44 protein-coding genes (1 of these 44 cut by a window edge) are annotated in these 57,671 nt (G+C 36.0%); 39 read left to right on the plus strand and 5 right to left on the minus strand.

The features are described from left to right. Positions 1-537: 537 nt before the first annotated feature. The 13 genes from DLJ74_RS16240 to DLJ74_RS16300 all read left to right on the plus strand — a co-directional run bounded on the left by DLJ74_RS16240 (position 538) and on the right by DLJ74_RS16300 (position 18,955). Positions 538-1,731: a glycosyltransferase family 4 protein gene (locus DLJ74_RS16240; protein WP_109985234.1), complete on the plus strand. Its 1,194-nt coding sequence runs from the start codon at positions 538-540 to the stop codon at positions 1,729-1,731. Between the two features lie 14 nt (positions 1,732-1,745). Beyond that, positions 1,746-3,026 (plus strand): glycosyltransferase, encoded by a 1,281-nt coding sequence (locus DLJ74_RS16245; RefSeq protein ID WP_109985235.1) that lies wholly within the window; start codon positions 1,746-1,748, stop codon positions 3,024-3,026. A 30-nt stretch (positions 3,027-3,056) separates the two neighbouring features. After that, positions 3,057-4,313 (plus strand): nucleotide sugar dehydrogenase, encoded by a 1,257-nt coding sequence (locus DLJ74_RS16250; RefSeq protein WP_109985236.1) that lies wholly within the window; start codon positions 3,057-3,059, stop codon positions 4,311-4,313. Between the two features lie 24 nt (positions 4,314-4,337). Continuing rightward, positions 4,338-5,153 (plus strand): ABC transporter permease, encoded by an 816-nt coding sequence (locus DLJ74_RS16255; RefSeq protein ID WP_054860201.1) that lies wholly within the window; start codon positions 4,338-4,340, stop codon positions 5,151-5,153. A 16-nt stretch (positions 5,154-5,169) separates the two neighbouring features. Then, positions 5,170-6,078, plus strand: a complete 909-nt coding sequence (gene tagH, locus DLJ74_RS16260) for a teichoic acids export ABC transporter ATP-binding subunit TagH (RefSeq protein ID WP_109985237.1) — start codon at positions 5,170-5,172, stop codon at positions 6,076-6,078. Positions 6,079-6,081: 3 nt separating this feature from the next. Next, positions 6,082-7,449 carry a hypothetical protein gene (locus tag DLJ74_RS16265; protein WP_109985238.1) on the plus strand — a complete coding sequence of 456 codons (1,368 nt, stop codon included), beginning with the start codon at positions 6,082-6,084 and terminating at the stop codon, positions 7,447-7,449. An 18-nt stretch (positions 7,450-7,467) separates the two neighbouring features. After that, entirely contained in the window at positions 7,468-10,512 is a 3,045-nt protein-coding gene (locus tag DLJ74_RS16270) for a glucosaminidase domain-containing protein (RefSeq protein WP_109985239.1), read from the plus strand. Between the two features lie 141 nt (positions 10,513-10,653). Then, complete coding sequence (locus DLJ74_RS16275) at positions 10,654-11,838, plus strand: glycosyltransferase family 4 protein (protein ID WP_109985240.1); 1,185 nt, start codon at positions 10,654-10,656, stop codon at positions 11,836-11,838. Beyond that, the gene (locus DLJ74_RS16280) at positions 11,835-12,134 is read left to right on the plus strand and encodes a hypothetical protein (RefSeq protein WP_054787641.1); all 300 of its coding nucleotides are present in this window, start codon (positions 11,835-11,837) and stop codon (positions 12,132-12,134) included. The genes DLJ74_RS16275 and DLJ74_RS16280 overlap by 4 nt, the downstream gene beginning before the upstream one ends. A gap of 16 nt (positions 12,135-12,150) precedes the next feature. Further along, on the plus strand, positions 12,151-13,881 hold the full coding sequence (locus DLJ74_RS16285) for a glycosyltransferase (protein ID WP_109985241.1): 1,731 nt from the start codon (positions 12,151-12,153) through the stop codon (positions 13,879-13,881). 226 nt (positions 13,882-14,107) lie between these two features. Continuing rightward, positions 14,108-15,232: a class I SAM-dependent methyltransferase gene (locus DLJ74_RS16290; RefSeq protein WP_181397621.1), complete on the plus strand. Its 1,125-nt coding sequence runs from the start codon at positions 14,108-14,110 to the stop codon at positions 15,230-15,232. A 24-nt stretch (positions 15,233-15,256) separates the two neighbouring features. Then, on the plus strand, positions 15,257-17,488 hold the full coding sequence (locus tag DLJ74_RS16295) for a glycosyltransferase (protein WP_109985243.1): 2,232 nt from the start codon (positions 15,257-15,259) through the stop codon (positions 17,486-17,488). Positions 17,489-17,881: 393 nt separating this feature from the next. Beyond that, positions 17,882-18,955 (plus strand): glycosyltransferase family 4 protein, encoded by a 1,074-nt coding sequence (locus tag DLJ74_RS16300; RefSeq protein WP_109985244.1) that lies wholly within the window; start codon positions 17,882-17,884, stop codon positions 18,953-18,955. Between the two features lie 16 nt (positions 18,956-18,971). On the opposite strand, the gene DLJ74_RS16305 is transcribed toward DLJ74_RS16300, so the two are convergent. Further along, positions 18,972-20,039 carry an LCP family protein gene (locus tag DLJ74_RS16305; RefSeq protein WP_109985245.1) on the minus strand — a complete coding sequence of 356 codons (1,068 nt, stop codon included), beginning with the start codon at positions 20,037-20,039 and terminating at the stop codon, positions 18,972-18,974. A 210-nt stretch (positions 20,040-20,249) separates the two neighbouring features. Here DLJ74_RS16305 and DLJ74_RS20525 point away from each other — a divergent pair, with 210 nt between their 5' ends. Then, positions 20,250-20,393: a hypothetical protein gene (locus DLJ74_RS20525; RefSeq protein WP_181397623.1), complete on the plus strand. Its 144-nt coding sequence runs from the start codon at positions 20,250-20,252 to the stop codon at positions 20,391-20,393. A 381-nt stretch (positions 20,394-20,774) separates the two neighbouring features. Here DLJ74_RS20525 and DLJ74_RS16310 read toward each other — a convergent pair whose 3' ends face one another. Further along, positions 20,775-21,779 (minus strand): nuclease-related domain-containing protein, encoded by a 1,005-nt coding sequence (locus tag DLJ74_RS16310; RefSeq protein ID WP_109985246.1) that lies wholly within the window; start codon positions 21,777-21,779, stop codon positions 20,775-20,777. Positions 21,780-21,835: 56 nt separating this feature from the next. Here DLJ74_RS16310 and DLJ74_RS16315 point away from each other — a divergent pair, with 56 nt between their 5' ends. Genes DLJ74_RS16315 through DLJ74_RS16325 form a run of 3 tightly spaced genes read left to right on the plus strand, consistent with a single transcriptional unit; the run spans position 21,836 to position 22,515 of the window. Next, complete coding sequence (locus DLJ74_RS16315; protein ID WP_054787655.1) at positions 21,836-22,060, plus strand: DUF1659 domain-containing protein; 225 nt, start codon at positions 21,836-21,838, stop codon at positions 22,058-22,060. A 36-nt stretch (positions 22,061-22,096) separates the two neighbouring features. Continuing rightward, on the plus strand, positions 22,097-22,309 hold the full coding sequence (locus tag DLJ74_RS16320; RefSeq protein ID WP_054787656.1) for a DUF2922 domain-containing protein: 213 nt from the start codon (positions 22,097-22,099) through the stop codon (positions 22,307-22,309). 41 nt (positions 22,310-22,350) lie between these two features. Continuing rightward, the gene (locus tag DLJ74_RS16325; RefSeq protein WP_054787657.1) at positions 22,351-22,515 is read left to right on the plus strand and encodes a YvrJ family protein; all 165 of its coding nucleotides are present in this window, start codon (positions 22,351-22,353) and stop codon (positions 22,513-22,515) included. Positions 22,516-22,569: 54 nt separating this feature from the next. On the opposite strand, the gene DLJ74_RS16330 is transcribed toward DLJ74_RS16325, so the two are convergent. Both DLJ74_RS16330 and DLJ74_RS16335 read right to left on the minus strand, forming a co-directional pair. Next, positions 22,570-22,725: a DUF1540 domain-containing protein gene (locus tag DLJ74_RS16330; RefSeq protein ID WP_109985247.1), complete on the minus strand. Its 156-nt coding sequence runs from the start codon at positions 22,723-22,725 to the stop codon at positions 22,570-22,572. 91 nt (positions 22,726-22,816) lie between these two features. Continuing rightward, positions 22,817-24,100, minus strand: a complete 1,284-nt coding sequence (locus DLJ74_RS16335; protein ID WP_109985248.1) for a helix-turn-helix domain-containing protein — start codon at positions 24,098-24,100, stop codon at positions 22,817-22,819. 437 nt (positions 24,101-24,537) lie between these two features. Here DLJ74_RS16335 and DLJ74_RS16340 point away from each other — a divergent pair, with 437 nt between their 5' ends. From DLJ74_RS16340 to dhaL, 11 genes are all read left to right on the plus strand, one after another. After that, on the plus strand, positions 24,538-25,113 hold the full coding sequence (locus DLJ74_RS16340) for a nitroreductase family protein (RefSeq protein WP_109985249.1): 576 nt from the start codon (positions 24,538-24,540) through the stop codon (positions 25,111-25,113). Positions 25,114-25,798: 685 nt separating this feature from the next. Next, positions 25,799-34,456, plus strand: coding sequence for an isopeptide-forming domain-containing fimbrial protein (locus tag DLJ74_RS16345; protein WP_181397625.1), 8,658 nt, complete (start codon positions 25,799-25,801; stop codon positions 34,454-34,456). Between the two features lie 492 nt (positions 34,457-34,948). Further along, positions 34,949-35,722: a DeoR/GlpR family DNA-binding transcription regulator gene (locus DLJ74_RS16350; RefSeq protein WP_054860217.1), complete on the plus strand. Its 774-nt coding sequence runs from the start codon at positions 34,949-34,951 to the stop codon at positions 35,720-35,722. Positions 35,723-35,909: 187 nt separating this feature from the next. Continuing rightward, on the plus strand, positions 35,910-37,325 hold the full coding sequence (locus DLJ74_RS16355) for an ABC transporter substrate-binding protein (protein WP_109985251.1): 1,416 nt from the start codon (positions 35,910-35,912) through the stop codon (positions 37,323-37,325). Between the two features lie 55 nt (positions 37,326-37,380). Further along, positions 37,381-38,316 (plus strand): carbohydrate ABC transporter permease, encoded by a 936-nt coding sequence (locus DLJ74_RS16360; RefSeq protein WP_054860218.1) that lies wholly within the window; start codon positions 37,381-37,383, stop codon positions 38,314-38,316. A 7-nt stretch (positions 38,317-38,323) separates the two neighbouring features. Beyond that, a complete protein-coding gene (locus DLJ74_RS16365) occupies positions 38,324-39,139 on the plus strand; it encodes a carbohydrate ABC transporter permease (protein ID WP_109985394.1) in 816 nt (271 codons plus the stop codon). 18 nt (positions 39,140-39,157) lie between these two features. Beyond that, positions 39,158-40,291 (plus strand): ABC transporter ATP-binding protein, encoded by a 1,134-nt coding sequence (locus tag DLJ74_RS16370; protein ID WP_109985252.1) that lies wholly within the window; start codon positions 39,158-39,160, stop codon positions 40,289-40,291. Next, positions 40,279-41,400, plus strand: a complete 1,122-nt coding sequence (locus DLJ74_RS16375; protein ID WP_109985253.1) for an ABC transporter ATP-binding protein — start codon at positions 40,279-40,281, stop codon at positions 41,398-41,400. The genes DLJ74_RS16370 and DLJ74_RS16375 overlap by 13 nt, the downstream gene beginning before the upstream one ends. 21 nt (positions 41,401-41,421) lie before the next feature. Continuing rightward, positions 41,422-42,510: a zinc-binding dehydrogenase gene (locus DLJ74_RS16380; RefSeq protein ID WP_245902368.1), complete on the plus strand. Its 1,089-nt coding sequence runs from the start codon at positions 41,422-41,424 to the stop codon at positions 42,508-42,510. 69 nt (positions 42,511-42,579) lie between these two features. Next, positions 42,580-43,584 carry a dihydroxyacetone kinase subunit DhaK gene (locus tag DLJ74_RS16385; protein WP_109985254.1) on the plus strand — a complete coding sequence of 335 codons (1,005 nt, stop codon included), beginning with the start codon at positions 42,580-42,582 and terminating at the stop codon, positions 43,582-43,584. 19 nt (positions 43,585-43,603) lie between these two features. After that, positions 43,604-44,245: a dihydroxyacetone kinase subunit DhaL gene (dhaL, locus tag DLJ74_RS16390; protein ID WP_181397627.1), complete on the plus strand. Its 642-nt coding sequence runs from the start codon at positions 43,604-43,606 to the stop codon at positions 44,243-44,245. Between the two features lie 72 nt (positions 44,246-44,317). On the opposite strand, the gene DLJ74_RS16395 is transcribed toward dhaL, so the two are convergent. Continuing rightward, entirely contained in the window at positions 44,318-45,082 is a 765-nt protein-coding gene (locus tag DLJ74_RS16395) for a DeoR/GlpR family DNA-binding transcription regulator (RefSeq protein WP_109985396.1), read from the minus strand. Between the two features lie 313 nt (positions 45,083-45,395). Between DLJ74_RS16395 and rpiB the strand changes: the two genes are divergently transcribed. The 11 genes from rpiB to DLJ74_RS16450 all read left to right on the plus strand — a co-directional run. Next, a complete protein-coding gene (gene rpiB, locus DLJ74_RS16400; RefSeq protein WP_109985256.1) occupies positions 45,396-45,854 on the plus strand; it encodes a ribose 5-phosphate isomerase B in 459 nt (152 codons plus the stop codon). Positions 45,855-45,890: 36 nt separating this feature from the next. Further along, on the plus strand, positions 45,891-46,847 hold the full coding sequence (gene glpX, locus DLJ74_RS16405; protein WP_109985257.1) for a class II fructose-bisphosphatase: 957 nt from the start codon (positions 45,891-45,893) through the stop codon (positions 46,845-46,847). Between the two features lie 46 nt (positions 46,848-46,893). Beyond that, a complete protein-coding gene (gene fsa, locus DLJ74_RS16410; RefSeq protein ID WP_109985258.1) occupies positions 46,894-47,538 on the plus strand; it encodes a fructose-6-phosphate aldolase in 645 nt (214 codons plus the stop codon). 13 nt (positions 47,539-47,551) lie between these two features. After that, positions 47,552-49,561, plus strand: a complete 2,010-nt coding sequence (gene tkt / locus DLJ74_RS16415; protein ID WP_425454593.1) for a transketolase — start codon at positions 47,552-47,554, stop codon at positions 49,559-49,561. A gap of 42 nt (positions 49,562-49,603) precedes the next feature. Next, a complete protein-coding gene (locus DLJ74_RS16420; RefSeq protein ID WP_109985259.1) occupies positions 49,604-50,548 on the plus strand; it encodes a sugar phosphate isomerase/epimerase family protein in 945 nt (314 codons plus the stop codon). Between the two features lie 280 nt (positions 50,549-50,828). Beyond that, positions 50,829-51,593 carry a YveK family protein gene (locus DLJ74_RS16425; RefSeq protein ID WP_109985260.1) on the plus strand — a complete coding sequence of 255 codons (765 nt, stop codon included), beginning with the start codon at positions 50,829-50,831 and terminating at the stop codon, positions 51,591-51,593. Then, positions 51,568-52,263 (plus strand): CpsD/CapB family tyrosine-protein kinase, encoded by a 696-nt coding sequence (locus tag DLJ74_RS16430; RefSeq protein WP_054787672.1) that lies wholly within the window; start codon positions 51,568-51,570, stop codon positions 52,261-52,263. The genes DLJ74_RS16425 and DLJ74_RS16430 overlap by 26 nt, the downstream gene beginning before the upstream one ends. A 735-nt stretch (positions 52,264-52,998) precedes the next feature. Continuing rightward, positions 52,999-53,766 (plus strand): tyrosine-protein phosphatase, encoded by a 768-nt coding sequence (locus tag DLJ74_RS16435; RefSeq protein WP_109985261.1) that lies wholly within the window; start codon positions 52,999-53,001, stop codon positions 53,764-53,766. Positions 53,767-53,839: 73 nt separating this feature from the next. Beyond that, a complete protein-coding gene (gene galU / locus DLJ74_RS16440; protein ID WP_109985262.1) occupies positions 53,840-54,718 on the plus strand; it encodes a UTP--glucose-1-phosphate uridylyltransferase GalU in 879 nt (292 codons plus the stop codon). Between the two features lie 19 nt (positions 54,719-54,737). After that, positions 54,738-56,570 (plus strand): polysaccharide biosynthesis protein, encoded by a 1,833-nt coding sequence (locus DLJ74_RS16445; protein ID WP_109985263.1) that lies wholly within the window; start codon positions 54,738-54,740, stop codon positions 56,568-56,570. A gap of 29 nt (positions 56,571-56,599) precedes the next feature. Further along, positions 56,600-57,671: the 5' portion of a DegT/DnrJ/EryC1/StrS family aminotransferase gene (locus DLJ74_RS16450; RefSeq protein WP_109985264.1), read on the plus strand. The gene runs 38 nt beyond the window's last position; 1,072 of the gene's 1,110 nt are visible here — the first part of the coding sequence; the start codon lies at positions 56,600-56,602; its stop codon lies off the right edge, out of view.

The following is a 57,671-nucleotide window of genomic DNA, read 5'->3' on the forward strand; positions in this document are numbered from 1 at the left end:
TGCTGGTTGAACTGCAGTTTACAGAGGCGATAAAGGTTATTTTTACTTGAGATCTCGTTTGAAATGAAGTTTATAAGAGTGATAACAGTCATTTCGGTGTGAACTGCTGATTGAGCTGCAGTTTATAAAGGTGATAAAGATTATTTTTGCTTGAGATCTCGTTTGAAATGAAGTTTATAAGAGCGATAACAGTCATTTCGAAGAGAACTACTAGTTGAACTGCAGTTTATAAAGGCACAAAGGTCACTTTAGCGCGAAAGCCTCCTGTTAAAATACTTAAGATCGAAAAAAACCTTTTCAGTGTGAAGTGCCATTTAAATGAAAAGCATACCAAAAGCAACCCAACCCCTAACCATCATTTCAATCCAGTTACAATTCTCTACTAAACAGCTAAAATGCTATCATTTTCAAACATTCTATGATCAAATTATTTCAAATTATGTAACATTATATTTGTCAATTGCCAATACCGTAAATTTATCGTAAAATGTAATATTGTGATAGATAAAATTGTGTCCTAATGTAGGAGATTGACAGATGCCAAAAAAAGTATTAATTTTAACACAAAACTTCTATCCTGCTATTGGTAGTGCTGGTAATAGAATGAAGAATATTTTTCAATTACTATCAAAGGCAGATGTGCAAGTAGAGGTGTTAACAATAGAACCATCCTACCCCAATAAAAACATGTACAAGGATCGAACATTTTGGGACGATGAGGATGTAAATAAGCAAACAGATAAAATCACACGATTACCGATAAAGAGCAGGAAATTTACGAACAAACTAATTAGTAGGCTCTTTTTTTATTTAGAGATTATGTATCGTTTTATTTTCGAGCTATGGAGAAGAAGAAAGGATGGATATGACTATCTATATGTATCCACACCTCCAATTTTTATCGTGTTCTCTGCATGGCTGTTAAGAAGACCGATGAAAGCAAAAATAATCTTAGAGGTAAGAGATTTATGGCCTGATAGCTTAACAGGTGTTAAATCATTTGACCAAAAATGGATCATTCGATTTTTTCAGTTTGTTGAGAAAAAAATGTATCACATGGCAGATTTAATCGTTATTAATAGTAAGGGGTTTGCCTCCCATATACAAGAAAAGCTAAAAAAGCAAAAGAAAATTGTCTTTCTACCAAATGGACCTCGTCAAAAAGAATTAATTGAAAAAAGCCCTTTAGATGAAGAATTCCGTGTCGTCTATGCTGGAAATCTTGGACTCGCACAGGATATTGATCGTCTAAAGCAAGTAGCACAACAGCTACACGAGCATGGCATTCACTTTGATGTATTAGGATATGGAATGAAAACAAAAGAATTCAAGCAATTTTTGACGGATAAACAATTAACCAATGTCCAAGTACACAAGCCAACCACGAGAAGAAAGAGCTTAGAGCTCATACGAAAAAGCCATGTCAGCATTGCCTTTTTAAATGATGTCGAGGTTTTTTCGACCGTATTACCAGGTAAGGTCTTAGACTATATGACCTGTCAAACACCGATAGTTGCAGGCGTTAAAGGAATCGCAGCAGATCTGATTAGGGAAAATCAGACAGGCTATGCCTTTTCGTCAAATGATACAACACTTATGCTAGAAAAAGTGTTAGAGTTAAAGGAAGATCAAGAGCTTTTAGCTAGAATGCAGGCAAACTGTTTAACAACAGTTACAAAACATTTCCTGTGGGAGCATAATATAGAACGATTGGTAGATATTATAGAATAAAGAGGGTTAAATAGATGAAAAGAGTAGGTATGTTTGTTTGGAATCACTTTACAAACGATGCTCGAGTTATGAGAGAATGCACATCCTTATCACAAAATGGCTATGATGTAGAGCTTATTTGTATAGATGATCCGAGTGATCCGAATGTAAAGAAATATGAAGAAATTAATGAGCATTTTCGTGTCTATCGTATGAAACGATATCCAAGTACATTATTAGCACTACAAAAGCTTTATCGATTTACAGTTGGCAAAAAGTGGCCTATCCTGCCAATGGCTATCATTTGGGCTTTTCTAGTCTATTTGCTGCCATGGGTGATTATCCCTTTAACCATTCTCGCAGGTGTATTATTAAAGACAAAGGCAAGAATCGTTTGGGTTCGAGGAGCACTCATCTTACGAATGATGTGGAAAGGTCATAGAGGAAACTATGATATTTATCATTCCAATGATTTAAATACAATGCCTCAAGGCTATGTTAGTGCGAAATGGCGTTTGAAGAAAAAACCACTAATCTATGATTCCCACGAGGTTCAGACAAGCCGTACAGGCTATGACAGCCCGTGGTATAAGAAATTTGAACAATTTTTCATTAATCGCATGGATTCGATGATGGTGGAGAATGACACAAGGGCGAAGTACAATGAAGATTTATATGGCTTCTATCCTTATGTATTGCACAACTATCCAACTGAACAAAATAGTGAAGAAACAGAAAAAGTAGATCTGCATAAAATATTAGGTCTGCCAGAAGATGAGAAGATTCTACTTTACCAGGGTGGTATCCAAACAGGACGAGGTCTAGAAAAATTAGTGGAAGCATACCCACAATTTGATGAAGGAACGCTCGTTTTTATTGGAGATGGTAGAATCAAGGAAAAGCTACAAGCAATGGTGAAAGAACGGAATTTAGAGGATGGTATTAAATTCTTGCCAAAAGTACCATTGAAAGAACTTCCAAAATATACGAAAAATGGCTACTTAGGATTCCAGGTGCTGAATAACGTATGCTTTAATCACTACTCTGCTTCCTCTAATAAGCTTTTTGAATATATGATGGCTCGCGTGCCTGTTGTGGCATGTGATTTTCCTGAAATCAAAAAAGTAGTAGAGGATAATAAGATTGGTGTGACCGTTGACTCTCATAATCCAGATGATATTGCAAGAGGAGTTAACTATATCTTAAATAATCCTGAAAAACGGGAATTGTTTAGCCAGAATTGTATTCCTGCGAGAAAGCAGTATAATTGGGAGAAGGAACAAGCTAATTTATTAGAGGTTTATCGACAGTTTTAATTATCGGAAAAAAGAAAGGAAGTACTATAAATGAATTTATGTACAGTAGGGTTAGGATATATCGGCTTACCAACATCTATCATGTTTGCAAAGCATGGCGTGAATGTTGTCGGAGTTGACGTTAGTGAGAATGTTATTGAATCATTAAATAATGGAAAAATTCATATAGAAGAGCCAGGTTTACAAGAAGCATTAGAAGAAGTAATCGATAAAGGTACATTTAAAGCACAGCTTAAACCAGAAAAAGCAGATACTTTTATCATTGCTGTACCAACACCAAACAATGATGACGAGCATAAATCATGTGATCTAACGTATGTATTATCTGCAATAGAAAGCATTCTTCCTGTACTAGAAAAAGGAAATACGGTAATCGTAGAATCAACGATTGCACCGAGAACAATGGATGATAGTGTAAAGCCACGTCTAGAAGAAGCTGGTTACACCATTGGCGAGGATATTTTCTTAGTACACTGTCCAGAACGCGTTCTTCCAGGTCAAATTATGCATGAATTAATTTACAACAATCGTATTGTCGGTGGAATCACTGACGCATGTACAGAAAAAGGTGCAGAAGTTTATGAAACTTTTGTTCAAGGAGAAATTATTAAGACACAAGCCAAAACAGCAGAAATGTCGAAATTAATGGAAAATACTTTCCGTGATGTGAACATTGCTTTAGCAAATGAATTAGCAAAGGTTTCAACAGAATTAGGGATTAACGCGCTAGAAGTAATTGAAATGGCTAATAAACACCCACGTGTTAACTTGCACACACCTGGACCAGGTGTTGGGGGACACTGTCTTGCAGTCGATCCATATTTCATTATCGCAAAAGCACCAGAATCAGCTAAATTAATTAACTTGTCACGTCAAATCAACAATTCTATGCCAGAATACGTGATGGACGTAGCAGAAAAATTATTGGCGAAAAATAATGGAAAGAAAATTACCGTTTTCGGTTTAACTTATAAAGGTAACGTAGATGACATTCGTGAAAGTCCGGCGATGGATATCTATGAAGCATTACATGCAAAACCTGAATTAGACGTAGTAGCATATGACCCACATGTGCAGCTAAGCTTTGTAGAGAAAGATCTGGCAAAAGCGTTAGATGGATCGGACCTTGTGCTTGTCTTATCAGATCATAACGAGTTTAAATCACTAACAAGTGAGCATTATGCCAAGATGAATACGAAACAGGTATTTGATACGAAAAATGTCGTGAAAGAGTGGACAGATGAGATAAATTATATGAATTATGGGAACTTGTATAAGTTTTTGTAAAATAAGTTGAAGGAAGCATGTTAAATGAAGAATCCAGTAGTTCAAGTGTTAAAAGAACAAATAGATAATTGGGATCTAATTTACCGAATGGCTTTATTTGAAATTAAAGGAATGTACCAAATTCATTATTTAGGTACATTCTGGCAATTTCTAAACCCTGCAATACAGATAGCCATTTATTGGTTTGTGTTTGGTACTATAAGAGCAGGAAGTGACGTTGACGGTACACCATACTTTTTATGGTTGATAATTGGACTAATTCCTTGGTTTTTTATTAGTCCATCCATTGTTCAGAGTTCGAACAGTGTCCATCAAAAAATTGGCCTTGTTTCAAAAATGAATTTTCCGGTCAGTCTACTTCCTACTATTAGAATATTTAGTAATTCATTTCAATACATGATTATGACTGGTATATTAGCTTTAATAGCTATTCTATATGGTGTAGAGCCTTCAATAAAGATGTTTCAGTTTATTTATTATCTCATCTGTTTATACATTTTTTTATTTGCTTTTTCATTACTGAGCTCAACTATTTCAACATTAGTTAGGGATTTTCAAATGTTTCTTCAATCTATGATGCGGATGTTGTTATATTTAACTCCAATATTATGGGATACAAGTTTAGTAACGGACAAATTTGGGCCAGTAGTCGAAAATATTCTGAAACTTAATCCATTTTTTTACATTATAGATGGTTTTAGAAACTCTATATTAGGTGGGGAATGGTTTTTTGAAGATGTCGTTTATGGATTATATTTTTGGTCTCTGACCCTTGCTTTATTATATTTTGGATCGAAAATACATTTGAAATTCAGAAAAGATTTCGTAGATTACTTATAATTAAGGAGATTTTTAAGTGAATAAAAAAGTAGTGTTCGAAAATGTTGTTAAAGTCTTTGAATTATACTCAAAGAGGTCAGACAAAATCGCCAGTCTCATAATGCCTAAGAAGAGAGAAAATAAAAAATTTGTAGCATTAAATCAAGTTTCATTTGAAGTGAATCCTGGTGAAACCATTGGTATTGTTGGACTAAATGGTTCAGGGAAGTCAACTGTATCTAATATTCTTGGTGGGGTAATTCAACCAACAGAAGGTAAAGTGATAATGAATGGAGAACCTTCATTAATTGCGATTTCAGCTGGATTAAATGGAAGTTTGACTGGTTTGGAAAATGTGGAATTGAAATGTATGATGCATGGACTAACTAAAAAGCAAATAGAAGAAAGATTGCCAGACATATTAGATTTTGCTGATATTGGAGATTATATTTACCAACCTGTAAAAAATTATTCAAGTGGGATGAAATCTAGATTAGGATTTGCGATATCAGTACATACTGATCCAGACATCCTAATAATTGATGAGGCACTTTCTGTAGGTGATTCTACATTTACCGAAAAATGTTTGAATAAGATGAATGAATTCAAAGAACAAGGAAAAACAATATTTTTTATTAGTCACTCAGCTGGTCAAATGAGAAAGTTCTGTGACCGAGTAATATGGCTACATTATGGTACTATAAAAATGATGGGAGAATCTGATAAAATTATTGACCAATACGTTCGTTTTACTAAGTGGTTTAATAAATTATCAAAAGAAGAGAAGAAGAAGCATAAAAATGAAATGCTAGCTAAGCAAATTCAAGAAAATAAAGTACCTGTTAAAAATAAGCAAGAAAAATTAAGCTTTTTGGAGTTAATAAAAAATATTCTAATATTGATTCCACCAGTTGTTATGGCTATATTATTAATTCTGGGGGTGTAGTTTATGGGATTATTCGAACAATTGAATATCGAATATGAGGTACAACTTCATTCGAATCACAATGAAGATCAACCTAAACAGCTTTTAAGTTTAGAAGAGATTAATGATGGTTACAAAACAAACTTTATAATAGAACAAAGAAGTTATGTAGAAATTAGATTTACAATAGACGAAAAGGATTTTGATTATATTCATACTAGAGGGGATATAATAGAACTTTATAAAGATGATAGCAAGAAATTGGAAATCCATGTAAATAGTAAAGAAATAGTTAATATAGAATCGACGGTAAATTCGTTTACCGTCATATTATTTGGAGACAAAATTCATACCGAAATTACCTTTAGGAATAGAGATTTTTTGAATAGTAGACTTAAAAGTCCTAGTGAATTAGAAAGCGTATTTCAATCTAACCAAGATATTAGGTATCATTTTGTTCAGGCAAAAGAGGCACAGCATGCAAATCATTTGGTAGTAGTTTTCTCTGCTTTTTCTAAGGAATACGTGTATAACTATAATTATATTGACACCCTTAAAGATATTCCGATAAATAAGTTATTTATATTAGATGATTTTGGTGCTAAAGGATCCTATTATTTAGGTAGGAATAAGGACTTCTCTATCGAGAATTCGGTTATATCTCTTATACTTAATATATGTGCTAAGTATAATATACCAATGAAAAATATTATCTCAATGGGTTCGTCAAAAGGCGGGTACTCAGCTTTATATTTTGGAGCTAAATATTCATTTGGTCATATTATAACTCTGGCACCTTCTTTGTATTTAGGGACATTTCTAAAGAGATTTCATCCAGATATGTTAGATTATATTTTAGGAAATAACCTAGATGCCGATGAAACTTATCTTAATAATACTATTTATAAATTGTTTAATAATAGAAATGGTTTTAAAGGTAATATCAAGATAATGGTTGGGACAAAAGATTCACGTAAGGATTCTCATATTAAGCCTTTTATTAGTTACCTAGATAAGATAGATTATCCATACGATTTCGATTTAGTAGATGGTGTAGATCATTCACAATTGAAGTATTTTGCACCGGAATATTTCAAAGTTCAGTTATCTAAAGTATTAGATATACCGCAGGTCCCAGAAATGTATTTAACAGACATAGATTTTAAAATTGACAATAATAAAGCAAAGATAAAAGTAGACTCTATAGGTGAAAATTTGGAGTATGCTTTCTATTGGTATTGTGATAATATAGTAATAAAGAAAGTGCTCTATAGTAATAACGACTGCTCCGAATTACCTATTGAAAAGGCAGGCGCTTATCGAGTTAGAGTCTTTCTCCGTAATACCTCAAAGGAGATAGTAACAAAAACTAGCCACACTATTAACATTTAAAAGGAGGAGATTAAGCAGGTGTTAAAGAAAATTATTACTTGTTCTTTAATACTTTTTCTAGTCTTGAGTACGATAACTCCATCGTTTGCTACCACCGAATCAACACAGAATGAATCGGAAGAAGAGTATCAGCTTTATAGACTACTAGAAGAAGTATCGATTGATGATCTATTTGTTTTACCTAAAGATACGCTAATATTTGCCCAAGAAGAGGAAGGGCATTTACTCATTGAAACTAATGGTAACACCTTCCGTATTGATGCAAATGAGGTAACTAAACTGAACGATTCAAAAGAACTGGGTATAGACAAGGAATTCATTAATCAACTATTAGATACTGAACCTCTTGAGAAAAATGTTGAAAGCAAATCGACATTGCATTTTAATGAAACAGAATTTACGTTAAAAGAACAAGTAGATTTTGAGGTCTTTAGTTTAGAAGACTCTGAATATGTATTTATTGCTGGTATTCCTTATAAAATTAGTCAACCAAATGAAAAGGTATCGAATAGTGAAGGGGAATTGGTTGAAGAAGAGTCGAAGGTATCAGAGGAAGATCAAAAACAGCAACAAGAAAATAATACGTCAAATGAACTAGAGGATCCGTCATCAGATGATCACACTCAGAATAAAAACCAAGAGACTAACTCTGTTGAAGATGATTCTAATCAAGACTCAATAGAGGATGGACAAATTACTAAGGAAGATAAATCAAGTTCCACTACTTCCGAAAAAAAGGAAGCGGATAGTAGTACCTTCTCTGTTAAAAGTGTTGATATTTGGACACAATCTACTACAAATTACTTTAAAGTAAATGTCTATAGTTTACCTGTATATATTAATAAGAATGGTAATTTGATTAAACAGGCAGAATTAAGAGAAGGTCAAGTGTACAAAAGAACTGGTTCTTTAAGTAATTGGCACATTATAGATTTTGGTGGTCAATCAGGTTATGTTTGGAAGGATTCTACTTCACCATTTAGTGGTAATCTCCCAAAGAATTTTACTAACAGTAATTATTATGGTGATCGAACCATAACAACGACTAATAATGCGGTTATTTATGACAACACTAGCGGTTCTCTAGTACCCTATGGAATGTTAGTTAAGAACATCAATTTTCCAGTTATTAGTGAGGCTGGAAACTGGTATAAAGTAAATTATGCTAATAGAGTGGGCTATATCCATAAGAACGGTGTAAAACCAAATTTTGTATCATCAGATAACTACTTTGAGGTTACGGTTCATAGTTTACCAATTTATGAGAGCAAAAATGGTAGTTTAGTTAAAGTTGGTGAATTGAGAAAAAACGAGGTATATAAAAGAATAGGAACTGCAGGTAATTGGCATGCAATTCAATTTGGGAATAAGCAAGGCTATGTCTGGTCCGATGATACCATTCCTGCAAATGAAAATGAAATGGCATCTATAGCTAACCCAAATAACACTAGTGGGACTTTTACAACTAAAGACCATACCGTAGTATATGATAATACTTCAGGTGAGATGATTCCAATTGGCCAAATAAGTAAAGGTAATTCTTATCCGTATGAGCTAATTGCAGGAAACTGGATAAAAGTTTCTTTCGGTAATAGATATGGGTATGTATACAAAGAATGGGTGAATTTTAATTTTACTTCTAGCCAAAATTATTTTAGAGTAAACGAAGACTATCTTCCTGTATATCATAATGTAGGAGGATCACTTGAAAAAGTAGGTCACCTAGTAGAAAATCAAGTTTATAAAAGAACTGGTTCAAAAGGTGATTGGCATGAAATAAAATTCGGTAATAAAGTAGGATATGTGTGGAGTAAATCTACACAGCCTTCCTCGAGCAATGCAGCTTCAAATTGGAATACGAATTTGTCGGATTCTAATACACAATTAATTGCCAGAAATGGTTTGAAAATTTATGATAATACTAGCGGTATGGTACTTTTTGCAAGGGTAGAAGAAGGTACAACCATTCCAATTATTGATAAGGTTGGTAATTGGTACCGAGTATTAATTGGAAACAGAATTGGATATTTTTATGAGACTGGTGTTTCTGATCATGTTTATAACTATACCAATTATAACATCTCGCTTAATGATATGGTGAATAGACAGTTAACTTATAATCCACAAACAGATGATCACACCTATGCATATGTTCATAAGGATTACATTAGGAGATCTGGAAGTGGATATCCTTTTACAGGAACTGTTAATGCAACAAGCCTACATGTTAGAGATATTCCTAATGGGAATTCATACGGGACTATCCAATCAGGAGCAAAGGTAACGGTAGTTGGAATAAGTTCAATGAACAGTAGTTGGTATAAAATAAAAAATCCATATAATAATTATGGTGGCTGGATGAAAGCTGATAAAGATCAACTGAATTATTATATGAATCCAAAAAACTTTGTTAATAATCCAGTACAAAGGTTACAATTTTTGAGATTGGATTTATTTTCCAACACAAGCACATCTCAATTAGCTAAATTATTAGTCAATAAAGGTATTCTAACTGGTAAACAATCAGTTTTTTATAATGCAGCAAAAGATGCAGGCATCAATGAAGTGTACTTAATTGCTCATTCATTATTAGAAACTGGTAACGGAACTAGTGAGCTTGCTACAGGTATCCCAGTAATGATTGAAAGAAATAGCTCAGGCAAACCAATTGTAGAGGATGGCGTTACTCAAGTAAGGTTAGCTACTACAGCAGAAAAGCCAGATAGTGTAGTTTACAATGTTTATGGCATAGGGGCATACGATGGGTGTGCAAAACGATGTGGAGCAGAATATGCCTTTAATGCTGGTTGGACTAATGTAGATAAAGCAATTTATGGTGGTGCAAAGTTTATAAGTACTGACTTTATTAAAAGTAGTGTCTATAAACAAAACACCCTCTATAAGATGAAATGGAATCCTGGTTTCTTTGTTGGTGAAAGCAATTCACCACATCAATATGCAACTGATATCGGATGGGCTTACAAGCAGGTTAATAGGATAAGTAAAACATTTGACCTATTAGATAATTACAATATGCATTTAGATATCCCGTCTTTTAAGTAATACTACTTACTCATTAATATCGAATCTTTTTAAAGATTCGATATTAATTTTTATGTACAGAAGTTAATAAAATAGTGTAAAACTATTTTTAATATGATATAATTTCGAGTGATTATAGTTTGAACTAACTTGGAGGTAAACATGAGTTCGTTAATAGAAAATGATCAGGACAACAAAGATAAGAACAATAAATATTTAATTATAACTAATGCGTATCCTCATGAGGATCAATTATATAGAAATGGTTTTATTCATAGAAGAGTAAAAGCATACCAAGCAAAAGGTCTCGATGTAGAAGTTTTTGTATTACATGGAGCCTTTCAAACTTTTGAAGAATACACTTTTGATGGTGTACACGTATCCAGAGGTCTAAAAAGTGACTTATATGCAACACTTTCAGAGACAAAATATAGTAAGATTCTTATACACTTCGTTTCTCAAGATATGATTGATGCTATAATGGATTCTGCACAAGATGTGCCTATTATTATCTGGGTGCACGGATTTGAAGCAGAAGCTTGGCACCGCCGATGGTTTAATTTTATGAGTAGTAAAGATGATTTGAAAAGAATACTTCAAATGAAGGATTCTTTTTATGAGAATCAACTAAAATTAATGAATTGGCTATATCAAACCAAGGAATTGAACCTTCAATTTGTTCATGTGTCTAAATGGTTCAAAGAACATATTGCAGAGTGTGATGCAAGAGCAGTGAGTCAAAATGCGTCCATTATCCCAAATATAGTTGACTCTGACTTGTTCAATTATCAAGAGAAATCAGAAAAACAAAGATTTAAGGTGCTTTCTATTAGACCTTACGCTTCTCATAAGTATGCTAATGATCAATCCGTAGATGCCGTCTTAGAATTGTCTAAGAGACCGTATTTTGATCGTCTTGAGTTTGCCTTTTATGGTGAAGGTAAACTTTTTGAAAAGACTTTACTACCTTTAAGAAATTTCGAAAATGTCACACTCCATAAATCTTTCTTAAACCAGAATGAAATTTCTGAATTACACAAAGAATATGGAATATTCTTATGTCCAACAAGATTAGACTCACAAGGTGTTTCGATGTGTGAGGCAATGTCGAGTGGACTAGTTCCAATTTCATCTGATATTACCGCTATACCTGAGTTTGTAACGCACAATTATTCGGGTTTATTAGCCAAACCAGAAGATCCAGTAGATTTAGCGGATATGATCGAGAGATTATTTTTTAATAGCTCCTTATTTAAAAAATTATCAAAAAATGCATCTGACAGCATAGAGAAAAAATGTAGTCAAGAGGTAGTAATAAATAAAGAATTGGAGTTGATTTTGTCTTGACTATTCAAAAAGAAGAGCAAAAGAATGAATTCCATCAATCGGTACAGGATGCAGAGTATTGGAGATTGATGTATGACGAATTAGAAGATCAAATGTATAAAATGATGAAACTAACTGTGGATTTATTGGAAAAAGAAGCACCAATGGATGAGAGAACATACAAACGAATAAAAGAATTGGAATTGGATTTAAGAAAATACAAATTATTTGAACATCGGGTAAAGGTAACATGGTTAGGAAAGCTCACGTTGAAATATATAAACTTTAAGAAGAAACTCAAAAGCATAATAAAGTGAGTCGGGGGAAGTTTAAATGACAACTATTAAAAAAAAAAATAACCGTATAAATATTCTATTATTTGGCTATATAAACATGAATGTTATGGATGGATCGGCTGTATTTATATCAAGTTTTGCAACAATGCTATCCAAAAATCCAAACATTAATGTTGACCTTGTACTTGCAAATCCAATCAGAAGAGATCTTTTACTACAACCACTCTACGAATTGGATAATGTTAATATAATTTGTCCTTATGATGATAGTGACCTTTCGGAGAGCGAATATTCATGGAAGAATAAAAATAGAATGAGCTATTTGGAAGCTAGTGAGGTAATTAATTATTATTGGGCTAAGAAGGATTATGATTGGTTTATTATTAGAGGTATAGAAGTAGCAATAAAATTAATTGATGTAAATCCAAATATTATAAGTAAATCCATGGTTTATATGACGGGGATTACGGACTCTACACAAGAAGTAACAAGTAGTAAGTTAACTGAATTTCAACGCTTAAGGGAATTAGATGCATACATCCTTTGTCAAACAGAAGAAATGAAAGAATTCCTTTTAACAAAAATGGATAAGGAACTTTTTGAGGATAAAATCATCCCACTTAATCCTATGGTTCCAGATACAGTGGATGAATTTGAGGATATATTTAATAAAAAAAGTAAGTATTATAAATTGTGTTATACTGGGAAGTTTGATAAAGGCTGGAACTCTATCCCGATGGTAGTGGGTTTTAAAGAATTAAAAGAGGATATCCCAGAAGCAACATTAGAAGTTGCTGGAGATAAATTTAATGTTGATAAGAATAATCCAAACTATGTTAAAGATTTAAAATATTTATTAAAATCGACCAAAAATTTAACTTGGTATGGAGCTGTTTCTAGAGATGAAGCAAGACAATTAATTATGGCAAGTGACATCGGAATTACTTGGCGAGACACTTCCATGGATACAAGCTTGGAATTGTCGACAAAACTTCTTGAATATGGAACATTAGGGAAGGCCGTGGTGTTAAATCCTACGCCAATGCATAAAAAAATATTCGGTGAAGAATATCCTTTATATGCAGAAACCTTAGATGATTATATCCATGTTGTGAAACAAGCGATGGAAGATCCAAGTGTATACGAAAAAGCGGCAAGAATTATGTTTGAAGGAAGTAAAAAGTTTACTTTTTCAGAGATATTGAATAATTTATTACCATATCTAATTAAGGACAAAGTTAAGGAAGTCTTAAAAGAAAAAGGTTTAGAAATTAGCGATACGGACACGGAAAATATTATAACGACTATTCAACTAGATCAAATATATAAATACGATTTGGATAACGGTAAACACTTATATATTTCAAACACTAAAGAGCATAAGAATATATTTAAGGTTTTAGAAGGAATCAGTGAACAAGGTGAAATTTTTGATATAGAACAAATAGGTGGTATATTGTTTCTCTTTGTGAATGATAATGATAAAAGTTTTTATGAAAATTACTATAAAAACTTTAATATTGATGTAATTAATAATATTGCCATTCGTGTGAACGATCAGAATGCAACAAGTAAGAATAATTACTTTAAACCAACATCTCTGAAGACACAACTATCGATTGCAGATAATGTGCAATCAGAACAGAGTAGAAGTGATTCTTCACAATTAAACAAAAAATATATGACACTTCAAAGTAAATATAATGCTTTAGCAAAATCCAAATTAGGAAGAATTCAATTAAAATATTGGAAAATAAAAAATAAATAAGCAATCTTTCACATCAACCTAAGCCGAATAAAATGGACTTAGGTTTTTTAATAAGAAATAATGTGTTGTTTCTGAAAAATAGGATAAATTAACAATTAGTGCTGATGATAAACATATAACACTCTTCGAAGCTGATAAATGTCAAGGATTGTAAACAAATTATCTAATTGATATACTTAGTATGTTGATTATAATTAATTTGAATAATTATACAAGGGTGACTAAATTGGAAAAAATTTTAGATAGAATTGCTGAAGCTTATAAAGGAAATTTAGGGGAAGATTTCGGTGTTAAAACAAGAAATAGAATTAACTGGATCGTTAATAGAGTAAGCGGAAACAAAGTTTTAGATATCGGAACATCGCAAGGAATAGTACCTATTATTCTTGGACGTGAAGGTAAAAAAGTAGATGCTATCGATATAGAACAAGACTCTATAAATTATGCAAACGAGCAATTAGAAAAAGAACATAATTCTGTAAAGGATCTAATCAATTTTAAAGTGGCTAATTTTATGACAGATGATCAATTAGATAAAGATTATCATACAATCTTGCTCACTGAAGTGCTAGAACATATTGCAGATCCACACAGTTTTATGAACAAAATCTGTAATCATTTATCCACTGACGGCAAACTCATAGTAACCGTACCATTTGGAATAAATGACTTCATAGATCATAAAAGAACGTACTATTTAGTGCAATTAAATAATCATTTGGGTGAATTTTTTTCGATCAATGAAGTTGAATTTCTTGGAAAATGGACAGGGGTTATATGTTCAAAGAAAAACTCGGATATTTCTGAACATCATTCTTTCAGTGAAGAATTAATTACAAAACTTGAAGATGCTTTTTACTTTGTAGAGAGAGAATACATTAACAGAATCAAAAATATGCAAAACCATATAAGTAAGGAAACCTCTCAAAAGAGTCAGCAACAACAAAAAGAATCGGATAATACCATGGAATATTATAAAAAACAGTTACAAGAAGAAAGAATGATAAATGAAGGGTTATTAAAGGTTATTAATAAAGAACTAAAAACACTTGTTACGGCAAATAAGAATGCTGATGCAAGATATTTAAATGATATTAAATTTGAAGAAAAAGAAATAAACGATCCAACAATATATAAATTAATACAAAATACGGAAAGTTTAAGTAAAGAATTGCAGGAAAGTTTGAAAAGAGAAGAGAATATTCTCTCTGATTTGCTGACAGTAACAAATGAAAAAAATAGGCTGAAACAACAAATAAAGAGGCTTGAAAATAGATATTCTGCACTTAGAAATTCAAAATTGGGCAAATTAACAATTAATTATTGGAAGTTTAAGAATAAAAGTAAATAACTGTTTTGCTGGGGAGTAATAAAAATGATGGATAAATTAAAAATTGTAAATCTACAACAAGAAAATATAAAAAGACAGCAGCAGAATAAAGAGATACTGGACTATCTCTCAAGCTTAAAAAAAGAATATAAAAGAGACGATAACAGTATATTAAGGAAAAATTTTAGTAACTACGAGAAATATAAAAAAGGTATAACTGTAATTGTACCTTCTTATCAAGGCCAAAATGTGATAATTAATTGTTTAAAGTCCTTAGAGAATCAAACAATGGATAAAGATTTATTTGATATAATAATTGTACTCAATGGTGAATCTAGTTTAACACTTGAGGTTATCAACCAATTTAAAGAAAATCACGAAATGAATAATATATATGTTTATGAATCATCAATTGCCAACGCTTCCATCGCAAGAAATATTGCACTAGACAATGCAAATAGAGAATTTATTTTGTTCTTAGATGATGACGATTATCTATCTGAAAATTATTTAGAAAAAATGTATCAATATGCAGATTATGATACAGTAGTAATTTCACAAATAGTAGATGTCGATCAAAATAACAATAAAAATTATGATAATCCTATTAACAATCAAATTAAAAGTGTGTTGGAAAAAGAGATAAATGCTTTTTCAGACTTAAATATGGTTCTTACGATAAATGCATGCAAATTAATCCCCACCATTAAATTAAATAATCTTCGATATAATGAAGCTCTAAAAAATGGTGAGGATATAGTTTTTTTTACCGAATTTTTTGTTAAGAACTACATGAATGTTTATGTGATACCTGCTAGAGAGCAAGTATACTATTACAGATTAATAAGAGATAATTCTGTCTCTAGAAAACAAATGAGCTTTGAATTTAATGTAAATGATAGGCTTCGTGTGATTAAGCTTTTAAATGATCTGCTTAGGGAGATGAAATCGTATCAAAATGAAGAGTTCGATTTTATAATAAGTAAGATTAATGCACAATCATCTTTTATTAAAAGTTATTTAGAAATAAATTCAAACGAAAGAAAGAAAGTGTTTGATACTATAAGAGAAAAACAGCTGTCTTACTTCCCTTATCATATTATTAATCGTGGTCAGGCGAATAAATTGATTATTTCTTATTGTTTTCCACCGTATATAGACACTAGTGCAAATGTAATGGCAAAACGCATTAGAAATTCAGGAGAAGTGGTTGATGTTGTTTATAATGAAATGGATAGAGTGAGAGTAAAAGATGACAATACTAATATACTAGTGGAGGATTTGATTGAAGAAAGAATAGAGATATCATCCTACTCTAGTTTTTCCTCATGGAAACCAATAAATGATTTTTGTGAAGAAGGCTTGAGGAAAATTAGCAGTGAAAAACAATATAATGAGGTATATAGTAGAGCTTTATGGCCAGGCTCACACTTTTTAGCATATTTATTTAAAAGGCTTCATCCTAACATTAAATGGATTGCGGAATTCTCTGATCCAATACTATATGATATACATGGTAAAGAAAGATATGCTTCCATTGATTCAAAAAAATTTTTGCGGAATGTGCAAAAAATAACAAAGAAAAGATTTAAATTACCGAAAGTCAAAAATGATAACTTATTTTTCTGGTGTGAATATTTACCATATTTATTTGCAGATGAATTAGTTTTCACCAATGAGAATCAATTAAATTATATGATGGATAAATTTCCTGTAAAAAAAATTAAAAATATTATTTTAGAGAAAGTAAAAATAGATAGACACCCGACATTACCAGAAGATTTTTATACAATGTATAAGAGTAACTATTCATTAGATGAATCGAAAATAAACATTGCATATTTTGGTAATTTTTATAAGACTAGGAATTTGAATGAGTTATTCGAAGGCTTGGACAGGCTTGAGGGCAATGTTCGCAACAACTTTAAACTGCATATATTTACATCTAAACCGGATGAACTACAAGAGAACATTCAAAAATATGATTCTCGCTATAATATAGCTGTGAATAGTTATGTCAATTTTCTCGAATTCTTAAATCTTACAACTAAATTTGACTGTTTAGTTGTTAATGATGCAGTAACGAAAGATGAATTACCTATAAATCCATTCTTACCATCTAAATTAAGTGACTATTTAGGTAGCGATAAAAAAATATGGGCAATTTACGAGAGAGGTAGCGTATTAAGTAGTATGGCTTTACATTATATGTCTGAATTAGGGGATGTCAATCAAGTAGTAAGAGTTTATAAAGAAATGATTACGGATGCTAAGTAAGTGCCAATACTTTCCGCCTATTGAGAAAGCTATAGTTAGGCACGGAGATAACTTTATTATATAAGTCGCAGAAAAATTATAAATGACATTGGAGCAAGGACCTTACTAAAATTCAATCTCCACACATATTGAAAAGAACCGAAGGAAAACTACACCATTTGATTAAATACTAAGTCCCTAGCCTCTTTCTCGTGCTATGGACTTATTTAATGAAAATGTTAAAAACTTATTTCCCTTCAACCCTCAAATACAATAAGTAAGTGACAAATACTATAAATGTGATAAAATAAGATATTGACGGAACTTTTTAGGAATACTTATTTTAGAATCGATTATAGTAGTAATAACTTATAAATGGAAAGTCAGTACATTTTAACCAAGTAGGTGTATAGAATGTTTAATATAACGGAGTTAATTATAGCTTTCTTGATTTCGGCTATTGTAGCATTTGGAATAACTCCACTTATTAGAAGGCTCGCAATAAAAATAAATGCAATAGATGCACCAGAAGGTCGTAAACAACATGAAGGTACTAAGGCAAGAATAGGCGGTCTAGCGATTATACTTGGTGTAGTGGCGGGTTTAATCTATCTTCAGCCTCAGCATCCTCATATGCTGGAAATTATTATTGGTGGGTTAATTATTGCGATAACAGGATTATTGGATGATTTGATTTGTTTAAAGCCTTACCAGAAGCTAATTGGACAGCTTGCTGCGGCAATCGTTGTCGTGTCTTCTGGATTAGTGATAGATAAATTAACGATACCCTTTATGGGAACTGTAGAACTTACGCAATTTGGTTTTATTTTAACGATTTTGTGGATTGTCGGAGTGACGAATGCCATTAACCTTATCGACGGGTTGGATGGTTTAGCGGCAGGTGTATCTGCGATAGGACTAACGAGCATACTTATTATCGCGATTATGGATTATAGTATTATTGTCGTCTATTTAAGTATTATTGTAGTAGGAAGCTGTTTAGGCTTCCTTTATCATAATTTTTATCCCGCAAAAATCTTTATGGGAGATACAGGGGCATTGTTTCTTGGTTACTCGATATCTGTTATCTCGATGCTCGGGCTATTTAAAAATGTTGCCTTGTTCAGTTTTATTATCCCGATTATCATTATAGCGGTTCCGATTTTTGATACGATTTTTGCGATTATTCGAAGGCTCATTAATAAGCAAAGCATCGGACAAGCAGATCGCAAGCACATTCATTATCGTTTAATTGAGATGGGATATAGCCACCAAACAGCGGTGTTAATCATTTATGCTTTTAGCGGATTTTTTGGGGTAATGGCTATTGTATTTAGTAGTGCAACCATGCTTACATCACTTATCATTATTGCTTTGATAACTCTTGGCATACAGATTATCGCTGAACTGTCTGGAATCGTATTAAACGGTCAACAGCCAATACTCAATGGCTTAAGGAAGCTAGCGGGTAAAAAAGAGAATATATAATAGAGAGAGCCAGCAACTAGTAGGTTGCTGGCTCTTCTTGATATCCTGAATTTTCGTTCGGATACTCATTTGTCTGCTGTTCGTTCATATCTGAAGTAGTAGAATCGGTTGTCGTTGGTTCTTCTAGCCCTAAATGGACTCTAAGTTCGTGTTGTACCTCTGCTAAAGATTGTTCATCAATGAAGTAGTAAGAGATTTTACCAAGATAATCACTGGCACCTTCTAGTTTCAATTGATCAATATTAGATGTATCGAAGTTTTTATATTTTTTCAGGAAGTTCAATGCATCACTGAATTTCATATTGGTTTCAATGTTTGTGCCAAGGTCTTCTGCAAGATCATCCACCTTTGTTAAGGTTGATGGAGAAGCTAATTCCTTAATAATCGCTTGGACTACTTCCTTTTGACGTTCATTACGACCGATATCCCCTCGAGGATCCTCGTAACGCATACGTGCATATGCTAAAGCATAGCGACCGTCAAGTTCCATTTCCCCTTCGTAAAATTGTAGCTTTTCTGCTACGCGATCATCACTGTTTTGTTCGAAGTCAAATGGAACATCTACGGTAATACCACCTAAAGTATCGACAATGTTTTTGAACCCTTCAAAGTTGACTGTTGCATAGTAATCAATTGGAATATTTAGAAGGTCCTCCACTGTCTGAATGGTCAATTCCTTTCCACCAAATGCAAAGGAATGATTGATTTTGTCCTGTCCATTTTCAGGTATGTCAACATAACTATCACGAGGGATACTTAAAAGCTTGAGCTTCTCATCCTCGGGATTAAAGGTGGCAACCATCATCGTATCTGATCTGCCGTGTTCTCCACCTGTGGAATAATCCTCTACACCCATTAAAAGAATAGAGATTGGATCCTTACTCACTGTAACAGCTTCCTCTCGAAGCTTTGATTTCTCTCCTCTTTCCAAAGGCTCATAGGTTTTATCAGCTGCCTGATAAGCCTGTGTCAACACATATGCTCCTAAACCGATTCCAACTACAAGGATAGCTAAAATTGTTGTGACTATAAATTTTATTCTCTTTTTTCTTTTCTTTTTAACACGCAATTGCTTGCGTTTCATAAGCAATTCCCCTTAATTAAAATAAAAGTCAAAATTTCACTAACTTTGTCTATTATAAAGAAAGATAGAGTAATTGGCAATGCATGATAAACTATTTTTCTATTAATGTAATTATATTGTAATAATTTACAACATAATTACACACTTCTACTATTGATTATATGCTATAATGCATAATTATGAATAGAAATATCTCAGGAGGATATTCAATTGAACCAAATAGATAAAGAGCGTCAATTGTTGCAAAAAATTATGCAAAAAGCATACGAAAAAGGGACAAACGGTGCTTCATTAGAAGAAGTACTGAACCAATTAAAAGGTGAATTACCTCAATTGATGAACTTGAATAAATAGAAGGAAGGCATCCACTTAGGTGGGTGCTTTTTCATTTTACCGACAAGCATGTGTTCACTATAACGAATATAAACTCACCATAAATGAAGATGATCTAACAATTAATTGGGATGAACTCACAATATGTAGACGTGAAATTACAATAAATTAAGTTGAACTCACTATCGGAAATAGGGACGCACAATAAGCTAAGTTGAATCCACAAATAGAGACGAGAATGTTTGAATATATTGTGGACTTATCTCCCGATAATGTGTCGTGATGGTAGCTATTGTGCCCTGAACACCTCGTAATGTGAGTTCAACCTTAAATATGTGTCGTGGCAATCGCTATTGTGATTTCATCGATTAATTATGTGTGCTCCTTCTCGGTATTGTGTCTTCATCTTCGTGTTTGTAAGTTAGGATAATACACTCTTCCCCGTGTTTCTCCACTACTTTCCAAATTCATATTTTTCAAAATCGCATGTGTGGTAAATCGATTATCGAGCTGAAGCCACCAACGGGCTTCCTTATTTGTGATGCTAGGCTTGAAAAAGGAGAAAAAATCTCTAAAGGCATCATGATGTGCATTCTTACTAATATGGTGACAGCTGTTACAGTACCAGCTGTACCTTTTTCTCTGCATGCCGATTCGAAAACAATTAGGGCAAATTACACCGGGCTGAATATCTTTAGTGTTTACTTCAAAATATTCGCACCAATTATATCTTGGGGGACAGTGGGCATTTGCTAGTGCATGAGCTAATCTTTTCAAATGGGGTATACTTACCTTTGATTTAGGGTCTTCTGTTTGAATAATTTTCATTCGTTTCTTCAAATAAGGAAAATGCATAATTTTTTGATGGATTTGTTCAGGGTTTGATTTAGCTATAACAGTAGATCTTGGATTGGCTAATGCGGCAATTCCGTAGATGGGATAATGATTGATCCCATATTCAGCTATCCACCATCTTAGCTGATCGACTTGTTCTTCTACTTGAGCAATTGGATCATTACCTGACACAAGATTACCAGCATTGTTCTCTAGTCGAAATTGATTGGCAGCTGGATTAAAGATAAAGTAATGTGGCTGACTTTTGACCTCTAGTATAAAAGCACACAGAGGGGTAAGAAGGAGGAAGTCGATTTGAAAAAAAGTGGATCCGTTCGCAGGAAGGCGTAGATCATGAAGGAGGAAGACGTCCTCTTTAAATACACGAGCTCGTTCTAAGTAATAGAGCAACTCTCTTTCAGCTCGGAATCCTTGATTTAGACCTTTTAGCATTGCTTCCAATCTGGGGGGAGGTTGTTTTAGACGATAAATCAGTGCTTCTAACAAGGCTATCGTAATCGGTTTTTCTACATTTTTTATGAACATCATGATCACCCCAAAAAAATTTTTCAAAAAACGATACCTCACACCTCCCAATTCGGATTATAGAAGTGAAGGGAGGTGAGAGCATGGCAGCAACAGAAAGAATAGATTCTAGATTGCAGCTTGTTTTTGAAGATGGCATTGATCCTGTGAGTGGAGAAACCACTTACAAAACGCGTTCCTTCAACAATGTGAAGCTTGACGCTACTGCAGATCAATTGCTAGCAATAACGGAAGCTTTAGTTCCACTTCAGCAGCTTACGTTATTTTCCATCAAACGTAATGACACGGAACTGATTACAGCTGAGTAATCCATTAAAAAAAATAAAGACAGGGAGGTGAAGGCCTTGAAAACAATCGAATTAAAATTTGAAAATGAAGAGGGAAAAACAGTAACCATCTCGCTGGATGCGCCTGTTGAACCAGTTGATCCTGCAGCAGTCAATACAGCAATGGATGCTGTAATTGCACAGAATGCATTTTTCTCCTCTGGCGGAGATTTAGTAGGGAAGAAAAGCGCACGAGTGGTTGAGCGTAATGTAACCGAAATTGAACTCTAAAGAAGGAAAAGGGGAGTCGCTAATAAGGAGGCTCTCCTTTTATGATAGCATGGAAAGGAGCGAATAAAGTGGACCAAACATGGATGTCATTAATCACAGACGTGGGGTTTCCTGTTGCGGTAACATTTTATCTGTTACATCGAATTGAAACAAAGCTGAATACATTAATCGAGTCCATTGTCACATTACCTGAAAAGATGAAATAACGGTGAACCACAGCTAACCACCATGGTTAGCTGTGGTCATTAAAGAAGGTCTGCTTAGACGGTTGGTTCGAAGGTTTGGCAGTCGGTTTCTTTCTCATTCTTCGCCTGCTTTCCAGTATGACTAACGACATAGATCATATTAGCATGACATCTGTTACCTTCTGCCCAGTACTTACAGTTGTTAACCTCGCATTTTACATCTTTCGCCATGACACACACCTCCTACAATATCATTATTCGTTGAGATAAAGGAAAAAATGTGTGGTGATAATTGGTAAAGTGCAGAGCAAATGAAGCGGGACTAATCATCTCGTATCTTATACATTTCACATATTTCTGCAAGTTGAAAATCTTTAACAGCAGACTTTAGATGATCATACGATTTTTTATAGGATCGGTTCTCATAGGAAATACCTGCAAGCATTTTGTGACAATTGTCTATTTCTGGATGATCTGCGCGTAATTCAAAATGTGGTAGTAATTCCTCTTTTATTTTGTTTTCAAACGGTTCATGATGAAACTTATTTAAGATCATGGATTCTAGTGTGAACAGCTTATACTGGAATTTTTGATTGATATCAAGCTTCTGTCCAATCTTGATATAAACCAGGGCTTCTTGCTCACGCTTCAGTTTAGCATAAATATAAGCCATATAATAAGTATAGATAACTTTAAGAGAGTCAACAGATTCCAAACGAATGGCATCTTTCAAATAGGAAATCGCCTTGTTGTGTTCATGTAATCCTGTATAAGCTTTGGCAAGTAAGTATAAAATAGTGGCATGGTAATGTGCGTTTATTTGTTGAGAGGATTGATCTAGGAGGTTATTTAACTTTTTAATCGCTAAAGTGTGGTCATCAGCCTCGACTTCATTGTTGCATATTACCATGCGACAAAGGATAATATTGCGATAATTTGCATCAGCTTCAAATAGTTTGAGGGCAGTTTGAGCATGCTCAGTGGATTTCTTTAGTTCGTGGAGTTGACTGAAAGCAATGGCAAAATATAGGTTGATTTCTGGATCTAGACGAGCTTGATTTGGATGATTTTTCATGGCTAAATCCAAATAATTTAGCCCATTGGCAAAATGGTAAGAATAGATATAGTAAAGCCCAAGAAGCTTATGACATCGAAAGTCCAGTTTTTGGTCAAGTGCTTCTGAAAGCCCGAGAATATTTGGAAGCATACTTGCTGCCTCCCTTAAATTATGTTGTAGTACAAATAGCTGGAATCTAGATAGGTCATATACCACTTTGTCATTAATGTGTGTAGTCACCGGTGCTAGTTGCTTCATTTCTAAAAAAATTTGTTCTGCTTCTGTGAGATTGCCATTCGCTATGGCATAATTCCATGAGGTTAATTGGATAGAGATTCCTTGACTGGAGGTGTGGAGATTTAGGAGTTCTTGAATGTCTAGGATAGTGGCAATTCTGGTACATAACTCTGGTGAAGGCTGGATAATGCCATTCTCTATTTTACTGATAAAGGTATGACAGCAGTCGAGTAATTTTGCTAATGTTACCTGTGTCATTTGTCGTTTTTTGCGATAGGACTTAATTAATTTTCCTGTATCGATATACAACATCCTATAAATACCCTCTTTCTACAATATAATCAATTTTTTCCAATATTTAATTAATTCGCCATAATAGGACTATTTCCTTCTTTTTATTTGAAAAATTTTAATATATAGTAATGACCATTAGACTATTATTTGAGTCCATTTGGCTTATCTGCGGAAGATTGATTCTACAAGAAACCCTAGAATTAGCAAGAGGACGACAATGACAAAATTCCGCAATCCTATTAATGGTACCACATATATCAGAAATGGAATGAATATTAGAAAACCTATTACCATTACAAAAATAAAATAAAAATAAGTCCTCATACAGCTTCCTCCAGTGTAGAAAATTGGGCTTTACTTTAATGTATGAAGGTAGCCTATTTTCGTGTGTAATCCAGATTTTTGAATTCGGTTCATGCTTCTTTTATAATAAAACTCTGAAGGGAGAGATAAAAATGAGTGATGTAAAAATAGATGAAGTACGTAAAGCAGATTACCCAATTGATGAAATGTTCTTAAATCGCTGGTCACCTCGCGCGTTTCAGGAAAAAGAAGTAGATGAGGAGACCTTGATGACCGTTTTAGAGGCAGCAAAATGGGCTCCATCTGGTGCGAATAAGCAGCCTTGGCGCTTCATTCTAGCAAATACAGAAGAGGATCTAGAAATATTTCATTCCTTCATTATGGAAGGGAACTTAGAGTGGGCAAAAAAAGCTCCTGCATATGTATTGATTATTTCCGATTCGAATGAGAGTGTTTCCCATGCGTTCGATGCGGGAACAGCCTGGGGCTATCTAGCATTGCAAGCAATGAAAAGCGGCTTAATTTCACATGCGATGGGTGGCATCCATAAAGACCAGGCACGGGAATTATTAGATATTCCAGACCATTTTGACATTCATGCACTTATAGCGATCGGATATCAGGATGATGTTAGTGTGTTAGAGGAAAGATATCAAGAACGTGAAATACCTTCGGAAAGAAAGCCATTAACAGAAACTGTAATGAAAGGGAAATTTGTGAGAGCCTGATGGAGATCAGGTTCTTTTTTATTCCATCCATTTAAAAACACCCCTCTGATGAGATGTCTCCTCCACAGGAATACCTTCTTTTATACTTTTAATTTCAAATAAATAGTCTTGTTATCCTATAAATAAGCTTCTAATCCTTTGTCACTTTCCTATAATATTTGCGTAAAATCAGTTCAGATATTTAAGCGCTTTATAATAAAAATGATTCGGTTACGAACTGACTATTCTTCATACATTAAGCAGGAACTTTTACTTTTTTTTATTTATGTCTAACTTATATAGACAAATGATGCTGTAACACTATCGTCCTAAAAAAATCCATATAACTTTATTACCAAAATTACCAAATTATATGTAAAAAATGAGAATATCGTGCTATTATGTCAATAATATTTTTGCCTTTTGTGATTATTTGTCACAATTTGAAGGGGGAGATGTAGCATAAAGTTGAAATTTGAGGTTAAGCGTTTACTTATAAATTCATTATAGGGGAGGTATATTCTTTAAGGTAAATTTTAACAATTTTTTAGTAATTCACCTTTAGAGGGGATTAATGTAAGAGTAAAGTCAGTAAATTATGTATTATTATTCAAAAAATAATTTTCTGGAGGTAAGGAAACTGAAAAAGAAAATTCGACTGAATAAGAGAATAAAATTAAAAATACAAAAATCGTTTATTCTATTCATGGCAATGTTAGTGATCTTAAGTGGTGCTTTACCTTATTCAACTCCTCTTATTTTAGCAGAAGGGGAAACTGGTATTCAGGAACCAATTGTGACCAAAGATGTTGATGGGGAAGAGAGTAGAGAGGTTATCAAAGGGGAGGAATACCAATATAATATAAATGTTAAATTGCCAGAGAATCTATCAAATTATGAATCTTTGACGATCTCTGATACGCTCGATACACGAGTAGATGTTCAAGGGACAACTGTCCTTCTCAACGGGCAGGTTATTGATAGCTTTCAAGCAGTGGTAGATGGTCAAAATGTTTCCTTAGCATTGACAGCAGAGCAACTACGTGAGCTTGCGGAAAAGGAAGTGAGACTGCAGATTACATCAACAATAAAAGAAGATGCTACATCTGGAGAAAAAATTGATAATATTGCTCAAGTTGTGATTAATGGTAGTACTCTCTTAAAAACAAATTCTGCTGTTGTCATACCAGTTGATTCGGAGGAAAAGGATGTAATAAAGCCAAATGAATCAAAAGAGGAAGACGGTGAGACTGGAGATGACAATTATCCAGCTAGGGAGACCAGTAGCCAACTCGTTAATGAAAACGATAGTTCCGCTTCTAGTGAAAACTCGGATGTATCAATAGATCAAGTTGAAATATTCGCAGAGTCAATTACCCTTAACGAAGTTGATTCATATGGTAGTGCTAGCGATGGAAAGATATACCAAATAGATGGAAACGATCCAACTGTTGTCAAAGGAACCGTTACAATTACAGGTATAACAAACACATCTCTTAATGGATTAGCTATATCAGAGAATGAAGATTTTTTGTATGCAGCTAGAGCTAATAATCTTTACAGAATTAGTCCTGATGGATCGGCTCAATTTGTGGATACGCTAGCTGGAGGCGCTACAAATGCGGTGATTTACAACGGTAAATACCTCCATTCATATTTAAATGCCGATGACGGGAAATACTACCTAGGTACTTATGATTTAACCACAGGGGAAAAATCATCTAAAGAAATTATTGGTTATGATCCTGGTGATGGTGTAGGAGGGGATCTGGTAGTTGATAGTGATGGTTATTTATGGTTTGCTGCAAATCAAGCTAATGCTCAAGGTACCTATATTGCTCAGATGAACCCGGAAACTGCTGAAGTTATACGTGTTATTCCTATAACACCGACAGATGGTAGACAACTAGAGGGGGGAGTCAGAGGAATCAGCTTCTTACCTAGTGGTGAGATGCTACTTAATTCCGGTCCTACTAATACCCATTTCACATTATTTATACTTGATCCAGAAACTCTTAGTACTACTTACTTGACGACTGTAAATGAGGGTGGTCTATCTGTCGACTTAGCTTCACGAGTTAGTCCAGAATTCGATCCATTTCCACCCGTACTAGAATCAGAGAAGCAAGTAGAAATATTCGAAAAAGCTCTGGGTAATACGGATGTTGAGAATCCAGAAGCTGGAGATACACTTTTATATACGATTCAAACTCGTAACACGGTGGAGGAATACAGTCTAATAAAGGAACTCGTTATTTCCGACACCATACCAGAGGGATTGGAATATGTAGCAGGGACATTATTGGTAGATGGAGAAGCTGTCACAGATGAAGCAGATGAAGATAAAGGACAAGTGGTCAATAATGAAATTATTGGAGAATTTGGTGACGTGCTTGATAACGACTGGCATACTGTTGAGTTTCAAGTAACTGTCCAGTCAGGTCAAGAAGGGAGAACCATTGAAAACATTGCAACGGTAGATGCGTTGAACACGGAACCAGATAATCCACAGGCGGAAGTCGATATCTATCCACGCCTTCCTGTTCCTGATGCATGTGCAGCACCAGTTGCGTTGATTAATGGTAGTTTTGAAGAAGGACCAGAAAGAGGTTCTTATCAAGCTTCAGGAATTTTCTTTTATGAATCCGAAGTTCCTGGCTGGTTTACAACAGATGATTCTCAAGGAGTAAAGCTTATCGAGCAATGGAATTATAAGCTAGGGCTTCCAGCAGGTGTAACTAATTTTTCACCACCAGTCGATGGTGACAGGTGGGCAGAATTAAATGCATTTGATAATGGGTTACTATATCAAGATGTAGAGACGACACCAGGTCAAACCATTTATTGGCGTTTATCTCATATGGGACGTCAAGGTGATGACACGATGCAAGTTCGAATCGGCCCAGCGACAGACAATCCATATGATACAACGGTGCAAACACAGATGACGACAGGAAATACGGCATGGGAAACATATACTGGATCCTATACGGTGCCTGCAGGGCAAACTACGACACGATTTGGATTTGAAGCGGTAAGTACTGGTGGTGGGAGCTTAGGCGCTGGTAACTTCTTGGATGACATTTTTCTAGGGACCGAACCATGTGTCGTGGCAGAAAAATCCGTTTCGCCCGAAGGAGAGGTCTTTGCCGGACAAGAATTAACGTATGAAGTAAATATTAAAAACAACGGTGGAGATATTGCTGCAGACACTACCTTTGAAGATGCGATTCCAGCAGGTACCGAATATGTTCCTGGTTCCTTAAAAATTATCGATGGTCCAGGTACAGGCGACTTAACCGATGAAGCAGGCGATGACGCTGGCCATTTTGATGGGGAAAAAGTCATCGTGGAGTTAGGCAATCTACCGAACACAAATGACTTACCTAATGGTATCACGGTGCAATTTAAAGTGAAAACATTGGACACGGATACAGAGAAACAAGTGACAAATAAAGCACAAATATCCTATGATAATCTGTTAGAAAATACAGAAGAACAAGTGGAAACCAATGAAGTAACAAACACTGTCCTACCAAAAGAGGAAATTGACGCTTGTGCAGCACCAATAGCATTGGTGAATGGTGAATTTGAAAAGCCGGAGGGACCGGGTACCTATGATAACTCGATAGCCGGAGGTGGTTATTACTATGCAGACACTGTCCCAGGGTGGGAAACGACTGATGTCAACCGCACACCAAGAGGAATTATTCAAATAATGGACCCTGCTCGACCGAGTACTATACCTTCAAATACTCCGAATAAGGACAATCTTACGAGTAGATTTGCAGAATTAAATGCTGATACAAATAGTATGTTATATCAAGAATTACCCACCATACCAGGACAGACCATTTATTGGCGTTTAAATCATAGAGGTTACAATGGTGTTGATACGATGAGTGTTAATATTGGATCAGTTACAGCCGATCCATTCAATACCACGCCAGAAATAGAGAGAATTTCAACAGGGACTACATGGGAAACTTATACAGGAACTTATACTGTTCCAGCTGGACAAACAATGACGCGTTTTGGCTTTAAAGCAATTAGTACATCTACCGGAGCATTGGCATTCGGTAATTACCTTGATGACGTCTTCCTAGGAACAGAACCATGTGTCGTGGCAGAAAAATCCGTTAGTCCAGAAGGAGAAGTGCTCGCCGGCGATGAATTAACGTATGAAGTAACCGTTAAGAACAATGGTGGCGACATTGCTGCCAATACAATATTTGAGGATGCGATTCCAGCAGGTACCGAATATGTTCCTGGTTCCTTAAAAATTATCGATGGTCCAGGTACAGGCGACTTAACCGATGAAGCAGGCGATGACGCCGGTCATTTTGACGGAGAAAAAGTCATCGTGGAGTTGGGTGACTTGCCGAATATTAACGAATTACCTGACGGGATCACCGTTCAATTTAAGGTAAAAGCCTTAGTAAATGATGAAATCAATGAAATTGTCAATCAAGCTCAAGTAGGCTATGACAATCTATTAACCAATGAAAGAAAAGAAACAGAGTCGAATGAAGTGAATAATCCACTTACCTATCAGCAACCAGATCTTGAATCGGAGAAAACATCGGAGATCCATGAAAAAGCTGAAGGTAACACGGATGCCGACCATCCAGAGGTAGGCGACATTTTAACGTATAGAATTCAAACCCGTAATACGGTAGAAAATAGTCTCGTAACCAACCTTACGATCAGTGACATCATTCCAGAAGGATTGGAATATGTGGCCGGAACCCTAAATGTAGATGGCGAAGGCGTTACGGATGAAGCAGGAGACGATGCAGGACATAACGTAGATGGCAACATCTTCGGAGAATTTGGAGATGTCACGGATACCGAATGGCATACGTTGACGTTCCAAGTAGTCGTAGGAGAAGGACAAGCAAGTCAAGATATTATCAACATTGCAACCGTGGATGGTGATAATATTGATGATCCGGATAAACCAGAACATGAAGTGAACATTTATCCTCGAGAACCAAACCTGGAATCCGAAAAAAATGCCGTGAACTTAGAAATAGGGAAAGAAAAGCTTGAAGTAGGCGATACCGTCGTTTACACGATTCAAAGTCGCAATACCGTAACCGAAAGTGTAGTCGAAAACTTTGTCATTTCCGATGTATTACCAGAAGGTCTTACGTATGTGGAAGGAAGCATGAAGGTAAGCAATGATGGGGAAGGTACGTTTGAAAATGGAACGATTACGGCAACATTTGGTGACGTTGCGGATACCGAATGGCGTACCGTGAGCTTCTTAGTAACAGTTGATTCCGGTCAATCCGGCAAGACGATTGAAAATACAGCGACAGTAAATGGAGACAATGTAGAGGAGCCAGATGAGCCGAGCACCGACATTACGATCGATCCAAAGACACCAATACTGGAATCAGAAAAAGCAGCTAGTATTGCCGAAAAAGCTGATGGAAACACGGATGCGGAGCACCCAGAAGTAGGTGATACCTTAACGTATACGATCCAAACACGTAATACAGTGGAAGATAGTCTCGTGTCCAACCTTACGATCAGTGACGTCCTTCCAGAAGGTTTGAAATATGTGGAAGGTACGCTAATCGTCGATGGCCAAGCTGTTACCGATACAGAAGGGGACGACGCTGGCCATGTCGTAGACAGAGATATCTTTGGTCAATTTGGCAATGTGACAGATACCGAATGGCACACCCTAACCTTCCAGGTAGTAGTCGGAGCAGGTCAAGCTGGACAGGATATTGAAAACATCGCAACCGTAGATGGAGACAATATTGACGATCCAGATAAGCCAAGGGAAGAAGTGTTAGTTTATCCACGTGAACCAAGATTAGAATCAGAAAAAACATCTAGCATCGTAGAAAAAGGCGAAGGAAATACCGATACAGATAAATACCAAGTTGGGGATACGATTGAATATACCATCCAATCCCGTAACACCGTAAGAGAAAGTGTTGTCGAAAACTTCGTGATTTCCGATCAATTACCAGAAGGGCTTACATTCGTAGAGGAAAGCCTAGAAGTAAGTCATGAAGGAACAGGCAATATCGAAAATGGAACGATTACGGCAAGCTTTGGGGATGTCACCGATACGGAATGGAGAACTATAACGTTCCAAGCAGTTATCGAGTCGGGACAATCCGGCAAGACGATTGAAAATACAGCCACCGTAGATGGCGATAATGTGGATGACCCAGATACTCCAGAAAATGAAATTATCGTGGATCCGAAAGAGCCAGTTCTAGAATCAGAGAAAGCGTCGAGTATTGCCGAAAAAGCCGAAGGAAACACGGATGCGGAGCACCCAGAAGTGGGCGATACCTTAACGTATACGATTCAAACCCGTAATACAATCGAAGATAGTTTGGTGTCCAACCTCACCATCAGCGACGTCCTTCCAGAAGGTTTGGAATATGTGGCAGGTACGCTAACTGTAGATGGACAAGCTGTTACCGATGCTGAAGGGGACGATGCTGGCCATGTTGTAAATAAAGATATCTTTGGTCAATTTGGCAATGTGACAGACACCGAATGGCACACCCTAACCTTCCAAGTAGTTGTAGGAGCAGGTCAAGCTGGACAAGATATTGAAAACATCGCAACGGTAGATGGAGACAATATTGACGATCCAGATAAGCCAAGGGAAGAAGTGTTAGTTTATCCGCGTGAACCAAAATTTGAATCCGAAAAAACTTCTAGCATCGTAGAAAAAGGCGAAGGAAATACAAACACGGAAAAATACCAAGTTGGGGATACGATTGAATATACCATCCAATCCCGTAACACAGTAACAGAAAGTATCGTAGAAAACTTCGTCATTTCTGACGAATTACCAGAAGGACTAACATTCGTAGAGGGAAGCCTAGAAGTAAGTCATGAAGGAACAGGCAATATCGAAAATGAAACGATTACGGCAAGCTTTGGGGATGTTACCGATACAGAATGGCGTACTGTAACGTTCCAAGCAACGATTGATGCTGGCCAATCTGGTAAGACGATTGAAAATACGGCAACAGTAGATGGCGATAATGTGGATGACCCGGATACCCCAGAGAATGAAATTATTGTGGATCCGAAAGAACCGAAGTTAGAATCGGAGAAAGCATCGGAAATCCATGAAAAAGCAGAAGGAAACACAGATGCCGAGCACCCAGAAGTGGGCGACACGTTAACGTATACGATTCAAACACGTAATACAATCGAAGATAGTCTCGTGTCTAACCTTGCGATCAGTGACGTCCTTCCAGAAGGCTTGGAATATGTGGCAGGTACGCTAATCGTCGATGGGGAATCCGTCACGGATGCTGAAGGGGACGACACAGGACATAGTGTAGATGGCAACATTTTCGGAAAATTTGGTGATGTCACGGATACCGAATGGCATACATTAACTTTCCAAGTAGTCGTCGGAGAAGGACAAGCAAGTCAAGATATTACCAACATCGCAACCGTCGATGGAGATAATATCGATGATCCAGACAAACCAGAACATGAAGTGAATATTTACCCAAGAGAACCGAATCTGGAATCCGAAAAAACAGCAGTAAATTTAGAGATAGGCAAAGAAAGATTTGAAGTAGGCGATACCGTCGTTTACACGATTCAAAGTCGCAATACCGTAACAGATAGTGTCGTCGAAAACTTTGTCCTTTCCGATGTATTACCAGAAGGTCTTACGTATGTGGAAGGAAGCATAAAGGTGAGTCATGATGGAGAAGGTATGTTTGAAAATGGAACGATTACGGCAACCTTTGGTGACGTGACGGATACCGAATGGCGCACCGTGAGCTTCCTAGCAACGATTGATTCAGGACTAGTAGGCAACACGATTGAGAATGTGGCGACTGCTGATGGGGATAATGTGGACGATCCTGACAAGCCGAGCACCGACATTACGATCGATCCAAAGGAACCAAAACTCGAATCCACTAAAACATCAAGTATTGCGAAAAAAGCAGATGGAAACACAGATGCCGAGCACCCAGAAGTAGGTGATACCTTAACGTATACGATTCAAACACGCAATACGATCGAAGATAGTCTTGTGTCAAATCTTTCGATCAGCGATGTACTACCAAAGGGATTGGAGTATGTGGCAGGAACGCTAACCGTTGATGGCCAAGCCGTTACCGATACAGAAGGTGACGATGCTGGACATTCTGTTGATGGAGAAATCATAGGTAAGTTTGGTGATGTAACAGATACGGGATGGCATACGTTGACGTTCCAAGTTGTAGTAAAAGAAGGCCAAGCTGGACAGGATATTGAAAACATCGCAACGGTAGATGGCGACAATATTGATGATCCAGATAAGCCAAATGAAGAAGTGTTAGTTTATCCACGTGAACCGAAGCTAGAATCGGAAAAAACTGCTGTGAACTTAGAGGAAGAAAAAGAAGAATTCCAAGTAGGGGACACTGTTGTTTATACGATTCAGGCCCGAAATACAGTAAAAGATAGTATTATAGAAAATCTTGAGATTACCGATGTGTTGCCAGAAGGACTTGTCTATGTAGAAGGAAGCCTTGAAGTGAGTGAAGGCGGAACTGGAGACATAGAAGATGGAACGATTACTGCAGTGTTCGGTGACGTAACAAATACCGAATGGCATACGGTAACATTCCGCGCAAAAATAGAATCTGGTCAATCTGGTAAATCAATTGAGAATGTGGCAACAGTAAATGGTAAAAACATAGATGAACCAGACCAACCAAGTGAAGAAATTACTGTTAATCCACATGCACCAAAATTAGAATCGGAAAAAACTGCTGTGAATCTAGCGGAAGAGAAAGAAGAATTCCAAGTAGGAGACACTGTTGTTTATACGATTCAGGCCCGAAATACAGTAAAAGATAGTATCATAGAAAATCTAGAAATTACAGATGTATTACCAGAAGGACTTGCTTATCTAGAGGGAAGCCTAGAAGTGAGTCATGAAGGAACAGCTGATATCGATGGTGGAACGATTACGGCAAGCTTTGGAGATGTCACGGATACGGAATGGCGTACAGTGACCTTCCATGCAACCATTGAAACAGGCTATGAAGGAACATCGATTGAAAATGTTGCAACTGTAGAAGCGACTAACATCGAGGTTCCAGGGCAACCAACAGAAGAAATTGTGGTCGAGGAAGAAGTGACTTCTCCACCAGATCCTAGTGAAGAAGATCCACAAGAAAAACCTGAAGTTACAGAACCTAAGCAACCTGAGCAATTACAACCAATTGATGATGAAGTAGATAAAGAAGAAGAGCTACCAAATACAGCAACAAACAACATGAATTTAATTCTAGTGGGCTTGTTATTACTTCTTTCTGGTGCAACCATATTGTACCGCAAAAAGAAAAAAGGTAAGTTCGAATAATAGCTACTTTTTGCTAACTATTAAACAAAAGAGCTCTTTCCCTAAATTTCAAGGGAAAGGGTTCTTTGTTTTTTCCTTCTATCTCTTATCTCAATTCTTCTGTGGGGGTTTGGTATTATTCCTATCTGGTACCCCTTCTCTAATTATTAGAGGGAGTTCAGTTTAATATAAATATAGGTCAATTTTGTTATGAAAATTCAAAGAAATAATGATGTTATTAATCTATAAGGTGATTTGTCTATAATAAATACTATTGTTCCGGCAATACAAGAGATATTCGAAATAAGCAACTAAAAGTGAGGTATTCTATTATCAATTTTTAGTTGCTTATTTATTTTATCTTTATTTTTATTTTCGATCAGATTAAATTATAACAAACTTTACAAGATATAATGAGTGTGATAATAATAAAAATACAATCAATCGACAATAAACAAAAGTAATTAATAATAAAAATCAATATATCATAATTTATAAGAATGGAGTGGAAATATGCTAGTACCTAGCCGAAGGAAAAAAATTATCCAGATCTTAAATGAAAGAAAACAATTAATTATTAGTCATATTTCGAAAGAGCTTGGCGTATCAGAGGGCACTTTACGGAATGATTTGAAGATTTTAGAGGAGGAAGGTTTTCTTGTTAAAACACATGGTGGTGCCGTGCTGCCAGCAAGATATGATTCCAGCTTAAAATTTAGTTCTCGATTAGAGCAGAATCAGTCCGAAAAAAATAAACTTAGTAATGCCGCATTGACATTAATTAAAGAGAAGACCTGTATTACGATTGATGCCAGTTCTACCTGTTTAGAATTAGCAAAGAAAGTAGCGGAAACGAGGAACAATTTAACGGTCATTACTAATGGACTAGTCACAGCTCAAATACTAGCAGAGAATCCAAAATTAAGCGTCATAATGGTGGGAGGATTAACGAGACCAGGCAGTACAGAAATAGAAGGTTCTTTGGGCAAGTCTATTCTATCAGAAATCAACTCGGATATATTTTTTACTTCTGCTCATGGTTGTACAGTGGAAAATGGTTTAAATGACTTTAGTATACACGAAGCACAATTGAAAAGGATGATGAGAGAAAGGGCAGATCAATGTATAGCCTTAATAGATCATACGAAGATAAATCGCAAGTCAGTCATTACTTCACTTGAGTTAGGACAAATTGATGTATTCATTACAAATGATAATACGCCAGACGATTTCTTAGCGCGAATGAAGGAGAATTACTCATCGATAAAAATAATAAAAGCAAAATAAGTTATAATGAATCATTAAAATAACATGAATAAATGAAAATAAACGAAATATATTGACATTAAAAGATAATAATGTAAAATAAAACGAAAGAAATAATAAAAACAAGTAAGGAGGCATGAAGGCAATCACCGATCAGTCAAAAGGAATTAGGTAATAAAACAAGGCTATTGTTGGGAGGAAATTTAAAATGAAAAAAACGCTATTTGCTTTAGTAGGTTTATTACTTTTAATGTTATTATTTGCATGCTCGAATGAAAGCGCTACAAAAGATGGTGGTGAAGATAGTGGGGCAGAATCAGCAAATAGAGAACCGTTTGATGAATTTGATTGGAAGCGCTTTGATGGTGAAGAAATTGAAGTTATGTTGAACCAGCATCCATATGCAGATGCGATGATTGAAAGAATCCCAGAATTTGAAGAGAAAACAGGAATTACTGTCAACCATTCTTTAACCCCGGAGGAGAATTATTTCGACAAGCTTACGACATCATTAAATGCACAGAACGGAAACCCTGATGTTTTTATGACGGGTGCATATCAGGTATGGGAATATGCAACTGCTGAGTATATCCAAGAATTAGATTCCTTTATCGAGGATGAAACTAGAACTTCTCCAGAGTATGATGTAGATGATTTCTATGAAGGCATTCTAGGTGCAGGACGTTGGGATGGTGTACCAGGACATCCTGTAGGGGAAGGAGATCTCTATACAGTCCCATTAGCATATGAATTTAATTTATTACATTATAATAAACGGGCGTTAGAATCGATTGGATTAGAGGCACCACCTCAAACTATGGAAGAAGTAATAGAAGTAGGTGCTCAATTAGAGGGATGGAATGGGGAAGGTAGCTATGGTGTTGGTACTCGTGGAACTAGATCATGGGCAACCATCCACCCAGGATACATGACTTCATTCACCAACCATGGAGCCGTAGATTTTACAGTAGAAGACGGTTCTTTAGTCCCTCACCTTAATAGTGAAGAATCGATTGAGATTACTAATATGTTTGCAGAGTTAGTTAATGAAGCAGGACCTTCTGACTGGTCAAGTTATACATGGTATCAAGTCTCTAATGACTTAGCACAAGGTAAAGCAGCGATGACATATGACGCAAGTAACTGGGCGATCTTCCATAACGTACCAGGTGAAGCGCCTGAAGCTGGCAATATTGGTGTGACAACACCACCTAGAACGAAAGAAGGAGATCTTGGTACGAATATGTGGGTCTGGTCTATAGCCATGAATAAATCATCAGAGAAAAAAGACGCTGCATGGCTCTTCATGCAATACTTTACTGGTAAAGAGCATATGCAATGGGGTGCCATTGAAGCAAATGTGGTAGACCCTGTACGAAAATCTGTCTTTGAAAGTGAAGAATACCAACAAAGAATTGGTGACATTGAAGGTTATGTAGAGACATTTAATGAACTAATTGACGAATCAACCATTAAGTTTACACCTCAGCCAGAATTTTTTAATACGACAACAGAATGGGCTGCGGCATTACAAGATATTGTGAATGGAGCAGATGCGGAGGAACGCATGAACCAATTAAATGATGATATTGAAAAGAGAGTTTCTAGAATAAGGGCGGAATAAGCAATTACATAGGGCGGGTAGGCTATCCGCCCTGTTATACAAGGAGTGAAAGCACATGGCAACAGAGGCATATGAGAAACAAGCAATGAAAGAAAGGCAGTTAACAAATAAAGTACCTTGGAAAATCAAAATGAGACCTTTTCTTATCCTTAGTCCAGCATTTTTACTAACCATTGGCATTTTAATTCCATTTGGGATGGCTATATATTTTTCATTAACGAACTATTCCTTTAAATATGCTGAATATATGTTTGTTGGTTTGGAAAATTGGATAGCGATGTTTTCATCGCCAAGTTTTTGGCATAGTGTTGGCGTCACCTTATCCTATGCGGGTTTAGCAACTTTGATCGAAACATTACTAGGCATTGGAATTGCTCTCCTCTTGAATCGAGAGAATATGCTAGCAAGGTCTTTGCGTATTGTTTTAATCTTTCCATTAGTAATCGCTCCAGTAATTGCCACTATTATTTGGCAACTAATGACCAATAACTCAGTTGGTATTTATAGTGATTGGTTAAGACAATTAGGAATTACAAACTTTAATTGGGGAGCGGATCCTTCTACTGCGTTGATCACTGTATTAATTATTGATGCTTGGGTTTTTACACCTTTTGTAACCATTTTGGTTCTAGCAGGCTTACGTTCCTTACCGAAGGCGCCATTTGAATCGGCAATGATAGATGGAGGATCTGCTTGGTTTACCTTTAAGAATCTAACTTTACCTATGATTATGCCAATGTTAATCATTGCGGTATTATTCCGACTAATGTTGTCACTTCAAATGTTTGACATTATTTTTGCTTTAACAAGAGGTGGACCTGGAGATACCTTAATGACATTACCACTGACTGCTTATACAGAAGCATTTACCTATAAAGAATTAGGTGTATCCTTACCATTCATGTTGATTTTATATCTATTTGTCTATTTCTTAAGTCATTTCATCGTTAAATATTGGACATATACTCAAAATAAAGCGTCAGGAAAGTAGGATGAATATGAAAAAGAAAATCATAGCTTTTTTACAAAATGCAGCACTCGTCTTATATGCAATGTTTGCCATATTTCCACTACTATGGTTAGTAATTTTATCTTTTAAACACGATCGAGACATGTTTAACACTACTTTTATTTTCACACCAACATTAGAAAACTATCGAATGTTATTTTCGGATGGAGAATATATAGGATACTTTTTAGATAATATCATTGTTAGTTTTGGAGCCATTGCTTTATCGATTATAGTTGGTGTACCAGCAGCTTATGCACTTGCCCGTTTTGACTTTAAAGGAAGGGATGGGATTGCATTCACCTTCTTGTCCTTCCGTTTTGCTCCAGAAATATTAGTAGTTTTACCACTATTCCTACTCTATCAAGAATTAGGCCTCTATGACACTTATGTAGGATTAATTTGGGTATTTCAAGTATTGTCTTTACCCTTGTTGATTTGGATTTTACGGGGATATTTTGAAGATATTTCTGTGGAGGTGGAAAATGCAGCACGACTTGATGGATACTCCTGGTGGCAAGTTTTTATCAAAATTGTCATGCCTCTTATTCGTCCTGGTTTAGTTGCTTCTGCTTTATTATCATTAATTTTTGTTTGGAATAACTTTACGTTTTCGTTATTGTTAGCAGGTCAAGACGTCACCACGACAACAGTTGCCATGCTACAGTATGTAGCGTCAGATACTGTGCATTATGGACAAATGGCTGGAGCGGTTTTAATTGCTTCATTGCCAATTATTATATTAGCATTATCGATCCAAAAACACCTTGTAAGAGGGTTGAGTATGGGTTCGGTAAAAGGATAATCGAAAGGAGGCAGAGCATTGGCAGATGTAACTTTACAATCCGTTTCTAAGAAATTTAAAAAAGATATTGCGCTAGACAATATAAATTTGAAAATCAAAGATAAAGAGTTTTTTGTTATATTTGGCCCTGCTGGTGCAGGTAAAACCACCTTGTTAAATGTAATTGCAGGCTTGTATTTACCCGATTATGGTGATGTGTATCTAGATGGAGAGCATTATAACTATGTAGAACCCGAAGATAGAAACATAGCGATGGTTTTTGAAAATTATGCCTTATATCCGCACTTTACTGTTTTTGATAACATTGCTTCTCCATTAAGAAGCCCAAGATATAAAGAACCAAAAGCAGTAGTAGAAAAAGAAGTTAGTAGAGTAGCTAACATTTTAAAGATTGATCACCTATTAGAACGAGATATATCAGAATTATCGAATGGCCAAAGACAACGAGTAGGTTTAGGTAGAGCACTCGTAAGAAATCCGAATGTATTTTTAATGGATGAGCCAATCACCCATCTCGATGCTAAGCTTCGGCATCAAATGAGAGCAGAACTAAAGGAAATGCAGAAAAATTTAGACACTACCACTATTTATGTTACGCATGATTATCTAGAGGCGTTGAGCCTAGGAGACAAAATTGCCATTCTAAATGAAGGGAAAATAGAGCAGATAGGAACACCTGATGAAATTTATTATTACCCCCATAATGAATTTGTTGCGAGTTCATTTGGTGAACCAGAGATCAATTTTTTCCGCGCTAGTGTAACGAAGGATAACCAACTATCTATCTTTGAGGAAGCAAAAAATCAACCTCTACCGGAAACTATAAAAGGTTATGTAAAAGAGAATGTTACTTCAGTCAAGTTAGGTATACGACCTAAAAATATTCAGTATAGCTTTACAAAAGAAAATGAGAATTGTGTGGAGTGTATCCCTTATAGTTTTGAACCGTTGGGAGCAAAAGCGGTGTTGACGGTTGAAAAAGATGGCAATCAAATAAGGCTTACCGTACCATCTACCCTTCAAGTAGCTATGGATAAACCTGTTTATGTTCAATTAGATGTTAACAAAGCAATCTTTTTTGGTCCTAATAAAATGAACCTTCTTTCCAAATATAGAGAAGATGCGAAGGGAGAGGTAGTATGGCAAAACTAACATTAAAAAATTTAAATAAATCATTCTATAAGAATAGAGAAGCGATACATGCAGTTAGTGATTTAAGTATAGAAACCAAAGATGGAGAGTTTGTTGCATTATTGGGTCCTTCGGGTTGTGGTAAATCGACCACTTTGCGAATGATAGCGGGTTTGGAAGATATCACAAGTGGAGAAGTATTGATTGGAGAACGGAAACTAAATGATCTACATCCAAAGGACCGAAATATCGGCTTAGCATTTGAAAACTATGCGATGTATCCACCTTTATCTGTGTATGACAACATTAGTTTTAACATGAGGGCAAAAAATGTACCAAAAGAAACGATAAAAAAAGAAATAGATAAAATGGCTAGTTTATTAGATCTAAAGGATTTATTAGCGATGAATCCTAGTGCTTTATCTGGTGGTCAGAAGCAAAGGGTAAATATTGCAAGGGCCCTAATTAGGAGACCAGAGGTTTTATTACTGGATGAACCACTTTCACATTTAGACGGAAAAGTTAGACAGAAAATGAGAACAGAAATTAAACATCTTCATAATGAAATAAATTGTACAACAATTATTGTTACACATGATCAGCTGGAAGCAATGGCCTTAGCTGATAGGATTGCCATTATAAAAGACGGTGTTCTTCAGCAATTTGGAACACCACTAGAGGTATTTAACCATCCTCAAAATGAGTTCGTGGCTGGTTTTATTGGGGAACCCCCTATGAATATATTTACTGTTTTCGCTACCTTTAAAGAAGGATCTGTTTATTTAGTATCGAAAAATGGGAAATTGCGGTTTAATGTTCCTGACAAATATAAAGATTATTTGGAAGAGGGCAAGGAGTACCGCTTTGGTATTCGACCAACCGATATTTCTGTTGTAACAGATGACCAACCGTATTCTACGGAATTAAATGTCACTGTATTTGAAAATGTAGGGGAAGAATGTAGAATTCATATAAAAATTGAAGAAGATAACATTTTAAGTATTGTGTCGGAGGAAATTTATAAGCTTGATACGGGTGATGGTATCAAAATTAAATTCGATTCCGATCGTATTCATATCTTTGATGTGAATACAGGCGAACGTGTTGAAAAACAAAAAGTACTTATCTAATTTTTTAAGGAGGTATAGCAAATGACAAAAACAATGAAAGCCCTACCAGAGGAAATGAGAGCAGTTGTAGCTTATGCACCAGGTGATTATCGCTTAGAAGTAGTGGAAACACCTAAACTCGAGAATGATCAAGAGATTATTGTGGAAGTAGAAGCTTGCGGAATTTGCGCTGGAGATGCCAAAGCACATGCTGGAGCCGTTTCTTTTTGGGGAGATGACTATCAGCCAGCATATATTAAGGCGCCTGTCATTCCTGGACATGAATTTATTGGAAAAATCGTAGAATTAGGAGCGGCTGTTAAGGATTTTAAAGTGGGAGATAGAATTATCTCGGAACAAATTGTGCCTTGTTGGGAATGTCGTTTTTGTAAGAGTGGAAACTATTGGATGTGTGAAAAACACGACTTATATGGATTCCAATATAATGTCCATGGTGGAATGGCAGAATATATGAAGTTCACAAAAGAAGCTATTAACTATAAAGTGCCAGAAGACCTACCAATAGAAAAGGCCATTCTAATTGAACCATATGCCTGCTCTTTACATGCAGTCCAAAGAGCGCAAATCCAAATCGGTGACACGGTGGTGATCGCAGGTGCAGGAACGTTAGGGCTTGGAATGGTTGGAGCTGCTAAAAAAGCAGGTGCAGGTAAATTAATTGTCTTAGATTTATTAGAGGATAGGTTGAAGTTTGCTGAAAAATTCGGCGCTGATTTAACGATTAATCCTGCTAAGGAAGATGCAGTGAAAATAATTAAAGATCTGACGGATGGATATGGATGTGATATATATATTGAAGCAACAGGACATCCAAAATCGGTAGAACAAGGATTATCTGCCATAAGAAAACTAGGGAGATTTGTTGAGTTTAGTGTCTTTAAAGACCCTGTAACGATTGATTGGAGTATTATCGGGGATCGTAAAGAGTTAGATGTATTAGGCTCACACCTTGGGCCATATTGTTATCCGATTGTTATCGATGGTATTGCTAAGGGAGATTTTCCGACAGAAGGTGTCGTAACCCATCAATTACCATTAGAAGATTTCGAGCAAGGATTTGAAATGGTTAAGAGCGGAAAAGATTCTCTCAAAGTAGTTTTAGTGCCTTAAATAGAATAGCAGATTCTACTGCAGGATCTGCTATTCCTACATAGCCCGTAATCAGAGGAGGAAATAATAATGAAAAAATTAATAAATAATCCAAATGATGTGGTGGATGAAATGATAGAAGGCTATATAAAAGCACATCCCAACCAAGTAAGAAGGTTGGAGGAAAATAAACGTTCTATTGTGATCGCAAGTGAAACGAAGGAGAATAAAGTAGGTGTTCTAATCGGTGGAGGCTCAGGTCATGAACCTGCTTTTATGGGGTATGTCGGTCGAGGTATGGCAGATGGTGTAGCGGTTGGAAACATTTTTGCTTCTCCACCACCTGAGCCAATTGTCGAAGCAACAAAAGCCATCGACAAAGGCAATGGGGTTGTTTATATCTACGGAAATTATGCCGGTGACATCATGAATTTCGGGATGGCCGCAGAGCTTGCTGAAATGGAAGAAGATATCGATGTAGAGCTAGTAGTCGTGAATGATGATGTTGCTTCTGCCTCAAGTGAGGAAAAAGAAAAGAGAAGAGGAATTGCTGGGGAGTTCTTTGTCACGAAAGCAGCTGGAGCTGCCGCTGAGAAGGGGTACAGCTTAAAAGAAGTAGCGGATGTTGCGCGGAGGACAAATGAACGGACACGTACAATGGGAGTAGGCTTAACTCCGTGTTATTTACCACAAACGAATGAGCCGAGTTTCTCTCTGAAGGAAAATGAAATGGAAATTGGATTGGGTCATCATGGCGAGCCTGGTGTAGAGAAAGGCGAATTGCAGCAAGCAGATCAAGTTGCGGATCGATTAGTGCAAGATATTTTAAATGATATGGCTATGTCAAATGGAGATAAGGTTGCTGTACTTGTCAATGGTTTAGGGTCTACGACAAGAATGGAGCTTTATATTGTCTTCAGAAGAGTGGAACAAATATTGGCAAAACAAGGGATAGAAATATACCGATCCTATGTTGGCAACTATAGCACTTCCTTAGAAATGGGAGGATGTTCCGTTACGCTGACGAATTTAGATGAGGAGTTAATTAGCTTAATAGACGCTGAAGCAGATTGTCCGATGTATGCACAATTATAAGAGACGGGGGGAATATTTCGTGACTTACACAATCGAAAACTATAAGCAATTTTTATATGCTGTGATTGAGATGATTGAAAAGGAAAAAGATTACCTCTCAGAATTGGATCGAAAACTAGGAGATGGTGATCATGGTGTCACGATGTCTATTGGATGGCAAGCAGTAAAGGAGAAATTAGATAATGAACTACAAAATGAAAGAGATGGGGGAGAGATCAGTAAGGTAGTCGCTAAAACCTTCCTTAATGCTGTTGGATCGTCAGTTGGCCCGTTGTATGCCACGGGTTTTTTAAGAGGGAGTAAGGTTTTGAAAGGAAAAACAGAATTTAATCACTCAGAATTATTAGATTTCTGGATTGCTTTCGGTGATGGGATTAAAGAACGTGGGCAGGCAGAGGTTGGCGATAAAACGATGATTGATACGATTCAACCCTTTATCCAGTCCTTAAGGGAAAAAAGGGAGGATCAATCATTTTCTGAAATATTTGATCAAGCATTAGTATCTGCCGAAAATGGAATGCTATCGACTAAAGAAATGATCTCTAAAAAGGGGAGATCCAGCAGATTAGGAGAGCGCTCCAAAGGATTTTTGGATCCAGGTGCCACATCCATCTATTTCATACTGGAATGCTTTCAAAAAAGCTTATTTTCCGTAACTTAATCATTGCATTACTATTCTAATGAGTAAATAAAAAAACGAATTGGACAAAAGATGTTTCGTCCTTTTCGTTTTTTATGACTTCATAAATTGAACGTGATTTTTTTCAAAGACTTTTTTGAGATCTTGATTAATATCTTCATCAGAAATGAATAAATCAATATCCTCCACACTTGCAAAAGAAGCAATAGAGTTATCACCGATTTTCGTATGATCAACGATGGCTACCACTTTTTCTACCTTATTGACAATAACTTTTTTTAATTCCACCTCATAGACACTAAAATCCGTTAAACCTTCTTCCACCGTAAAGCCTCTTGCAGAGGTAAATAGGATATCTACATGGATTTGATTAAGAATACTTGTTCCAAATGGGCCTTCTAATGCCATGGACCCATTCCTTAACATTCCCCCTAGAAGAATAACGGTAATAGCGGGGTTATCTCGTAATTCGATGGCAGTAGAAATACCATTCGTTAAGACGGTTAGACGAATATTTTCTTCTTTTAATAAGCGTGCAATTTCCAAAGCGGTTGTACTAGCATCTAAGAAGATACAGTTCTTGTCATGTATTAGACTCATTGCTTTTTTTGCAATAGCTATCTTGCTTTCTTTATTTTTCTTTTCTCTTGCGGAAAATGTATTTTCTGCTTTGATAGGAGAATCAAGTACTGCTCCACCATGTGTTCTCGTTAATAATCCTTTTTTCTCCATCTGGGACAAATCACTTCTTAAAGTTGCCTCAGAAACATTTAACATTTGAGATAGCTCTTTCACTGTTATCCTTTTTTTGTCTTTTAATATTTCTAAAATGACGTTCCTGCGTTCCGCTGCAAACATTTTACTCAATATAATCACCCTTATACCAGTCTAATATCTCTGCATTTCTAATAAGTGTATCACATTATGATAACAAACGTAATCAAAATATATTGAAATATTTTCTTTTCTTAACATTATACGCTTAAAAACATTTCGCTTTTTATTGATTAAATTAAAAATGCAAATATTTATTCATAAATATAACTACATCACCGGGTGTAAATACGAAATTGAATAACAAAAACGAAAATAAACGAAAATAAATATTGAAATAAAACAAAAATTATAATAAAATGAAAACGAAAACAAATAATAATGAAAGGATGGTAAAATGAAAATTGCCATTGGTAGCGATCATAACGGCTTTAACATGAAAGAAGTGATAAAAGCTTACTTACAGGATGAAAATTATCAATTTGTCGATTATGGATGTTATACGTGTGATGCCATTGATTATCCTGATGTTGCTTTCCAGGTAGCTTCAGATATAAGGAAAGGAAAAGTAGATCGAGGGATATTGATATGCGGAACAGGTATTGGGGTTGCGATAGCTGCTTGCAAATATCCAGGGATTCGTGCTGCACTATGTCATGACACCTATTCGGCTGAAAGAGCCCAACTCAGTAATAATGCTCAAATCATTACAATGGGTGGACAGATTATTGGAACAGAATTAGCTAAGAAAGTAATAGCAACTTATTTAAATTCCTCTTGGGCAGGTGGCTCTGAAAGAAAAGTAAACAAAATTACAGCAAAAGAAAAGGAGTTTATCGAAAAATCTACGAACTAGCCTTCCATCTGAAAATGCGGAGAAGGGAGTAATAAGATGCGAGACCTCACATTTGATTTTTTGCGAGTTACCGAACAGGCAGCTTTAGCAGCTTATCCATGGGTAGGCAGTGGAAATAAATTAAAGGCAGATGGTGCTGCAACGAATGCCATGCGAGATACACTAAATAAAATAGATTTTGATGGAAAGATCGTAATTGGTGAAGGAGAAATCGATAATGCTCCAATGCTATATATAGGGGAAGAAGTAGGGGCAGGTGTCAATCCGAAGGTAGATATTGCGGTAGATCCTATCGAAGGAACAACTTCTACCGTAAATGGACAAGAAAATGCTTTTACCGTTATTGCTGCAGCACCAAGAAACACACTACTCCATGCGCCAGATATGTATATGGAAAAAATCGTTGTAGGAACAGAAGCCAAGGGAGAAATTGATCTTAATGCTTCATTAGTAGAAAATGTGCATGTCGTTGCAAAAGCAAATGAAAAAAATATAAAAGACATGAGAATTCTTATTCAAAATAGAGAACGCCATACCCAATTAATTGATGAGGTACGAAATATTGGGGCAAAAGTGTATCTATTTGATGAAGGAGACATAACTTATGCAGCTGCAACTTGTATGAAGAAACAAGGAATAGATTTATTTTATGGAATAGGGGGAGCCCCTGAAGGTGTTTTAGCTGCAGTTGCTGTTAAATGTCTTGGAGGAGACATGCAGGCAAAGCTACTCCCAAAAAATAAAACGGAGTATGAAAGATGTGTAGAAATGGGTTTATACAATCCTAATAAGATATTGAAGCTTCATAATTTAATCAGCTCGGATAAATGTTTGTTTGTAGCTACGGGAATTACGGAAAATATTTTGTTAAAAGGTATCGTATTAGATACTGATTCCAATTATGTTACTCATTCTCTACTATTAAATGGTCAAAATAAGCATATAAGATATATCGAGTGTAAACATTTTAATTATCAGGAGCTCGTTAAATGAGGTAAAAGCATATTTAATAGAATAGTAATTTTAGAGGAGGGCAAGGATGAAGTTTTTTCTTGATACTGCAGACATAAATGAAATTAAACGGATAAACCAATTAGGTCTTGTTGATGGGATTACGACTAATCCATCCATTATTGCTAAGGAAGGAAAGAATTTTGAAGAAGTCATTAAAGAAATTTGTAGTGTGGTGAAAGGACCAGTAAGTGCTGAAGTCATCGGAATGGAAACAGAAGAGATGTTGCAGGAAGCAAGAGAAATAGCTAAATGGGCCACCAATGTAGTAGTGAAAATTCCTATGACAGAAGCGGGATTACGGGCTGTTCATATTTTATCAAGAGAGGGCATCAAAACAAATGTAACACTAATTTTCTCGGTTGCCCAAGGCTTAATGGCTACAAAAGCGGGTGCGAATTATATCAGTCCATTTGTAGGGAGAATAGATGATACCGGAACAGATGGAGTAAATCTAGTAAAAGATTTGAAACAAATCCTAAATGAATATCAATTCGATACAGAGATCATAACGGCGAGTATACGAAATATCAGTCATTTACAAAATGCAGCGATTGCAGGGGCGGATATTGCTACCATTCCAGGATCATTATTTCCAAAATTATGGAGCCATCCATTAACCGATATCGGTATTGAAAAATTTTTAGCGGATTGGGAAAAGGTACCGAAATAAGAGAGGAGGAGTTATTTTGTCAGCTACGAGGGAAATAGACCAGTTAGCCATTGATACAATAAGAATGCTTTCTATTGATATGGTAGAAAAAGCAAATTCGGGACATCCTGGTCTACCGATGGGAGCTGCGCCAATGGCACATGTTTTGTGGACAAAGCATTTAAAGCATAGCCCAGCAAATCCTCATTGGTTTAATCGGGATCGATTCATTTTATCAGCAGGTCATGGATCTGCTTTATTATATAGTCTGTTATATTTGCATGGCTATGATATTCCATTAGAAGAATTAAGAAATTTTAGACAATGGGGAAGTAAGACACCTGGTCATCCGGAATATGGTCATACAGTAGGCGTAGAAGCTACAACAGGACCTCTCGGTCAAGGAATCTCAATGGCTGTTGGTATAGCGATGGCCGAACGTTTCCTTGCCTCCAAATACAATCAAAGAAGTCATTCCATTATCGATCATTTTACGTATAGTTTATGTAGTGATGGAGATTTAATGGAGGGGATTTCACATGAATCAGCTTCATTGGCGGGTCATTTAAGGCTGGGGAAGTTAATGGTTTTGTATGATTCCAATGATATTTCATTGGATGGTGAATTAGGTCGTTCCTTCTCAGAAGATGTCGCAAAGAGGTTTAAAGCTTACGGATGGCAAGTGTTAAAGGTGGAGGATGGTAATGATTTGAATGAAATAGATGAAGCCATTCTACTAGCGAAACAAAATAGGCAAAAACCTACCTTGATCGAAGTGAAAACCATCATTGGCTTTGGAGCTCCGAATAAAGCTGGTACGGCAGCTGCACATGGTACAGCCTTAGGGAAAGAGGAAAGAGAATTAGTAAAGAAGTATTACAACTGGACATTTGATCAACCATTTACCATTCCTGAATCAGTCAAGAATTTTTATCAAAGATTAAAAAAAGAAGCGCAAATAAAAGAGGAAAAGTGGAAGCGACAATGGGAAGCTTATCAAGTGGCTTATAATGAAAAGGCTTACGAATTAAAAGCAATTATGCAAGGCAAGCTACCTGATAATTGGCAACCAATATTACCAAACTACTCCTTTACAGAACCTGTATCGACTAGAGATGCTTCTGGCAAAGTTTTAAATGAAATTGCTAAGAAGATCCCATTCTTTATAGGTGGTTCTGCAGATTTATCAGGGTCAACGAAAACAATGATTGAGCAAGAGCGAGACTTTCACCCAAATAGTTATGATGGACGAAATATTTGGTTTGGTGTGAGGGAATTTGCGATGGGTGCAGCATTAAATGGAATGGCATCGCATAGTGGAATGAAAGTATTCGGTGGTACCTTTTTTGTATTTTCGGACTATTTGCGTTCTGCTATTCGGACAGCGGCTTTAATGAAGGTTCCTGTCACCTATATACTGACACATGATAGTATCGCGGTTGGGGAGGATGGTCCAACCCATCAGCCTATTGAACACTTAGCATCATTAAGAGCAATGCCTAACCTATGTGTGATAAGACCAGCGGATGGAAATGAAGTAGCCACAGCTTGGCAATTAGCCATAGAAAGTAAAAACATTCCACACGTATTAGTACTAACTCGTCAAAAACTTCCTCCAGCAACTGTATCACGCGAGCAAGCGGAACAAGGGGTAAAAAGAGGTGCCTATATCATCTCTGAAGCACCTCACGCTCCTGCAGGACAACTATTAGCAACAGGCTCGGAAGTACACTTAGCTATCGAAGCACAAAAGGCATTACAAAAGGAAGGTATCTATGTATCGGTTGTCAGTATGCCGTCCTGGGATCGATTCGAAAAACAATCGCTAGAATATAAGCATAAAATCTTACCTAGATCTATCCAAGCAAAATTAGCGATTGAAATGGCTTCCTCTTTAGGTTGGCACAAATATGTGGGAGATTTCGGTGATGTAATAAGTATGGAAACATTTGGTGCATCAGCAAAAGGGGAAGTGTTAGTAAAGGAATATGGCTTTACCGTGGAAAATATAGTCAAGCGAATGAAAGCAATCTTACAGAGTTAACAACGTCCTTGTATTCCTTATGTCATAAAAGGAGTGGATAAAGTGAAGATACAAAACTATGAGAAAGTCAATCATGAAATCAAAAGCAAATTCGAAGAGCTTAAAGAGAAACATCCAAATCGACTAAAGAAAAAATTAAATGTATCATGGAGCAATTGGGGATTTGGTTTAGAGGATCTAGAAGATTCACTCACACGACTAAAGCAAGCAGGAGTTAATTATATCGAACTACATGGGAATCATTACGGGGATGACTTAGGATATAATATAGAAGAAACACAAAAACTATTGAAAAAATATGATATCAAAGTCTCCGGTGTTTGTGGAATGTTCTCCGCAGAAAATGATTTATCTAGTAATTCGCACATTAGTAGGCAAGTAGCAATAGATTATATAAGAAGAGAAGTAGAATTCACTTCTAAAATCGGTGGGCATTATTTATTAGTAGTTCCTGGTGCAGTAGGTCGTCCAAATAAATATGATGATGCTGAATTTTACCGTAGTGTACAAACCCTAAAGCTACTTGCCCCTCTTTTTAAAAAGCATCATGTTAAAGCAGCGATTGAACCAATCCGGTCTGCAGAAGTCAGCTTTATTCATACTTTTGAAGATGCTAAAAGATTTATTCGTGCAGTAGGCCATGAAGGTGTCATGCATATCAATGGAGATCTTTATCATATGCAAAGTGAAGAAGCACATATTAGTCAAGCGATTTTGGATGCGAGAAATCAATTAATAAATTTGCATTTAGCGGATAGTAACAGAAGGGCATTGGGAGAAGGCTTCCTAGATATCGATACAGTGATCATGGCTTTATACTTAATTGGCTTCAATCAAGATGGGAAATTTGTTACTCCAGAGCCTCTTGGACCAGGAGGAGATCCTTACCCCGCTATGAATTCCATCCCTAATAAGGATGAACTCAATAAATTAGTAAGGCAAACGATCGATTATTTCAGAGGAAGAGAAGCGGAATTATTGAAGTGACAGCCCTTTTAAAAGATTGAGCTCTTTCCCTTTCTATAGAAGGGAAAGAGTTTTTTGTTTTAGGTGTCAATAGATGTTAAACTAAAATATCGGAATCTATAATTTCGAATATTAAAACTTTACTTCGGAAGCTATTACTAGACTATGATCTTATTCGACAAAATATGACATAAAAAATTCCAAAATTTTTATGTCAAATTCTACAAGATTATGATATAATTCGCTTTATGGTGTGTCTACATCTTAATGAAAAGGACATGAATTTGGAGGTTTATACGTAATGGAGGAAACAATTTCGCTTAAGGAAATATTTAGCGTCTTAAAGAAGAGGTTAATGCTTATTGTATTGTTAGTGGTAGGAGCCATCTTAGTTAGTGCCATCGTAAGTTATTTTATCATCACGCCAACCTATCAAGCCAGTACGCAATTTATCGTTAATCAAGATACAAATGAAAATAATGCAGTAGATATTAATCAAATACGTTCCAATGTCGAGATTATTAATACATATAACGACATTATTAGTAGTAAAAGAATATTAGATCAAGTAGTAGAAGAATTAGATTTAACTATTTCTGCCGGTGCATTAGGTGAGAAAATCAGTATATCAAGCGCAGAGAGTTCACAAGTGGTAACATTATCCGCAACAGATGCTGATCCTGAGGTTGCAGCAGAAATCGCCAATACAACCGTACAAATATTTCAAACAGATCTTCCAGAATTGATGAATGTCAATAATGTTAACGTATTAACGGAAGCGACCGTAGCGGCTGATCCAAGCCCCGTAAGTCCAAAGCCATTGCTAAATATTGCAATAGCAGTAGTTTTAGCACTTATGGTTGGTGTCGGATTAGCATTCTTGCTTGAGTATTTAGATAATACGATCAAAACAGAAGAAGATGTCGAGAATAAATTAGAATTACCTATATTAGGGGTCATCTCCCATGTTACAGAAGATGATATTAAAGTCACGACCGTACCGCGTTCTAGTAATGTAAGAAGAGAAAGGGGGGCTATAAGTGGTCAGAGGAAGAAAACCGTTTAAGCAAACCAATATCCGTCATCTTATTACAAAGATTAATCCACGTTCACCTATTTCAGAGCAATATAAAACGGTAAGGACGAATTTGCAATTTTCTGCTGTGGATGGAGATTTAAACAGTATGCTGATCACATCATCTGCCCCTTCAGAAGGGAAATCCTCTGTTACAGCGAACCTTGCTGTTGTTTTCGCACAGCAAGGGAAAAAGGTATTATTAATTGATGCGGATATGCGTAAACCAACCTTACATTATACGTTTAGACTGGATAATCGAAAAGGTCTTAGTAGTGTACTGGTAGGTGGCACCACATTTGAAGAATCCATTACGAAAAGTGATATACAAGGATTAGATTTACTACCTTGTGGCCCAGTGCCACCTAATCCGTCTGAACTACTCGGATCAAAATCAATGGAAAGATTACTATCTGAAGCTTCTTTACAATATGATTTAGTCATTTTCGACACCCCACCAGTATTAGCGGTAACGGACGCACAAATATTAGCTAATATTTGTGACGGAGTCGTCATGGTCGTAAGAAGTAAACAAACAGAATATGAATCCGCCCAAAAAGCGAAAGCCCTTCTAGAGGTTGGAAAAGCCAAATTACTAGGCGTCGTCTTAAACGACAAAGTAATGAAAAAGGGAAGCTACTATTATTATGGTGCGAATTAAGAGACTTGAGCCTATCAAGTCTCTTTTTATTGGTTTCATAATTCCTCCCAATCACCAAACTGAGCACACAAAAAAAGACCTCACCTCACAAAAGAGCGAATCGAACACACAATCAAATATACTGAGCTCACAAAGAAAAAGATCACCCCACAAACCAAAGAGCTGAATCAACAAAAGCAAAGAAGGCAGCTCGACTTAGAAATATTGAACCCACCACCACTACTAAACAAAAAATACGCCTAACAACCTGATCGCACGCAAACAATGATTACCCTATCCACGGAATGTTTCGACCATTTATTACATATGATTTGCAAAATGGAATGATTCTGGTATTCTTTATTAAGAACAATAAATGATAGAAAGGAGATAATATGTAAGGGACAATCAGTAGAAAACTTTGAAATAAAGATAAATTTAATAGGAAGAAATAAAGAACAAAATATAAAAACGAGTCATTTACAGAGTCATATATAAGTCATGGGATAGGAAATAGGAATTACTAATGTTATAAAATTGTAATATAATTAGTGTATTTCTAATAGGCACAAAGTATAGTATTTATCAAAGCAAAGCATGTAAATACAAGCGTTGAAGAGTATTCGACAGTAACTACCAAAAATAAGTAGGAAATGCTATTTTTTTTTATGGTGTTTACTGCTATACTTTAGAAATGGATGGTTGATAAGTATTCTAATAGAATGATTGATTAAATAGGAAAGGGCGATGAATAACATGATTGATATTCATTGTCATATCCTGCCAGGTGTCGATGATGGTGCAAAGCATATGACAGAAAGCATAGAAATGGCGAAATCTGCTGTTTCTCAAGGAATTACCACGATTATTGCGACACCACATCACTTGAATGGCAGTTATGATAATTATAAGATTGATATAATTGAGGCTGTGAAGCAATTAAATGAACAATTACAAGCAGAAGATATTCCTCTTACTATACTACCCGGACAAGAAACACGAATAAATGGAGATATGTTAGCTGATTTAGAAGATGGTCACCTACTACCACTAAATGAAACAAGTGGTTATTTATTCGTGGAACTACCTTCCAACCATGTTCCACGCTATACGAACCAACTATTGTTTGATCTTCAAGTCCAAGGGGTCAAACCAATCATTGTGCACCCAGAACGCAACAAAGAATTAATGGAAAATCCCGATATCTTATATGAGCTCGTCCGTGATGGGACATTAACTCAAATAACAGCAGCAAGTGTTGCCGGAAAATTTGGTAAGAAGATTAAGAAGTTTAGCCTGCAATTAATTGAATCCAATTTAACGCACTTTATTGCATCAGATGCTCACAATGTCACGACAAGAGGCTTTGCGATGCAGGAAGCACACTCCGTTATAAAAAGTGCATATGGAACTTCACTACTTTATTGGTTTATGGAGAATTCTCAGCTTCTAGCTGAAGGAGAATTAGTAGTAGGAGAAAGCCCAGTGAGAATTAAGAAAAAGAAAATCTTAGGCTTATTTTAGTCTTAAAGGGCTAACAAGCTTAATATACTGTTTAATGTGTGAAAATTTTGAAAATGATTCTGGAGGATTAGCCATGAAAAAAGTTAGAAAAGCGATCATACCTGCAGCAGGATTAGGCACACGATTTCTGCCAGCAACCAAGGCAATGCCAAAGGAGATGCTGCCTATTGTAGATAAGCCAACAATCCAATACATTGTAGAAGAAGCTATCGATTCTGGAATTGAGGATATCATCATCGTGACAGGTAAAGGGAAACGGGCAATAGAAGATCACTTTGATAACAATTTCGAGCTAGAGGATAATCTTTTAAAAAAAGGAAAACTCGAATTATTAGAAAAAGCAAAACAGCCAGCAAAAGTGGATATTCATTACATAAGACAAAAAGAACCATTAGGCTTAGGTCATGCTGTATGGTGTGCTCGTAAGTTTATTGGTGATGAGCCATTTGCGGTGCTACTCGGTGATGATATTGTGCAAGCAGACACGCCATGCTTGAAGCAATTAATCACACAATATGAACAAACAGGTGGATCGATTATCGGTGTTCAACAAGTAGCGGATCAGGAAACGCACCGTTATGGGATTGTTGACCCTCGTGAAAAGGCGGGTAGAAATTATTCCGTCAACCGTTTTGTGGAAAAACCAGCACAAGGAACGGCACCTTCTAATCTAGCTATTATGGGTCGATATGTCCTGTCACCGAAAATATTTAAATACTTAGATCAACAAGAACTCGGTACAGGTGGAGAAATCCAATTAACAGATGCTATTCAACAGTTAAATGAAACACAAAGCGTTTTTGCTTATGATTTTGTAGGCAAGCGTTACGATGTCGGAGAAAAATTCGGTTTTGTGAAAACAACCTTAGAATTTGCTCTGCAAAATGAAGAAATTGGTGACGACGTTAGAAACTTGTTAGAAGAACTTGTAGAGCAAGTGAAAGTAAATTAATGAAGAGAGGAAGACCCAAATGGGTTATAAACTTAGAATTGCATTATTAGCAATATTAGATTCTGTCATTGTCAGTACAGCCATCTTTATTGCGGCATGGATCGTTTATCCATCAACAGAATTTGAAAGTCTTGATGCGCTTTGGATAAGTTCGATTGCGCTACTTGCCTTTCATCATCTATTTGCAGCCATTTATAAGCTATACAATAAGGTCTGGTCCTATGCAAGTGTGGGAGAATTAATGGCAATTGTAAAAGCTATTACCTTCTCTATTCTCGCTACAGGAGTTGTTCAATACCTAGCCAATGATTTTAATCTTTATCGACGAGCACTTATTGTGACATGGCTCTTACATATAATTCTCATTGGTGGTTCAAGATTTATCTGGAGAATCTTCCGTGATCGGTATATCGTGGAGAAGAAAAATAAGAAACGTACCTTAATCGTAGGCGCGGGCTCTGCTGGTGCCATGATTGCACGACAATTAAAAAATGAACAACATCATACGGACTTATGTCCAGTGGCATTTGTTGATGATGATTTGAACAAACATAAAATGCAACTATATGATATTCCAGTTGTAGGGAGTTCGAAGGATATACAGCAAATTGCAAAAGATTTGGAGATCGAACATATTGTTATTGCAATACCATCTTTAACAAACGGCGCATTAACAGAAATTATTGCACAATGTAATGCGACTAACGCAAAAGTCCAAATGGTGCCAAAGATAGAAGATATTGTTTCAGGTAAAATCTCAGTAAGTAACCTCAAAAACGTCGATGTAGAAGATGTTCTTGGGCGTGATCCGGTCGAGCTTGATATTAACTCGATCTCAGAATATGTCACAAACAACACCGTGATGGTAACAGGTGCAGGTGGGTCCATTGGTTCAGAGATCTGTCGACAGTTAATGCGATTTACACCTGAGCGTATTCTATTGGTTGGCCATGGAGAATTTAGTATCTACTCGATAGATATGGAATTGCGTCAAAAATATGGAGAGAAAAATATTGAGATACTCCCCATTATCGCAGATGTACAAGATCGCAAAAGGATATTTGAAATTGTAGAGCAGTATAAGCCTGAGATTATCTATCATGCGGCTGCACACAAGCATGTACCATTAATGGAATATAATCCTCACGAAGCTGTCAAGAATAATGTGATCGGAACTAAAAATGTAGCGGACGCGGCTGATACTTATGGCATTCATACTTTCGTTTTAATTTCTACTGATAAAGCCGTGAACCCTACAAATGTGATGGGTGCGACAAAGCGCATCGCAGAGATGATTGTGCAAGATTTGGCAAAACATAGTAAGACGAAGTTTGTAGCTGTTCGCTTTGGAAATGTATTAGGAAGCCGTGGAAGTGTTATTCCATTATTTAAGAAGCAAATTGAACAAGGCGGTCCAGTAACCGTTACGCATCCTGATATGACAAGATATTTTATGACAATACCTGAAGCTTCAAGACTTGTTATTCAAGCTGGTACAGTAGCTCGTGGTGGAGAAATTTTTGTTCTAGATATGGGGGAACCAGTAAAAATAGTAGATTTAGCGAAGAATCTAATTAAACTATCAGGCTATAGTGAAGAGGAAATACCGATTAAGTTTTCTGGTATTAGACCTGGTGAGAAAATGTATGAGGAATTGCTTGGAGAAGATGAAGTGCATCCAGAGGCAGTCTATGAAAAAATATATGTTGGGAAAACTGTAGAAGTTTATGCGGATGAACTTAATGAACTAATACACCATTTTAATAACTTTAAAAATAAAGAGTTAAAGAATAAATTAATGAATATTGTATTTGAAGAATCTGAAAAAAAGCAAATTGAATCCATAAACTAGGGTTTATAAATAGGGAAGGACGTCTACTAATGAAAGATAGAATTTTCCTCTCTTCACCACATATGAGTGAGGAAGGATATGAACAACGATATGTTCAGGAGGCTTTTGAGACAAATTGGATTGCACCTTTAGGTACTAATGTTAATGAGTTTGAAAAAGAATTGGCTTGTAAAGTAGGTTCTAAATCTGCTGCAGCACTTTCTTCAGGAACAGCAGCAATACACCTTGCCTTGAAAGCAGCAGGTGTTGGTCAAGGCGATATAGTATTCTGCTCAACACTTACTTTTTCAGCGACAGCTAATCCAATTATATATCAAAATGCTATTCCAGTTTTTATTGATAGCGATGAAAAAACGTGGAATATGGACCCAGATGCTCTACAGGAAGCATTCGAAAAATATCCACAAGTAAAAGCGATAATTATTGTCCATTTATACGGTTTATCTGCAGATATGGACAAAATTATGGATATTTGTAAGAAACACAATGTAGTTGTTATTGAAGATGCTGCTGAGTCCTTAGGGGGCTATTATAAGGGGAAGCATACAGGAACATTTGGGGACTATGGAATCTATTCATTTAATGGAAATAAGATTATTACTACCTCCGGTGGTGGAATGCTTGTTTCGAATAATGAAAAGAAAATTGCTAAAGCTCGCTTTTGGGCTACCCAATCACGTGACCAAGCACGACATTACCAACATAGTGAATTAGGTTTTAATTACCGTATGAGTAATGTAGTAGCAGGAATTGGACGGGGTCAACTAAAAGTATTAGAAAAACGAGTGGAGAAAAAGAAGTATATCTTTGAGTTTTATAAAAAGGAACTTGGACATTTAGAGGGAGTATCTTTTATGCCCATTAATACTTGGGATCAGCCCAATTACTGGTTGAGTTCCATAATTTTAAACGGTGACATAAAACCAATTGACATATTCAAAGCACTTGAAAAAGAAAACATTGAGTCAAGGCCCATTTGGAAACCAATGCATTTACAACCATATTTTGAAAATTATGAATTTATTGGAAAAGGTATATCGGAGAAACTATTTGAACAAGGGGTTTGTCTACCTTCTGATACGAAAATGACTGATCAAGATC

The organism is Gracilibacillus dipsosauri (genome assembly GCF_003176895.1).
GTDB classification, from domain to species: Bacteria; Bacillota; Bacilli; order Bacillales; family Amphibacillaceae; genus Gracilibacillus; species Gracilibacillus dipsosauri.

Excerpts from the sequence above, each read along its gene's own strand:
- DLJ74_RS16380 (WP_245902368.1), top strand. The coding sequence starts at position 41,422 with ATGACAAAAACAATGAAAGCCCTACCAGAGGAAATGAGAGCAGTTGTA.
- DLJ74_RS16445 (WP_109985263.1), top strand. The coding sequence starts at position 54,738 with ATGGGTTATAAACTTAGAATTGCATTATTAGCAATATTAGATTCTGTC.
- DLJ74_RS16355 (WP_109985251.1), top strand. The coding sequence starts at position 35,910 with ATGAAAAAAACGCTATTTGCTTTAGTAGGTTTATTACTTTTAATGTTA.
- DLJ74_RS16330 (WP_109985247.1), bottom strand. The coding sequence starts at position 22,725 with ATGGCGAAAGATGTAAAATGCGAGGTTAACAACTGTAAGTACTGGGCA.
- DLJ74_RS16295 (WP_109985243.1), top strand. The coding sequence starts at position 15,257 with ATGATGGATAAATTAAAAATTGTAAATCTACAACAAGAAAATATAAAA.
- glpX (WP_109985257.1), top strand. The coding sequence starts at position 45,891 with ATGCGAGACCTCACATTTGATTTTTTGCGAGTTACCGAACAGGCAGCT.
- galU (WP_109985262.1), top strand. The coding sequence starts at position 53,840 with ATGAAAAAAGTTAGAAAAGCGATCATACCTGCAGCAGGATTAGGCACA.
- DLJ74_RS16305 (WP_109985245.1), bottom strand. The coding sequence starts at position 20,039 with ATGAAACGCAAGCAATTGCGTGTTAAAAAGAAAAGAAAAAAGAGAATA.
- DLJ74_RS16275 (WP_109985240.1), top strand. The coding sequence starts at position 10,654 with ATGAGTTCGTTAATAGAAAATGATCAGGACAACAAAGATAAGAACAAT.
- DLJ74_RS16245 (WP_109985235.1), top strand. The coding sequence starts at position 1,746 with ATGAAAAGAGTAGGTATGTTTGTTTGGAATCACTTTACAAACGATGCT.
- DLJ74_RS16340 (WP_109985249.1), top strand. The coding sequence starts at position 24,538 with ATGAGTGATGTAAAAATAGATGAAGTACGTAAAGCAGATTACCCAATT.
- DLJ74_RS16285 (WP_109985241.1), top strand. The coding sequence starts at position 12,151 with ATGACAACTATTAAAAAAAAAAATAACCGTATAAATATTCTATTATTT.
- DLJ74_RS16250 (WP_109985236.1), top strand. The coding sequence starts at position 3,057 with ATGAATTTATGTACAGTAGGGTTAGGATATATCGGCTTACCAACATCT.
- DLJ74_RS16325 (WP_054787657.1), top strand. The coding sequence starts at position 22,351 with ATGATAGCATGGAAAGGAGCGAATAAAGTGGACCAAACATGGATGTCA.
- DLJ74_RS16365 (WP_109985394.1), top strand. The coding sequence starts at position 38,324 with ATGAAAAAGAAAATCATAGCTTTTTTACAAAATGCAGCACTCGTCTTA.
- DLJ74_RS16375 (WP_109985253.1), top strand. The coding sequence starts at position 40,279 with ATGGCAAAACTAACATTAAAAAATTTAAATAAATCATTCTATAAGAAT.
- DLJ74_RS16240 (WP_109985234.1), top strand. The coding sequence starts at position 538 with ATGCCAAAAAAAGTATTAATTTTAACACAAAACTTCTATCCTGCTATT.
- DLJ74_RS16350 (WP_054860217.1), top strand. The coding sequence starts at position 34,949 with ATGCTAGTACCTAGCCGAAGGAAAAAAATTATCCAGATCTTAAATGAA.
- DLJ74_RS16255 (WP_054860201.1), top strand. The coding sequence starts at position 4,338 with ATGAAGAATCCAGTAGTTCAAGTGTTAAAAGAACAAATAGATAATTGG.
- DLJ74_RS16265 (WP_109985238.1), top strand. The coding sequence starts at position 6,082 with ATGGGATTATTCGAACAATTGAATATCGAATATGAGGTACAACTTCAT.
- DLJ74_RS16315 (WP_054787655.1), top strand. The coding sequence starts at position 21,836 with ATGGCAGCAACAGAAAGAATAGATTCTAGATTGCAGCTTGTTTTTGAA.
- DLJ74_RS16360 (WP_054860218.1), top strand. The coding sequence starts at position 37,381 with ATGGCAACAGAGGCATATGAGAAACAAGCAATGAAAGAAAGGCAGTTA.
- fsa (WP_109985258.1), top strand. The coding sequence starts at position 46,894 with ATGAAGTTTTTTCTTGATACTGCAGACATAAATGAAATTAAACGGATA.
- DLJ74_RS16335 (WP_109985248.1), bottom strand. The coding sequence starts at position 24,100 with ATGTTGTATATCGATACAGGAAAATTAATTAAGTCCTATCGCAAAAAA.
- DLJ74_RS16425 (WP_109985260.1), top strand. The coding sequence starts at position 50,829 with ATGGAGGAAACAATTTCGCTTAAGGAAATATTTAGCGTCTTAAAGAAG.
- DLJ74_RS16345 (WP_181397625.1), top strand. The coding sequence starts at position 25,799 with ATGGCAATGTTAGTGATCTTAAGTGGTGCTTTACCTTATTCAACTCCT.
- rpiB (WP_109985256.1), top strand. The coding sequence starts at position 45,396 with ATGAAAATTGCCATTGGTAGCGATCATAACGGCTTTAACATGAAAGAA.
- DLJ74_RS16435 (WP_109985261.1), top strand. The coding sequence starts at position 52,999 with ATGATTGATATTCATTGTCATATCCTGCCAGGTGTCGATGATGGTGCA.
- DLJ74_RS16395 (WP_109985396.1), bottom strand. The coding sequence starts at position 45,082 with ATGTTTGCAGCGGAACGCAGGAACGTCATTTTAGAAATATTAAAAGAC.
- DLJ74_RS16385 (WP_109985254.1), top strand. The coding sequence starts at position 42,580 with ATGAAAAAATTAATAAATAATCCAAATGATGTGGTGGATGAAATGATA.
- DLJ74_RS16300 (WP_109985244.1), top strand. The coding sequence starts at position 17,882 with ATGTTTAATATAACGGAGTTAATTATAGCTTTCTTGATTTCGGCTATT.